General features: G+C 61.4%; 51 protein-coding genes (1 of these 51 running past the window's edge). 17 read left to right on the plus strand and 34 right to left on the minus strand.

The features are described from left to right. Window positions 1-374 precede the first annotated feature (374 nt). Window positions 375-650: a DUF1652 domain-containing protein gene (locus A462_RS13250; protein WP_008436115.1), complete on the plus strand. Its 276-nt coding sequence runs from the start codon at window positions 375-377 to the stop codon at window positions 648-650. An 11-nt stretch (window positions 651-661) separates the two neighbouring features. On the opposite strand, the gene A462_RS13245 is transcribed toward A462_RS13250, so the two are convergent. Then, the gene (locus A462_RS13245) at window positions 662-1,060 is read right to left on the minus strand and encodes a hypothetical protein (protein WP_008436117.1); all 399 of its coding nucleotides are present in this window, start codon (window positions 1,058-1,060) and stop codon (window positions 662-664) included. Between the two features lie 153 nt (window positions 1,061-1,213). Beyond that, entirely contained in the window at window positions 1,214-1,474 is a 261-nt protein-coding gene (locus A462_RS13240) for a DUF2790 domain-containing protein (RefSeq protein WP_008436118.1), read from the minus strand. Window positions 1,475-1,804: 330 nt separating this feature from the next. Between A462_RS13240 and A462_RS13235 the strand changes: the two genes are divergently transcribed. Further along, window positions 1,805-3,046 carry a hypothetical protein gene (locus A462_RS13235; RefSeq protein WP_008436119.1) on the plus strand — a complete coding sequence of 414 codons (1,242 nt, stop codon included), beginning with the start codon at window positions 1,805-1,807 and terminating at the stop codon, window positions 3,044-3,046. A 112-nt stretch (window positions 3,047-3,158) separates the two neighbouring features. Beyond that, entirely contained in the window at window positions 3,159-3,851 is a 693-nt protein-coding gene (aqpZ, locus tag A462_RS13230) for an aquaporin Z (RefSeq protein WP_008436121.1), read from the plus strand. A 643-nt stretch (window positions 3,852-4,494) separates the two neighbouring features. Here aqpZ and A462_RS13225 read toward each other — a convergent pair. From A462_RS13225 to A462_RS13155, 15 genes are all read right to left on the minus strand, one after another. Next, the gene (locus tag A462_RS13225) at window positions 4,495-5,433 is read right to left on the minus strand and encodes a carbohydrate kinase family protein (RefSeq protein WP_008436129.1); all 939 of its coding nucleotides are present in this window, start codon (window positions 5,431-5,433) and stop codon (window positions 4,495-4,497) included. Window positions 5,434-5,445: 12 nt separating this feature from the next. After that, on the minus strand, window positions 5,446-6,927 hold the full coding sequence (xylB, locus tag A462_RS13220; protein ID WP_008436131.1) for a xylulokinase: 1,482 nt from the start codon (window positions 6,925-6,927) through the stop codon (window positions 5,446-5,448). Between the two features lie 146 nt (window positions 6,928-7,073). Continuing rightward, window positions 7,074-8,555 (minus strand): mannitol dehydrogenase family protein, encoded by a 1,482-nt coding sequence (locus A462_RS13215; RefSeq protein ID WP_008436132.1) that lies wholly within the window; start codon window positions 8,553-8,555, stop codon window positions 7,074-7,076. 18 nt (window positions 8,556-8,573) lie between these two features. Beyond that, window positions 8,574-9,677 carry an ABC transporter ATP-binding protein gene (locus A462_RS13210; RefSeq protein ID WP_003215310.1) on the minus strand — a complete coding sequence of 368 codons (1,104 nt, stop codon included), beginning with the start codon at window positions 9,675-9,677 and terminating at the stop codon, window positions 8,574-8,576. Between the two features lie 37 nt (window positions 9,678-9,714). After that, entirely contained in the window at window positions 9,715-10,545 is an 831-nt protein-coding gene (locus A462_RS13205) for a carbohydrate ABC transporter permease (RefSeq protein WP_003215312.1), read from the minus strand. 10 nt (window positions 10,546-10,555) lie between these two features. Then, the gene (locus A462_RS13200) at window positions 10,556-11,482 is read right to left on the minus strand and encodes a carbohydrate ABC transporter permease (protein WP_003215314.1); all 927 of its coding nucleotides are present in this window, start codon (window positions 11,480-11,482) and stop codon (window positions 10,556-10,558) included. Between the two features lie 136 nt (window positions 11,483-11,618). Continuing rightward, complete coding sequence (locus tag A462_RS13195; RefSeq protein ID WP_003215317.1) at window positions 11,619-12,929, minus strand: ABC transporter substrate-binding protein; 1,311 nt, start codon at window positions 12,927-12,929, stop codon at window positions 11,619-11,621. Between the two features lie 336 nt (window positions 12,930-13,265). Continuing rightward, complete coding sequence (locus tag A462_RS13190) at window positions 13,266-14,171, minus strand: AraC family transcriptional regulator (RefSeq protein ID WP_003215319.1); 906 nt, start codon at window positions 14,169-14,171, stop codon at window positions 13,266-13,268. Window positions 14,172-14,242: 71 nt separating this feature from the next. After that, the gene (locus tag A462_RS13185; protein ID WP_008436137.1) at window positions 14,243-15,526 is read right to left on the minus strand and encodes a glycosyltransferase; all 1,284 of its coding nucleotides are present in this window, start codon (window positions 15,524-15,526) and stop codon (window positions 14,243-14,245) included. A 71-nt stretch (window positions 15,527-15,597) separates the two neighbouring features. Further along, entirely contained in the window at window positions 15,598-16,680 is a 1,083-nt protein-coding gene (locus A462_RS13180) for a nucleoside hydrolase (RefSeq protein WP_008436139.1), read from the minus strand. Between the two features lie 27 nt (window positions 16,681-16,707). Next, the gene (locus A462_RS13175; protein ID WP_008436141.1) at window positions 16,708-18,018 is read right to left on the minus strand and encodes an MFS transporter; all 1,311 of its coding nucleotides are present in this window, start codon (window positions 18,016-18,018) and stop codon (window positions 16,708-16,710) included. Between the two features lie 223 nt (window positions 18,019-18,241). Continuing rightward, the gene (locus tag A462_RS13170; RefSeq protein ID WP_003215327.1) at window positions 18,242-18,874 is read right to left on the minus strand and encodes an N-carbamoylsarcosine amidohydrolase; all 633 of its coding nucleotides are present in this window, start codon (window positions 18,872-18,874) and stop codon (window positions 18,242-18,244) included. Between the two features lie 139 nt (window positions 18,875-19,013). Further along, window positions 19,014-19,766 carry a maleate cis-trans isomerase family protein gene (locus tag A462_RS13165; RefSeq protein ID WP_003215329.1) on the minus strand — a complete coding sequence of 251 codons (753 nt, stop codon included), beginning with the start codon at window positions 19,764-19,766 and terminating at the stop codon, window positions 19,014-19,016. A gap of 11 nt (window positions 19,767-19,777) precedes the next feature. Continuing rightward, the gene (locus tag A462_RS13160) at window positions 19,778-20,587 is read right to left on the minus strand and encodes an alpha/beta fold hydrolase (protein WP_008436143.1); all 810 of its coding nucleotides are present in this window, start codon (window positions 20,585-20,587) and stop codon (window positions 19,778-19,780) included. Beyond that, window positions 20,584-21,717 (minus strand): FAD-dependent monooxygenase, encoded by a 1,134-nt coding sequence (locus tag A462_RS13155; protein WP_008436145.1) that lies wholly within the window; start codon window positions 21,715-21,717, stop codon window positions 20,584-20,586. The genes A462_RS13160 and A462_RS13155 overlap by 4 nt, the downstream gene beginning before the upstream one ends. A gap of 308 nt (window positions 21,718-22,025) precedes the next feature. On the opposite strand from A462_RS13155, the gene A462_RS13150 reads away from it, so the two are divergent. From A462_RS13150 to A462_RS13135, 4 genes are all read left to right on the plus strand, one after another. After that, complete coding sequence (locus A462_RS13150) at window positions 22,026-23,078, plus strand: 2,5-dihydroxypyridine 5,6-dioxygenase (RefSeq protein ID WP_003215335.1); 1,053 nt, start codon at window positions 22,026-22,028, stop codon at window positions 23,076-23,078. A 189-nt stretch (window positions 23,079-23,267) separates the two neighbouring features. Beyond that, a complete protein-coding gene (locus tag A462_RS13145; protein ID WP_003215338.1) occupies window positions 23,268-23,702 on the plus strand; it encodes a MarR family winged helix-turn-helix transcriptional regulator in 435 nt (144 codons plus the stop codon). A 256-nt stretch (window positions 23,703-23,958) separates the two neighbouring features. Then, window positions 23,959-24,435, plus strand: coding sequence for a (2Fe-2S)-binding protein (locus A462_RS13140; protein WP_008436149.1), 477 nt, complete (start codon window positions 23,959-23,961; stop codon window positions 24,433-24,435). Window positions 24,436-24,451: 16 nt separating this feature from the next. Then, window positions 24,452-27,988, plus strand: a complete 3,537-nt coding sequence (locus tag A462_RS13135; protein ID WP_008436151.1) for a molybdopterin cofactor-binding domain-containing protein — start codon at window positions 24,452-24,454, stop codon at window positions 27,986-27,988. Between the two features lie 121 nt (window positions 27,989-28,109). Here the strand turns inward: A462_RS13135 and A462_RS13130 are convergent, their stop codons facing one another. Next, window positions 28,110-28,766 (minus strand): TetR/AcrR family transcriptional regulator, encoded by a 657-nt coding sequence (locus A462_RS13130; RefSeq protein WP_008436154.1) that lies wholly within the window; start codon window positions 28,764-28,766, stop codon window positions 28,110-28,112. Window positions 28,767-28,919: 153 nt separating this feature from the next. Between A462_RS13130 and ggt the strand changes: the two genes are divergently transcribed. Next, window positions 28,920-30,644 (plus strand): gamma-glutamyltransferase, encoded by a 1,725-nt coding sequence (gene ggt / locus A462_RS13125; protein ID WP_008436157.1) that lies wholly within the window; start codon window positions 28,920-28,922, stop codon window positions 30,642-30,644. Here ggt and A462_RS13120 read toward each other — a convergent pair. The 4 genes from A462_RS13120 to A462_RS13105 all read right to left on the minus strand — a co-directional run bounded on the left by A462_RS13120 (window position 30,641) and on the right by A462_RS13105 (window position 35,160). After that, complete coding sequence (locus A462_RS13120) at window positions 30,641-32,158, minus strand: FAD-dependent oxidoreductase (RefSeq protein ID WP_008436158.1); 1,518 nt, start codon at window positions 32,156-32,158, stop codon at window positions 30,641-30,643. The genes ggt and A462_RS13120 overlap by 4 nt on opposite strands. Window positions 32,159-32,299: 141 nt before the next feature. After that, window positions 32,300-32,821 (minus strand): AAA family ATPase, encoded by a 522-nt coding sequence (locus A462_RS13115; RefSeq protein WP_008436159.1) that lies wholly within the window; start codon window positions 32,819-32,821, stop codon window positions 32,300-32,302. Then, a complete protein-coding gene (gene pnuC / locus A462_RS13110; RefSeq protein ID WP_003215352.1) occupies window positions 32,818-33,381 on the minus strand; it encodes a nicotinamide riboside transporter PnuC in 564 nt (187 codons plus the stop codon). The genes A462_RS13115 and pnuC overlap by 4 nt, the downstream gene beginning before the upstream one ends. A gap of 144 nt (window positions 33,382-33,525) precedes the next feature. Beyond that, window positions 33,526-35,160, minus strand: a complete 1,635-nt coding sequence (locus A462_RS13105; RefSeq protein ID WP_008436160.1) for a methyl-accepting chemotaxis protein — start codon at window positions 35,158-35,160, stop codon at window positions 33,526-33,528. Between the two features lie 229 nt (window positions 35,161-35,389). Here A462_RS13105 and A462_RS13100 point away from each other — a divergent pair, with 229 nt between their 5' ends. Both A462_RS13100 and A462_RS13095 read left to right on the plus strand, forming a co-directional pair. Further along, complete coding sequence (locus A462_RS13100) at window positions 35,390-36,220, plus strand: undecaprenyl-diphosphate phosphatase (RefSeq protein WP_003215357.1); 831 nt, start codon at window positions 35,390-35,392, stop codon at window positions 36,218-36,220. Beyond that, entirely contained in the window at window positions 36,217-36,600 is a 384-nt protein-coding gene (locus A462_RS13095; protein WP_003215359.1) for a DUF1294 domain-containing protein, read from the plus strand. The genes A462_RS13100 and A462_RS13095 overlap by 4 nt, the downstream gene beginning before the upstream one ends. On the opposite strand, the gene A462_RS13090 is transcribed toward A462_RS13095, so the two are convergent. Continuing rightward, window positions 36,583-36,945 (minus strand): MmcQ/YjbR family DNA-binding protein, encoded by a 363-nt coding sequence (locus A462_RS13090; protein WP_032899493.1) that lies wholly within the window; start codon window positions 36,943-36,945, stop codon window positions 36,583-36,585. The two genes, A462_RS13095 and A462_RS13090, sit on opposite strands and share 18 nt — an antisense overlap. Then, on the minus strand, window positions 36,942-37,850 hold the full coding sequence (locus A462_RS13085) for a LysR substrate-binding domain-containing protein (RefSeq protein ID WP_003215364.1): 909 nt from the start codon (window positions 37,848-37,850) through the stop codon (window positions 36,942-36,944). Before A462_RS13085 ends, A462_RS13090 begins: the two co-directional genes overlap by 4 nt. Window positions 37,851-37,975: 125 nt before the next feature. On the opposite strand from A462_RS13085, the gene A462_RS13080 reads away from it, so the two are divergent. Both A462_RS13080 and A462_RS13075 read left to right on the plus strand, forming a co-directional pair. Further along, window positions 37,976-38,587, plus strand: coding sequence for an FMN-dependent NADH-azoreductase (locus A462_RS13080; RefSeq protein WP_003215366.1), 612 nt, complete (start codon window positions 37,976-37,978; stop codon window positions 38,585-38,587). Window positions 38,588-38,814: 227 nt separating this feature from the next. Then, the gene (locus tag A462_RS13075; protein WP_008436172.1) at window positions 38,815-39,852 is read left to right on the plus strand and encodes an alpha/beta hydrolase family protein; all 1,038 of its coding nucleotides are present in this window, start codon (window positions 38,815-38,817) and stop codon (window positions 39,850-39,852) included. Here A462_RS13075 and A462_RS13070 read toward each other — a convergent pair. The 4 genes from A462_RS13070 to A462_RS13055 all read right to left on the minus strand — a co-directional run bounded on the left by A462_RS13070 (window position 39,846) and on the right by A462_RS13055 (window position 45,296). Then, complete coding sequence (locus A462_RS13070; RefSeq protein ID WP_008436173.1) at window positions 39,846-41,030, minus strand: MFS transporter; 1,185 nt, start codon at window positions 41,028-41,030, stop codon at window positions 39,846-39,848. The two genes, A462_RS13075 and A462_RS13070, sit on opposite strands and share 7 nt — an antisense overlap. 347 nt (window positions 41,031-41,377) lie before the next feature. Further along, window positions 41,378-42,967 (minus strand): ABC-F family ATPase, encoded by a 1,590-nt coding sequence (locus tag A462_RS13065; RefSeq protein WP_008436174.1) that lies wholly within the window; start codon window positions 42,965-42,967, stop codon window positions 41,378-41,380. Window positions 42,968-43,129: 162 nt separating this feature from the next. After that, window positions 43,130-44,368, minus strand: a complete 1,239-nt coding sequence (locus A462_RS13060) for an MFS transporter (RefSeq protein WP_003218461.1) — start codon at window positions 44,366-44,368, stop codon at window positions 43,130-43,132. Between the two features lie 541 nt (window positions 44,369-44,909). Continuing rightward, complete coding sequence (locus tag A462_RS13055; RefSeq protein WP_008436175.1) at window positions 44,910-45,296, minus strand: TIGR03067 domain-containing protein; 387 nt, start codon at window positions 45,294-45,296, stop codon at window positions 44,910-44,912. Window positions 45,297-45,696: 400 nt separating this feature from the next. On the opposite strand from A462_RS13055, the gene A462_RS13050 reads away from it, so the two are divergent. Continuing rightward, window positions 45,697-47,037 (plus strand): LPS O-antigen chain length determinant protein WzzB, encoded by a 1,341-nt coding sequence (locus A462_RS13050; RefSeq protein ID WP_008436176.1) that lies wholly within the window; start codon window positions 45,697-45,699, stop codon window positions 47,035-47,037. Window positions 47,038-47,299: 262 nt separating this feature from the next. Next, complete coding sequence (gene lpxO / locus A462_RS13045) at window positions 47,300-48,199, plus strand: lipid A hydroxylase LpxO (RefSeq protein ID WP_008436177.1); 900 nt, start codon at window positions 47,300-47,302, stop codon at window positions 48,197-48,199. Between the two features lie 18 nt (window positions 48,200-48,217). Here lpxO and ligD read toward each other — a convergent pair whose 3' ends face one another. Both ligD and ku read right to left on the minus strand, forming a co-directional pair. Then, window positions 48,218-50,716, minus strand: coding sequence for a DNA ligase D (gene ligD, locus A462_RS13040; protein ID WP_008436179.1), 2,499 nt, complete (start codon window positions 50,714-50,716; stop codon window positions 48,218-48,220). An 11-nt stretch (window positions 50,717-50,727) separates the two neighbouring features. Further along, entirely contained in the window at window positions 50,728-51,576 is an 849-nt protein-coding gene (gene ku / locus A462_RS13035) for a non-homologous end joining protein Ku (protein ID WP_003218456.1), read from the minus strand. 196 nt (window positions 51,577-51,772) lie between these two features. On the opposite strand from ku, the gene A462_RS13030 reads away from it, so the two are divergent. Together A462_RS13030 and A462_RS13025 are read left to right on the plus strand one after the other, a co-directional pair. After that, window positions 51,773-52,093, plus strand: coding sequence for a hypothetical protein (locus A462_RS13030; protein ID WP_008436188.1), 321 nt, complete (start codon window positions 51,773-51,775; stop codon window positions 52,091-52,093). Between the two features lie 30 nt (window positions 52,094-52,123). Then, entirely contained in the window at window positions 52,124-53,284 is a 1,161-nt protein-coding gene (locus tag A462_RS13025) for a PQQ-dependent sugar dehydrogenase (protein ID WP_008436189.1), read from the plus strand. Between the two features lie 126 nt (window positions 53,285-53,410). Here A462_RS13025 and A462_RS13020 read toward each other — a convergent pair whose 3' ends face one another. Further along, window positions 53,411-53,890, minus strand: a complete 480-nt coding sequence (locus A462_RS13020; RefSeq protein WP_008436190.1) for a nuclear transport factor 2 family protein — start codon at window positions 53,888-53,890, stop codon at window positions 53,411-53,413. Window positions 53,891-53,922: 32 nt separating this feature from the next. After that, window positions 53,923-54,474 (minus strand): TetR/AcrR family transcriptional regulator, encoded by a 552-nt coding sequence (locus tag A462_RS13015; protein ID WP_008436191.1) that lies wholly within the window; start codon window positions 54,472-54,474, stop codon window positions 53,923-53,925. A 125-nt stretch (window positions 54,475-54,599) separates the two neighbouring features. Here A462_RS13015 and pssA point away from each other — a divergent pair, with 125 nt between their 5' ends. Then, on the plus strand, window positions 54,600-55,943 hold the full coding sequence (gene pssA, locus A462_RS13010) for a CDP-diacylglycerol--serine O-phosphatidyltransferase (RefSeq protein WP_008436192.1): 1,344 nt from the start codon (window positions 54,600-54,602) through the stop codon (window positions 55,941-55,943). A gap of 18 nt (window positions 55,944-55,961) precedes the next feature. Here pssA and A462_RS13005 read toward each other — a convergent pair whose 3' ends face one another. Together A462_RS13005 and A462_RS13000 are read right to left on the minus strand one after the other, a co-directional pair. Beyond that, the gene (locus A462_RS13005) at window positions 55,962-56,405 is read right to left on the minus strand and encodes a hypothetical protein (protein ID WP_008436193.1); all 444 of its coding nucleotides are present in this window, start codon (window positions 56,403-56,405) and stop codon (window positions 55,962-55,964) included. A 107-nt stretch (window positions 56,406-56,512) separates the two neighbouring features. After that, a protein-coding gene (locus A462_RS13000; RefSeq protein ID WP_003218442.1) for an MFS transporter crosses the window boundary here: on the minus strand, window positions 56,513-57,671 show its 3' portion. 62 nt of this gene lie beyond the right edge of the window; the window shows 1,159 of its 1,221 coding nt (coding positions 63-1,221); its start codon lies beyond the right edge, outside the window; the stop codon is at window positions 56,513-56,515.

A 57,671-nucleotide genomic window follows, 5' to 3' on the forward strand; every position in this document is an offset into this window, starting at 1 on the left:
GGAGCGTTCTTCAACGCTGAGTTCGTGATAAGACATGGCAACACCCTACCGGAAAGGTCAGGTGTTGCACTCAGTTTTTGCCGCCGCCCTTTATAAGATCCTGTTACAACTCTGAATGAGCTACAAGCACGACGGTTCATACCTCAAACGGGAGGGTTGATGGCGGTCTGCCGCGTAACTTATATAAGTAATGTCGTCGCTTATGAGGAAAGGATCCAACGCATTTCGAGCGAGCCTAGTACGCTGGGTAAGCAAAGCCGTCTGCCAGGGCTGGTCAGGCGCAAACGGCGAGCGTGTCACCGCGTTCGCCAGCCGTACGAATAAAGAATATTGATAACAATCGATTGGCAATCTCATAAAAGGAGAGGTCGGCCATGCTTTCGGATCTGGAATTACGCGGCATTATTGAAGGAAGTTTTCTGCCTAAGCGCTGTGAAGTCACCAAGGCGCCAGACGCCTCGCTGACGGTGAAGGTTTATCACGAGATCGACCATGACCGGGTCGACTTGGTGGTCACCGGCATTTGCGCGAACAAGCTCGACAGCAGTCGGGCGATCTGCAATTTGATTACCGAGTTGCGTGAAGACCTCAAGCACACCCACACCCATGCCCCGGCCCTCAAACGAGCCGGTGCGTGTCCTTTCTATTAAACGGACGTCTATTAAACGGACGGTTGAGCTTCAATCAGTGAAGACTTGCGGGCCTGGAGAAACGCCAGGCCCAACGCCGTTTCCGTGATCACCGCCAGCGAAATCCCCGGGCCCGCATGGCCGCTGATCCATTCGCTGATCCCCAACATCGCCAGCACAAAACAGCCGATCGCAAAGCCGGAGGTCATGGCATGCCGTGTCGCATCAGGTGGGGAATGGCGGGCGCGGTAAAACATGATGCCAATGGCCAGGAACAGCGCGGCGTTGCGTCGGGCGACCAGGCCGGTGGCACTGGAGTATTCAACACTCCACACCCACAGGAGCAGGTCCGGGCGCAAACCCCAGATCAGCGCGAGGGCAAAGCACAGCAGGGCAGTGAAGGTAGCGAGGGGACGGAAGTGCACTTGCATGGCGAATCCTTTCAGCCGTAACGAGCGCTCAAGGATACCCCTGTAGGAGCGAGCTTGCTCGCGAAGAACGCAAGGCCCGCGTACATTCAGGATGCCCGCGTTTCGCTGGAGTCTTTCGCGAGCAAGCTCGCTCCTACAAAAAAGCCGATCGGTTCAATTCTGGAAATCACAGGCTTCCGACAGTTTGCGATAGCCCACGTCCTGGACTTTCCCTTGACTGTCCACGAACTTGATATCGGCCTTGATCACCTTGCATTCATTGGTATCGGTTTCATGCATGGCAAGCACCTTCTGCACATCCATCTTCTCGCCGTAGTGATAAGGCGTGACGACGGGTGCGGTGTCAGCCTGCGCCATCCCCGTTACAGCCGTCAGGGCCAGTGCAGCACCGAGCATTAACGTACGCAGTTTCATGGTGTTTCTCCGCAAGTCGTTCGCAGGCTCAACAACGTGATGAGCCGCGGCCGCCCTGTGCAACGGTTGGAGCCGTGCGAGTGCGGTCGAATCAACTGTCTTCCCGGGGGATTAACCATCGATTAAGTGAGGCTTTACTGACAAAAGCTTCATCTTCATGGGGGCGTGGGCTGCGTGAGGGAAGCATCTATTACGCCTTTTTTTATCACCTCACAACCTGTCAACTCTGACAGTTGTCTGTCCTGGGAACTGTGCCATAACTAGGTTGCCCCGGCGCTTGAAACGTCTCACCCGCCGGCCATCAAACTGGCCTCCAAGGAAAGAATAGCCATGAACAATTTGATCAACCGCACGCTGGTTCTCGCGATGGCGGGTGCAACTGCCTATACAGGCGCTGTCAGCGCAGCAACATTCGTCGGTGAAGGCACGGCTGCCGGGAAGCAATGTGTTTCCTTGGCGGTCAACAACTCGGGCGTTGTGGTGGGTACCTGTACCCCGGGCACTACTTCGGGGCCATCCGTGGCGTGGGTCGCGTCCACGGCAGGCACTGAAGTTCCGCTACCGCCATTGGTGAGTGGCCAAGGCTGCACCGCCGTGGCTATAGACAATAACGGACAAATAGCGGGCTCATGCAAAATGGCAGACAATCGAGCCACCGCCGTCATCTGGAACAGCGCTACGCCGGGCGCTGCGCCGGTGGCGTTGCAAGCCGTCTCGGTATTGGGCACTGGATTACTGCCTGAGGCGCGCACTGTCATTAGTGCCTTCAACCAGAGCGATGTATTGGCCGGGGCGAGCTTAAGCGGTACCGGTGACGCAACGGCAGTGTTGTGGTTTTCCGGGAGTACAGCCCCGCTTCAAGTGTCCGCCCTGCACGACAACTGCTTTCCCGCCGACATCAACAACACGCCTATAAACGGTGTGCCCACCGTTGCGCTCGACTGCCCGAATCCTGCGTCTGGCAACACCGTCGCCAAAGTCGTGCAGAAAACCGGGCTACTGGGCACCTTGGTCACGACGCCCTTGACCACACCTGCCGGTAGCACGGGCTGCAGCGTAAGCAGCGTAAACAATGCAGTGCAGTTGCTGGGCACTTGCCACTTCTCGGCGCCGGATGTGCCCCAAGCCGTCTACTGGCCCAATCCAAGCGCCACGCCGGTTCAGTTGAGCAGCATCAGCGGTGTATCGGGGGCATCTCGAATCACCGGTTTGCGGTTGAACAATAACGGGCATGCCGTTGTGTCGTACCAGGACAGCAATGGCCATCATCTGTTGGCCTTCTGGACGCCTTCGTCGGGCAGCACTCAGTTGATTCCGCCGTTGGCAGGCGGCACACATATAGGCTTCGTGGATTTGAGTGATAACGACGTCGTGGCACTGACCAGCGAAAATGCCGGCGAGCATCACCAGGCCGCCACCTGGACTTCTGCGACGGGAACCGTGGCCATTCCACAGTTCGGCGGCGGTCAGGAAAGCGGTCTGACGGCGATATCCCCAAACGGCACTTATGTGGCAGGCGGTGCTGAAGACAGCACGGGCACCGACGATGCAGTCGTTGCAACGCTGCCATAGAAAAAGGCTCACCGGTTTACCGGACAAGTCTGATACAGCCAAGTTAATCGCTTTTGCTACCGTCGCCGCCAGGCCCATCAATCGGATGGCGTTGGCATTGGGTGGAGTTGGTTTGCAAAAGAAAATCGCAGCAGAGTTTCTTGGGACGTTCTGGTTGACCTTCTGCGGGTGCGGCAGCGCGATACTGGCCGCGGCGTTTCCGGAACTCGGGATCGGCTTCGCCGGTGTCGCCCTGGCCTTTGGCTTGACGGTGCTGACGATGGCCTACGCGGTGGGCAGTATTTCTGGTGCACACTTCAACCCGGCGGTGACCATCGGCCTATGGGTGGGGCGCCGGATGCCGGGCGTTGACGTGGTGCCGTACATCATTGCCCAAGTCGCCGGTGCGATTGTCGCCGCCGCCGTGTTGGCGCTGATCGCCAGTGGTCGTCCGGGGTTTGAAGTGGGCGCTTTCGCCGCCAACGGCTATGGCCAATTGAGCCCCGGGCATTACAGCCTGCTGGCCGCGTTGGTGGTCGAGGCGGTGGGGACGTTCTTTTTTGTGTTCATCATCATGCGTGTCACCGGCCCGGGTTCGGCTGTCGGGTTTGCGCCGATTGCCATTGGCCTGACCCTGACGCTGATTCACCTGGTGGCCATCCCCGTCACCAACACCTCGGTCAACCCGGCGCGCAGCACCGGGCCAGCATTGTTTGCCGGCGGGGAATACCTGATGCAGTTGTGGCTATTCTGGGCGGCACCGATAGTGGGGGCGGTGGTGGGCGCCATCGTTGCCCGGGCGGTTACCCGCGCTAGGGAAGCGTGAGCCTACCAGCTCATGCGTACCTGCGCATTACCGCTGAAACCCTCCAGCGTATAGCTGTCCAACTGGGTCTCCTCACATCTTCCAGAATTGCCTTTGTGTCGACGGGCGTTGCGCCTGGAACCGACGTGGCCAACACTATCCCGTGCTGCGCAAACCAAGTATCCGGCTCATGCTGGCCACTTCAATAGTGCAAATTGACCCCTATGCGTGTATGTCCGACAGCTTTTCCCGCTCCCGTGCGGCAACTGATCCCATTTGCCGAGGTGCCGTTACAGAAACCCGTAGGGAATCCGGGTTGAGTGGCGCTCTTTTCTGGGCTCAAAGTTTTCAATGGGGCATAGGGTGCTATAGACACAAAGGACACATGTTCCCATGCAATAGACTCCAGGTCTGTCGTGGTATCCAGTGGCGTTGCGCGAGCAACCGACGTGGCCAACACTATCCCTACGAACAAGCCAATCTTGATGTTTTTCATAAAATCTCCCGGCAACACAATGATGTTGGCGCCACTTCCTTGAGATTGAGGCGTAACCGGAGTCTTGACCCGAAAACCACGACTGACAACTGTCAAAGTTGACAGGTTGTGGAGGAAAGGAGAAAGGAGTAAATGAGTTGCCCCCGCAGCGCGCGGGGGCAGGCTGGGCTAGTTCAATTGCTGGCGGTAGGGCAGGTCCGGCCCGGTCTTGCTGCAGGTGAGTGCGGCAGCGCGGATGGCGAAGGTGAGCATGCTGCTGATCTGCTCGCGGGTCAGCCGTTGCAGGCCCTCTACCGAGTCCAGTTGCTGCTCGGTCAGCCAGGCAATCAACGCGGCTTGGAACGTATCGCCAGCCCCTACCGTGTCCGCCATGACGACCTTGGCCGCCGGCGCCGACCAACTGCCGTGCTGGCGGCTGAACACCGTCGCGCCGTCGCCGCCACGGGTCAGGAACACCAGTTGGCAACGGTGTTGCAACCAGCCTTGCAGAATGCTTTCCGGAGCCTGGCCGGGGTAGAGCAGGTGCAGGTCTTCGTCACTGACCTTGATCAGGTCGGCATGCTTGACCAGCTCGGCCACGCGGGCGCGCCACAGCTCGATATCCGGCTCCGGGTTCAGGCGTACGTTGGGGTCGAGGCTGATCAGGCGCTTGCCGCTTTCCCGGCGTACCAGGGCCAGCAGGGTGTCGGCAATCGGCTGCACCACCAGTGAGAACGAGCCGATGTGTACGCCACGCACTTCGTCGCCCAACGCCGGTAGATGCTCAAGTTGCAACTGGCGGTCGGCGCAACCTTCACCGCGAAAGCTGTATTGCGGTGAGCCATTGGCACCCACTGCGACCATTGCCAGGGTGGTGGGCGCTGAGAATTCCACGAGGTAATCCTCGCCCACGCCTTCGTCCTTGAGCACCTGCAACAGGCGTCGGCCCAGGTAGTCGTCGGAGATCCCGGCGAAAAAGCCCGCGTCGATTCCCAGTCGACGCAAGCCTACCGCGACGTTGAACGGCGAGCCGCCGGCAATCGCCTTGTAATTGACCCTGGATGCCTTGCCGCTGGCATCGTCCTCGCTGAAAAAATCAAACAGCGCTTCGCCACATACCAAATACATATTCGTTCGCTCTTAAAGGGATGCCACGTGCTGTTGATAACGCTCATAAGCCTGCTGGTAGGCGCTGACGCTGCCGGCATCCGGCAGTGTGCGGCTGGCTGCGTCGACGCTCACGCAGCGCTGGCACAACTGCGCCAGGCTTTCACCGGACTGGCACCACGCGGCCTGGATTGCCGCGCCCAGGGCTGCGGCTTCGCTTTGTTCGGTGCAGACCACTTCGGTGTTCATGATATCCGCGACCATCTGCCGCCACACCGGGCTTTTCGAGCCGCCACCGATCAGGCGGATGCTCTGGCTTTGCAGGCCGGTCTGGCGCAGCAGGTCCAGGCCATAGCGCAAGCCGAAGGTAGTGCCTTCGACCACGGCGCGGCACAGGTTGGCGCGGGTCAGATTGGTCATCGTCAGGCCGTGCAGGCTGCCGGTGGCGTGGGGCAGGGCGGGCACCCGCTCGCCATTGAGGAACGGCAGCATGCTCACGCCGTCGGCGCCGATCGGTGCCTGGGCCACCAACCCGTTGAACGCCACCAGATCCAGGTCGAACAGCTCGCGGATGACCCCGGTGGCGTTGGTCAGGTTCATGGTGCAGATCAACGGCAGCCAGCCGCCGCTGGATGAACAGAAAGTCGCCACCGACGCCTGCGGGCTGACGTTGGCCTGATCGGCAAAGGCATACACGGTACCGGATGAACCCAGGCTCATGGTGATCACGCCGGGGGCGATATTGCCGGTGCCGATGGCGCCCATCATGTTGTCGCCGCCGCCGCTGGACACCCGGGCGTTCGGGTTGATGCCCAGGCGCTCGGCGATGGCTGGCAGGATGGTGCCCACTGGCTGGTTGGCCTCGATCAACTCGGGCAGCGCAGCTTCCAGGCGTCCGTCGGGATCGATGTGGCGCAACAGTGTCAGGTCCCATTCACGGGTGCGCACGTTGAAATAACCGGTGCCGGAGGCATCGCCGTATTCGGCGCAGGCGCGGCCGGTGAGCCAGTAGTTGAGGTAGTCGTGGGGCAGCAGGATATGCGCGATGCGTGCGAACACCTCCGGGTGCTGTTCGCGGGTCCACAGCAGCTTGGACACGGTGTAGCCCGGCGCGATGGCCACGCCGAGGCGTTCCAGGGAGCCGCTTTCACCGCCCAGGTGTTGCAGCAGGCGATCATTTTCGGGCGCGGTTTCGGTGTCGCACCACAGTTTGGCCGGGCGCAGCACCTGGCCTTGGTCATCCAGCAATACCAGGCCGTGTTGCTGGCCGGAAACGCCGATGGCGAGGATGTCCTGGCCGTCCACCCCGGCCTGTTGCAAGGCGCGGTGAGTGGCTTCGGTAAACGCGTCCAGCCACTCCTGGGTGTGCTGTTCGCGGCGGCCGTTGGCACCGCTGATCAGCGTGTGGCTGGCGGCGCCCAGGCCCAGGACTTTGCCGCTGCTGGCGTCCAGCACGATGGCCTTGGTGCCCTGGGTGCCGCAGTCGATGCCGAGGTAGAGGTTTTGCTGGGTCATGGTAGGTCGCTCAGCCTATTGTTATGGAGAACTCGGTCAATGTGGGAGCGGGCTTGCTCGCGAATAGGGTGTGTCAGTTATGCAAATATTGACTGATCCACCGCTTTCGCGAGCAAGCCCGCTCCCACATTTTTGATTCGGTTCCGTCAGTTGAGGTTGGCGAGCAGCCGCTCCAGCGTTTTGCTCACACCCACATCCTGCAGGCTCTCGAAACACCGCTCAAACGCTGCCACAAACTCGGGCGAGTTGGGAATAGCCGTACCAAAAATCTCTTCCACCCCCAGCAGCCGCTTGCTGATCAACGCATCTTCCGTCACCAGCCCCTGGCAAAACTCGGCGCGAGGGTCTGGAATGCGGTAGATCACCCCATTCTCATCCACGCCTTTCAAGTACAGCGCCCAGGCCGCCACCACCAGCGCGGCACGTTCAGTCTCGCGACCATCGGCAATCAGGCGGTTGATGGTCGGTACGGTGAACTTGGGAAACTTCGACGAACCATCGGAACACACGCGCTCCAGCTGGTCGGCAATCGCCTGGTTGGAAAAGCGGTCCACCAGGGTCTGCTTGTATTCGGTCAGGTCGATACCCGGAACCGGCGCCAGGTTGGGCGTGACGTCCAGGTCCATGTAGGCGCGCATGTAGGCCACGAACAACGGGTCGTTCATGGTCTCGTGGACGAAGCGATAGCCCTTCAGGAAGCCCAGGTACGTCAATGCCAGGTGGCTGCCGTTGAGCAGGCCGATCTTCATCTCTTCATACGGCGTCACGTCGTCGGTGAACTGCACGCCCACCGTCTCCCACGCCGGGCGGCCGTTGACGAACTTGTCTTCCAGCACCCATTGCACAAACGGCTCGCAGACCACCGGCCAGGCGTCGTCGATGCCGTGATCGTCATGCAGTTGCAGGCGGTGCGCGGTACTGGTCATTGGCGTGATGCGGTCGACCATCGCATTCGGGAAGCTCACGTTGGCCTTGATCCACTCGTGCAGGTCAGCGTCATGCAGCGCGGCGAAGGCCAGCAACGCCTTGCGAGTCACGGCGCCGTTGTGGGGCAGGTTATCGCAGGACATCACGGTAAATGCCGGCACCCCGGCGGCCCGGCGCTGGGTCAACGCCGCGCAGATAAACCCGAACACGGTTTTCGGCGAGCCCGGGTTGGCCAGGTCATGCTGGATCTGCGGCAGGTGGGCCATGAACTCGCCGTTGCTGTCGTCGATGCAGTAGCCGCCTTCGGTGATGGTCAGCGAGACGATGCGAATCTGCGGGCTGGCCAGCTTGTCGATCAACGCCTGGGCACCGTCTTCGGCCAGCAGCATGTCGCTGATGGAGCCGATCACGCGCACTTCGGTGTCGTCGGTGTCGCCCAGTTCATACAGGGTGAACAGGTAGTCCTGGCCGGCCAGGTCGTCCCGGGCCTTGCGGTCTTCAGCCCGCAGGCCCACGCCGCAAATGCTCCAGTCCAGGCCCACGCCGGTATTCATCAAGGCATCGGTGTAATACGCCTGGTGGGCGCGGTGAAACCCGCCAACGCCGATGTGCGCGATGCCCTGGCTGGTATTGGCAATCGCATAGGCCGGCAGTTGCACTTCGGGCGCCAGTTGCGTGAGGTTTTGCTTGTTCAGTTTCATCGGGAAATTCTCGCGAAATCAGGCGGCGGCGCGCAGTGGGCGGGCCACGGCAACACCCTCAGCGTCGAACAGATGGCATTGGGTCGGGTCCAGGTACAGCTGCAGGGTCTCGCCATATTGGCTGGCCATGTCGCCACGGATCCGCAGGGTCAACGGCTCCTTGCTGGCGGTAATCACGTGGCAGAAGGTGTCGCTGCCGAGGCGCTCGCCGACGTCGGCGGTGACGGTCAGGGTGGCTTGCCCCGGCGCGGCGATTTCCAGGTGCTCCGGGCGAATGCCCAGGGTCACGGCGCTGCCGACGCTCAAGGTCGCGCTGCTCAGGGGCAGGCTGATGCGGCCGCCGGCGTCCAGTTCGACTTCGCAGCTCTGTGGGTCAACGCGAGTGACCTTGCCCTTGAGGAAACCCATTTTCGGCGTGCCCAAAAAGCCTGCCACAAACAGGTTGGCCGGCTGGTGATACAGCTCCAGCGGCGAGCCCACCTGTTCCACGCGGCCGCTGTTGAGTACGACAACCTTGTCGGCCAGGGTCATGGCTTCGACCTGGTCGTGGGTCACGTAGATCATGGTGGCTTGCAGTTCTTTATGCAGGCGCGACAGCTCCAGGCGCATCTGCACCCGCAGGGCGGCATCGAGGTTGGACAGGGGTTCGTCGAACAGGAAGATCTTCGGGTTACGCACAATCGCACGGCCAATGGCGACACGCTGGCGCTGGCCGCCGGACAACTGCTTTGGCTTGCGCTCAAGCAAAGGGCCCAGCTCCAGGATACGTGCTGCTTCGTTGACCTTGCTCTCGACAATCTTCTTGTCGACGCCGGCGAGGTCCAGGGCAAACGACATGTTCTTGCGCACGCTCATGTGTGGGTACAGGGCGTAGGTCTGGAACACCATCGCCAGGTCGCGCTTGGCCGGGGTGACCTCGGTGATGTCGCGGCCATCCAGCTCGATGGTGCCTTCGGTGACTTCTTCAAGGCCGGCAATCAAGCGCAGCAGGGTGGATTTGCCGCAGCCCGACGGGCCGACGAACACCACGAATTCCTTGTCGTTCACCTCAAGGTCGATGCCCTTGATGATGGAGAAACCTTCGAAGCCTTTTTGCAGATTCTTGATTTTCAGGTTGGCCATGATGGGCCTCCGCTTCTAAATATTTTTGAAGGAGCCGTTACTTCACGGCGCCGAAGGACAAACCGCGGACCAGCTGTTTCTGGCTGATCCAGCCAAAAATCAGGATCGGCGCACAGGCCAGGGTCGACACGGCAGACAATTTGGCCCAGAACAAGCCTTCGGGGCTGGAGTAGGAGGCGATCAGCGCGGTGAGCGGCGCGGCGTTGGACGAGGTCAGGTTCAGCGACCAGAACGCCTCGTTCCAGCACAGGATCAGCGACAGCAGCACCGTGGAAGCCAGGCCGCCCTTGGCGATCGGCAGCAGCACCCGGACCATTTCCTGCCACAGGGTGGCGCCGTCCAGGCGGGCGGCTTCGAGGATGTCCTTGGGGATGTCCTTGAAGTAGGTGTAAACCATCCAGACCACGATCGGCAGGTTGATCAGGGTGTAGATGATGATCAGCGCAATGCGCGTATCCAGCAGGCCGAAGCTCTTGGCAAGCAGGTAGATCGGCATCAGTACGCCCACCGGCGGCAGCATCTTGGTGGAGAGCATCCACAGCAGCGTGCCCTTGGTGCGCTTGGTCTCGTAGAACGCCATGGAGTAGGCGGCCGGTACCGAGATCAGCAGGCACAGGGCGGTGGCGCTGAAGGAAATCAGTACCGAGTTCCAGGCGTAGCTGAAGTAGTTGCTGCGCTCGTTGATGTGCAGGTAGTTCTCCAGCGTCGGCGTGAAGATGAACTGCGGCGGCGTGGCGAACGCGTCGATTTCGGTCTTGAAGCTGGTCAGCACCATCCAGAAGATCGGGAAGAAAATCAGGATCGCGATGGCCCAGGCCAGGGTGCCGAGCAGCACGCTTTGCAGGCGGCGGGATTGTTGAAGCGTCATGGCGCGGCCCTCAAGGCTTGTCAGTCAGGTTTTTGCCGATCATCCGCACCAGGATGATCGCCGCGATATTGGCGATGACCACGGCAATCAAGCCCCCGGCCGAGGCCATGCCCACGTCGAACTGCACCAGCGCCTGGTTGTAGATCAGGTAGGCGAGGTTGGTCGAGGCGTAGCCGGGGCCACCGTTGGTGGTGGTGAAGATTTCGGCGAACACCGAGAGCAGGAAGATCGTTTCGATCATCACCACCACGGCAATCGGACGTGCCAGGTGCGGCAGGGTCAGGTGCCAGAAGATCGCGATGGCGCCGGCACCGTCGAGGCGGGCGGCTTCCTTCTGTTCCTGGTCGAGGGACTGCATGGCGGTCATCAGCAGCAGGATCGCGAAGGGCAGCCACTGCCAGGACACGATGATAATGATCGACAGCAACGGGTAATGGGCCAGCCAGTCCACCGGCTGGGCGCCGAACAGCTTCCACACGTAGGCGAGGATCCCCGACACCGGATGGAAAATCAGGTTCTTCCAGATCAGCGCACCGACGGTGGGCATGATGAAGAACGGTGAAATCAGCAACACCCGCACCAGGCCGCGACCAAAGAACTCGCTGGCTTCCAGCAGGGCGCTGATCAATACGCCAAACACCACGCTGATCAGCAACACGCTGCCCACCAGCAACAGGGTGTTGGTGGCGCCGGGCAGGAAGCCCGAGTCGGTGATGAAGTAGGTGAAGTTCTCCAGGCCCACGAATTGGTTTTCGCCGGGGTAGAGCAGGTTGTAGCGAATCAGCGAGAAGTACAGGGTCATGCCCAGCGGCACGATCATCCACAGCAGCAACAAGGCCACCGAGGGGCTGACGAGGAACCAGCCGGGGTTGATCAGGCGGCTTTTACGCGGCTTGTCCGGCGTAGCGGTTTGCACTTGGGCAGTGGTGGTATTCATGGTGATCAGGACCGATTAGAGACAGGTACGCAAAGCCCCTGTAGGAGCGAAGCTTGCTCGCGAAAGTATTCCAGGCGCATCGCTGCGGTGGATGTACCTTTTTCGCGAGCAAGCTCGCTCCTACAGGTGTTGGGGGTTACTTGGGATAACCGGCCCGCTTCATTTCGCGTTCGGTGAAGGTCTGTGCATCCGCCAGGGCTTTTTCGGCAGTGGAGCCACCGGTCAGTGCGCTGGAGAAGAACTTGCCGACCTGGGTACCAATCGCCTGGAATTCAGGAATGGTCACCAGTTGGATGCCCACATACGGCACCGGCTTGGCCGACGGGTCTTTCGGGTCGGCGACTTTCAGCGATTCCAGCGTGACCTTGGCAAACGGCGCGGCCTTCATGTATTCGTCGCTGTAGGTCGATTTGCGGGTACCTGGCGGTACGTTGGCAATCCCGTCGGTCTTGGCGACCAACTGGCTGTATTCCTTGGAAGTGGCCCAGGTGGTGAACACCTTGGCAGCGTCCTTGGCTTTGGAACTGGTTGGAATCCCCAGGGACCAGGAGTACAGCCACGAAGTACCTTTGTCGGTCTTCTCGTGCGGGGCAAAGGTGAAGCCGACGTGGTCAGCCACTTTGCTTTGGGTCTTGTCGGTGACGAACGAGCCGGCGACGCTGGCGTCCACCCAGATCGCGCACTTGCCGCTGTTGAACAGCGCCAGGTTTTCGTTGAAACCGTTGCTGGAAGCCCCCGGCGGGCCGGATTTCTTCATGTTGTCGACGTAGAAGTTCAGCGCGTCTTTCCACTCAGGCCCGTTGAATTCCGGCTGCCACTTCTCATCGAACCAGCGTGCACCGTAGCCGTTGGCCAAGGTGGTGATCAGCGCCATGTTCTCGCCCCAACCGGCTTTGCCCCGCAGGCACAGGCCGTACTGTTCCTTGTCCTTGTTGGTGAGTTTGGCGGCGAATTCGCCGATCTGGGTCCAGGTCGGGTGCTCGGGCATGGTCAGCCCGGCGTCCTTGAACAGGTCGGTGCGATAGTAGGTGATGGAGCTTTCGGCGTAGAACGGCAGGGCATACAGCGAGCCCTTGACGGAAAGACCGTCACGCACGGAAGGGAAAACGTCGTCCAGGTCGTAGGAAGCAGGCAGGTCCTTCATCGGTTCCAGCCAGCCTTTGGCGCCCCAGAGTGCAGCTTCGTACATGCCGATGGTCAACACGTCGAACTGTCCGCCCTGGGTGGCGATGTCGGTGGTGAGGCGTTGGCGCAGGACGTTTTCTTCGAGTACCACCCAGTTCAGCTTGATCTCCGGATGCTCGGTCTCGAAGGTTTTCGAGAGCTTTTGCATGCGGATCATGTCGCTGTTGTTGACGGTGGCAATGGTCAGGGTTTGCGCGCCAAGACTGACGGCGCTGAGGGTCATGCAGGTGCAGGCAAGCAGAGCTTTGGCTGTGAACTTCATCGCGCACTCCATTTCTGCGCCCAGGGGCTGCAGAAGGACAGTTATTGTTGTTGTGTCTTCCACGACAGCTGGAAGAGTGTGCGTTGATTACAGCCTTCAATTGACGTGCTGACAAATCCTTGGGAGCACTTTTACTGATACTTTTTTGCACTGCAGCGGAAAATTGCTGAAACGATTCGCTGGGAGCGATCGGCTTCCTGCGTGAGCGCGATGCAAATGTGGGAGCGGGCTTGCTCGCGAAGGCGGTGAATCAGCCGACATTTGCGCTGCCTGACACACTGCATTCGCGAGCAAGCCCGCTCCCACACAAGCGGGTTCCCACAGGAGCGCGCGTTTTCAGGCGAGGTTCTGCTCGGTTAACCGCTGCACCGCCAGGCGCCGGTAGTGCGAGGGGGTCATGCCCTTGAGCTGCTGGAAGCGGCGGTTGAAATTGGAGATGTTGTTGAAGCCTGACTCGAAGCACACATCGGTCACGGCTTTGTCACCATCGGCCAGCAGCTCGCAGGACTTGCTGATGCGCAGGCGGTTGACGAATTCGATGAAGGTGCGGCCGGTGGCTTGTTTGAATACGCGGGAGAAATAGGTGGGTTTCATGCCGAGGTATTCGGCCACCTCTTCCAGGGACAGCTCCCGCGCGTAGTGGGCAAAAATGTAGTCCACCGCGCGGTTGGTGCGGTCGATGCTGTGTTCGTCCGCCAGTTGCGGCGTGGTCACGCCGGAGAGCAGTTGGTAGTCCTCGCAGGCACTCAGCACTTCCATCAGGATGAAGAAGTGCCCCAGGCGCGCCATGCCTTGGGCGTCCTCGATGCGCTGCATCAGGGTCATGGCCTGGGCGATGGTTTTCTTGCAGCGAAATTCGATGCCGTATTGCGCCCGTTCCAGCAGTGGCGCCAGGGTCTTGAGCTCGGCAAAGACATGGCTGCCGCCGTCGAACAGCTCGTCGGTGAAGTTCACCAGCATGTCGCGCTTGGGCACCACTTCGTCCTCGGCCACCTGGCTGATCCAGTTATGGGGCAGGTTGGGGCCGGTGAGGAACAGGCTTTCCGGGTAGAAGTTGCCGATGTAGTCGCCGATAAACACCTTGCCGGAGCTGGCAACGATCAGGTGCAGCTCGTATTCCTTGTGGAAATGCCAGCGCACCAACGGGCACGGGAAGCCGTGTTGGCGATAGATGATGGACAGACCGTTGTGATCGTCCATCAGCTCGTAGGAAGGATCGGTGATTCTCGCTGCTCGGGTCATGCTGCAGTCGCTTTATTGTGGTTGCGAAAAGGATAATGCCCCCTTGCGCGCCACCTCGCCAGCGTCTGTGTCTACAGCGTACGGTTTTTCGCCTCGATCCACTGCGCCATGTACTGGGTACTTTTGTGCAGGTGGTGGCGCAGCATGCTGCCGGTGAAATTGTTCCGACGGTGCTCGGCCAACTGGCGGCGGCACTGCTCCAGGCGCTCCACCAGGGCCGGGCCGTGGAGGTCGTGGGCGTAACGGCGGGCCAGTAACTGCCGGCCATCTTCCTGGGCCTGGGTCCAGCGTGGCGGGTCTTGATACAACGCAACCGCCGCAGCAGCCAGTGCATTGGCGCTATGTTCGACCACGCCGGGCCACGGTTCGCCCATGGCTTCGGCGCCAATCGGTGTGGTAACGCTGGGTGTGCCGCAGAGCATCGCGTCGGCCAGCTTGCCCTTGATCCCGGCACCAAAGCGCAGTGGCGCCAGGCAGATACGCGCAGCGCTCATGACCTGCAATGCATCCTCGGCCCAATTCATCACGTGGAAGCCCTGGGCCGGGTTGTGCAGCGCGGTGGCCTTGGGTGGCGTATAGGCGCCGTACACGTGGAGTTGAGCGCCGGGCAGTTGCTGGCGGATCAGCGGCCACACACTGTTCTTCATCCACAACACCGCATCCCAGTTCGGCGCATGGCGGAAATTGCCGATGCTCAGGAAGTGGGCACGGTCCTCAAAGGGGGCAAAGGCTTCGGTGGGCGGCACCAGCATCAGCGGGCACCAGTGGAGGAGGGCAGCGGGCACCTTGAAGTGTTCGGTCAGCAACTGGATTTCCACATCGGAGATCATCAGGCTGATGTCGCAGCGGTAGATCGCGGCGATCTCGCGCTTGGCCAGGTCGGTATCGGCCATGTCATCGAATTCGGCGGCCAGGTCCCGGCTGAACAGCGCGTCGAAGTCATCAGCTTCGGGGTGCGCCTTCAGGAAATCCTTGAGGCGCTGGTGGCGGGCGTCCCGCAGGCTTTGCAGGTCGGATGCTTCCAGCACCCGAAGAGCATTCGGGCAGGATTTTTCCACGCGCCAGCCGAACTGTTCTTCCATCATGAAACGGTCGAACAGCACGATATCCGGAGCCAATTGCTGGATAAACGCGTCGAAACTGCTGTTATTCAACTCGATCGCGCATTCGCGAATGCCCAGGGCGGGCAGGTCGGCCTTGTGTTCGCCGGTGACCGCCGGGCTGCTGAAGGTGATGTCCCAGCCTTGGGCCAGGAAACTCTCCAGAATCTGCATCATGTGCCCGCTGGCCGCCGAGGAGCGAGGCTCTGGCCAGACGTAGCCAATGACCAGGACTTTGGTGGCGGGCTGATTCATCGACAACGGATTCCTTGAAGGGCTGGGCAAAGGCGCGCAATTAAACCACAGCCCCTCAAGTTCCGGCGCACTCAGCGGAAGATGTTGACCGGCGTCGGCAGCGTCACCAACCCTACATAACCGTCCCAGAACTGCTTCTGGTCCACCGCGAAGACCACCTTGGCCTTTTGCGTGCCGACCGGCGCGCCTTTCTTGTAGCCCAGTGCCCGGCCATAGTCGGCGCCGAAGGTGGCATCCACGTCCACCCACAGCTCGCGGGATTCGGTGACGATCCCGGGGTTCACGAGAAACAGTGCCGGCAGGCTGTCCCAGGTGAAGCTGTGGTAAGCCGGGTCCTTGGCGAACAGTGGCCCGAACTCGTGCTTGTACAGGTCGGCAATCGGGCCTTTGTGTGCGATCACCCGCTCATACACCGACTTGTCGAAGGTGACTTTCTCACAGACATCGTTGGGAAAAATCACGTGTTCGATGGGCGAGCGCAACACGATCTTCGCCGCCTCCGGGTCGAACCACCAGTTGAACTCCGCCGCCGGCGTGGTGTTGCCCGGAATCTCCAGCGCGCCGCCCATGTACACGATGCGCTTGATCAGCGGCACGATGTCCGGTGCCGAGCGAATCGCCAGGGCAATGTTGGTCAGTGGGCCGACCGCCAGGATCGTTACCTCGTGGGGGTTGGCCCGTACGCTGTCGACGATGAACTGGGCGGCGGTTTCCTTGCGCAGCCTGGTGTGGGTCGCCAGGCCGTCCGGTGGCGCGACCAGTTGTGAGGCACTGGTTGGCCGCGGGTTCTTGAACGCACCCGGCCAGCCGGAACCGAACAGGGCTTTTTCCGCCTCATAGGTGGCGTAGTCATGCAGCAGCGGGTAGGCGGCGCCGGAATACACGCCGACTTCCTTCTCCACACCCATGCGTTCCACCGCCTTGAGGGCGTCGACCTGTTCCTGGTCGACCCAGGCGTTGCCGCTGACCAGGGTCATGCCCAGCAGGTCGATGCGTTTTTGCCCGTGCAACTGGGCGAGCATGATAAAGGCCTGGCCGTCATCGTTGAGCACGTTGAAGTCGGTGTCGAAGATGACCTTTTCTGCGGCCTGCGCCGTACCGGCACACAGGCCCACGGCGACAAGCAGGGCACAGCGCTTGATGAAACCTTGCATGGAGACTCACCCGAAAAATTGTTGTTGTTAACGGTTTACCAGCTTCGCCGGCAAGGCGATCACCAGGAAGCTGCTGAGAATCAGGCAGCCGGCAAAAAACCACAAGGCCCCTGCGCTGCTGCCGGTGACGTCAATCGCCACGCCCATCAACGAGTTGCTCACCAGGCCCGCGATGTTCGCCAGCGAGCAGGCCAGGGCAAAGCCGGTGGCCGCTGCGGTGCCTTTCAGGAAGGTCGCCGGCAGGCTGAAAAACACCGGCACCGCACCGATGATCGCCGCCGAGGCAATCGCAAACAGCGCCACGGTGGCGACCACGTTATGGGTGAAGAACGTGCTGGTAGCCATCGCCGCCGCGCCGATGAAGAACGGCACGATGATGTGCCAGCGGCGTTCGCGGTGTTTGTCGGAGCTGGCGCCGATCAGCAGCATGCCCAAGAGGGCCGCCACGCTGGGCAGGGCCGTGAGGATGCCGATGTGGAAAGTGTCGGTAATCCCGGCGTTGCGGATGAATGTGGGCATCCAGAACCCCATGGCATAGGCACTGAGCAGGATCGAGAAGTCGATACCGCCGAGCATCCACACCTTGAGGTTGAAGAAGCCGTCGCGGAAGCTGTGTTTGCTGGCGGCACCGTCGGCGTCGTCCTTGCGCAGTTCGCTTTCCAGCAGGTTTTTTTCTTCCGGCGACAGCCACTTGGCTTGCTGATAGGTATTGGGCAGCGCCCAGAAGGTCCACACACCGAGCAGCACGCTGGGCACCGCTTCGATCAGAAACAGCCACTGCCAGCCGCGCAGGCCGGCCATGTTGTCGAAGTGGCCCATGATCCAGCCGGACAACGGGCCGCCGATCACGCTGGACAGCGGCAGGCCGATCATGAACAGGGCGATGATCCGCCCCCGGCGATGGGTGGGAAACCAGGTGGTCAGGTAATACAGCACGCCCGGCAGAAACCCGGCTTCGGCCGCACCCAGCAGGAACCGCAGGATGTAGAACTGGGTGGTGGAGGTGACCAGCATGGTGCAGGCCGACAGCAGGCCCCAGGTGATCATGATGCGGGCGATCCAGATCTTCGCCCCGACCTTTTCCAGGATCAGGTTGCTGGGGACTTCGAAGATGATATAGCCGACAAAAAACAGCCCGGCACCGAGGCCGAACGCGGTTTCGCTGAAGTGCAGCTGGTCGAGCATCTGCAGTTTGGCGAAGCCGATATTGATGCGGTCCAGGTAGGCCGCGAGGTAGCAGAAACACAGGAACGGAATCAGCTTCCAGGTGATCTTGTGGTAGAGCGTGTGGACCGGATCGGCGACCGTAGTCGCGGGCGCTGCATTCGCAATGGGCATTGGGGTGTCTCCTGGCGGTGACTTATGGTTTTTATACGGCCGCTTTTTCAGCACTTCGGAGTGCTGTGAAAGCGACTTCCAAAGGCAGTGACAGAAGACTGAGGTGGCCCTGTTGGAGGTGATCAAGTGTGGGAGCGGGCTTGCTCCCACATTCGACTGCATTCCAGCGTGGGCGCTCAGTTTTTTCCGGACCACGCTCTTTGTCGTGGTTCCTGTTGACGCGTTATTGCTCCTTGAACTTGCTCATCGCCTCCTGCTTGCTCACCACGTCGCCGTACTTGCTGTCGATATCGAACAAGTTGGCTTCATGGGGCGCCGGGTGGCGGTCGCCGACGCATTCGCGCACGACGATGGTACGAAACCCGTGTTGCACCGCATCCACTGCGGTGGCCCGGATGCAGCCGCTGGTGGAACAGCCGGCGAGCACCACGGTGTCGATGCCCTGGGCGTGCAGCATCGGGGCCAGGCTGCTGCCGAAAAACGCGCTGGCGTATTGTTTGGTGATGACCACTTCATTGGCCAGGGGCAGCACTTCGGTGCAGAAGGCGGCGAGGGGGTTACCCTCGACCATGTCTTTCATCACCGGGGCCTTTTTTACCCAGATACCGCCGTCGGCGAAATGGCCCGGATGGTAGCGGATATTGGTGTGCACCACGCTGATTCCGTGACGCCTGGCGCAGGCCAGCAGCTCGACGCTTTCGGCCACGGCGATGCGCACTTCGGGGGCAAACAGTGGCGCGCCTTCGGTGGTATAGCCTTGCATGAAGTCGATCATCAGCAGGGCGGATTTTTTGCCGAAGCCGATTCGGTTACCCCAGACGCCCTGGTAGTTGGCGTCGGCGGATTGTTCGCTCATCTTTCAGTCCTCGGTAATGGACAGTGCACATAACCTTGTGGCGAGGGAGCTTGCTCCCGTTGGGCTGCGTAGCAGGCCTGTTTTTTTGGGGGCGCTTCGCACCCCAGCGGGAGCAAGCTCCCTCGCCACAAAAGCGTTTTTAGTAGGCGCCGGAGAGCAGGGCGCCGGCGCCGGGGACGATGGGTTCCAGGTCCAGGGCCTTGAGCATGGCGTAGGTGGTGGCGATGGCGGCGGTGAGTACCGGCAGGCCGGTCTGGGCTTCGACCTTCGCGACCACGGGCAGCGACTGCATTTGTACGCAGGCCGACAGTACAATTACGTCGACACCTTCCAGGTTCATCCCGGCAACAATCGCCGGCAGGTTGGCCGGGTCGTGGCGGGCCACTTCGAGGTTGTCGGGGATTTCCAGGGCGCGCCAGTCCACCACTTCAAAGCCTTCTTCGCGGATGTAGTTCACCACCAGTTCGGTCAGCGGTTTCATGTACGGCGCAACAATGGCGATGCGTTTGGCGCCCATGACTTTCAAGCCTTCGATCAGGGCGCCGGCGCTGGTGATCACCGGGGCGTTGGCGTCGTTGTCGGCGGTGGCCTTGCGCAGGCGTTGCTCGGACTTGCGGTGGTAACCCAGCCCCATGGCCATGATCGCTACCAGGCAGGCGTAGCCCAGCACGTCGACCTTGGCGTCGGACAGTTCGATGGCGCAACGGTCGGACTCACCGTCCATGGCCGCCAGTTCTTCCTTGCGCACTTGCTTCATGCGCATGCGGCTGGAGTGAAAGGTGAAACGTTCCGGGCGGATCGCCTGGCGCGCGTTAAGCATCGCCGGGATCTCGGTTTCCATGGTGGTGTTGGAGCTCGGCACAATCTGGCCGATGCGATAAGGCTTGAGCATGATGGTCTCCGTTATGCAGTCAGGGGCTGGCCGAGGAAGTCGCCGAAGGCAGCGAAAAAGCCTTCAAGGTCATCCCAGGGGATCATGTGTCCTGCATTTGGCACATGGGCGACCTGTAGGGTCGGCTGTAACTGTCGGACTTCCGCGACATCTTCGGCCTGAATTACACCGCCGCGTCCGGCAACAATCAGCAGGGCAGGAGCCTCCAGGTGCGGCAGGTCCTGATGGAAATCGACGGTATGGAAGTCATTGAACGCACGCACGATCGCCGGCTCGTAGCAGGTGTGCAGCCATTCGGCGCGCAGTTGCAGTTGTTCCTCGGTCCAGGTGGCGCAGAAGGCGCGCATCGCCTCCGCATCCATGCCGACCTGGGATTGACGAATCGAATCGACGTACCACGGCAGTTTGCTTGGGTATTCGCGGCGACCCGGGCCGGACATCGGCGGGTCGATCAACACCACGCGGTTGACACCTTGTGGATGGCGCACCGCACTGCGTACGGCAAACCGCGCGCCCATGGAATGGCCGACCAGGTGATAGCTGTCGAGCTTCAGGGCGTCGGCAAACGCGCCAATGTCATCGGCGCAGGTGTCGGCGCTGTAGTCCAGCTCCGGGCCGGTGGACGACAGGCCGCGACCGCGCACGTCCAGCACGTAGGTGTCGAAGTGCAAACCCAGGCGTTCCGCGACAAAACCCCAGGTAATCGCCGGGCTGGTGATACCGGGAATCAGGATCAGTGCCGGGCCCTTGCCGCCGTAACGCAGGTAATGCTGGCGGATACCATTGGCCTGGACGTTGCCGCCATAGAGAAAGCTGCTCACGCCGCCACCCCCGATTTCAGTTGCTGGGCGTAGAGGTCATAGCCGTAGACCCAGTCCGGATCTTCCTGGGTGCGCAGCCAGGTGTTGGCGTTGGACACGGCCTGCACCCGGGACGCGCGTTCCTTGCGGTTGGCTTCATACAGCTCGAACGCGGTGCGGTAGTCGCCGATCCCTGTTTCCTGCAGGCAGCGCGTCAGCATCGCGGCGTCTTCGATGGCCATGCCGGCGCCCTGGGCCATATGGGGTTTCATCGGGTGGCAGGCATCGCCCAGCAATACCAGGCGACCACGGCTCCACAACGGCAGCGGGTTGCGGTTGCGCAACGGCCATTTGGTCACGCTTTCGGTGGATTCGATCAGGGCCTGGACGGTCGGGTGGTAGCCCTTGAAGGCGTCGAACATCTCCTCCCGGCTGCTGTCGACGAAGGCGCCCTGGAAGTCCCATTCCGGGTGCGGCACGCCGGTGACGTAGTAGTACTCGTCGCGGTTGCCGGTGGTGTAGTAGACCATCATGTGCCGGTCCTCGGTCCACCACTTGATGCAGTCTTCGAACTTCAGGTCGTACTTGGCCAACTGGTCGCCACGGATCAGCGCACGGTGCGCGACCCAGCCGCTGTACAGCGGTTTTTCGGCACCCAGCAGCTCTTCACGAATGCGCGAGTTGATGCCGTCGGCACCGATCACGATGTCGGCGTAGGTTACCTCGCCGTCGGCGAAAGTCAGGCGCACCTGGGTATCGGTTTCTTCAAGGGTTTCCAGGCGCTTGTTGAAGTGCAGGGTGCCGGGCTTGAGGGTGGACATCTGCAGCGCGTGCAGATCGCCGCGATGCACGGTGATGTAGGACGCGCCGTAGCCAGTCAGGGGAATGCGTGACAGGTAGTCGCCGGTTTCACCATCGCGGCTGAACCAGTGCTCGGGGTGCGACCCCATCAGGTCCAGCTGTTTTTCGATGCCCATGCGGCGGAAGATTTTCATGATGTTGGGGCCCATGTGGATCCCGGCACCCAGGCGGGAAAACTCCGGCGCCTGCTCGTAGATGTCCACGTCGAACCCTGCCTGTTGCAGCAGGGTGGCAGCGGCGGCACCGCCAAGGCCGGCGCCGACGATTGCGATTTTTTGTGTGCTTCCCATGGGGCGTGGTCCTCTTTTTCGAATAATGGCCGGCGGCGTCTGTCCGCAAGGTTTTTAAAGTGTATACGCTCATTTTTTCAAATGAAAAGCCCACGCCTGAAAAATTGTTTTTTTGGCCATATCGATCCCCTGTAACCGGTTATCTCCATATATAACTGGGCTTGTGTGGATTCGTAACGTTTTGGCGTGGTGCTTGCAGTCCATGATGAAATCAGTTCTTATCGTGATTAATTGGCGTATACGCTATAAAAACGCACTAGAGTGAAGCGCCCTGCAAGATCTTGGTGCAGCAGCTGAGGAGACAGGAAATGCCGGTAAGTGATTGCGAACTGACCCAGATGTTTGAGCATGTGTTGAAGCTCTCGAAGGTCGACCCGACCCAGAGCGTCGCCGTGCTCAAGAGCCATTACTCCGACCCGCGCACCGTGCGCGCCGCGATGGACGCGGCGCAGCGCCTGGGGGCCAAGGTGTATGCGGTGGAGTTGCCGTCGTTCAACCATCCCCGGGCGATGGGCAATGACATGACCGCCTACTGTGGCGACACTGCCCTGACCGGCAATATCGCGGCGCAGCGGGCGCTGGAAGCGGCAGACCTGATCGTCGACACCATGATGCTGTTGCACTCGCCGGAGCAGGAACAGATCCTCAAGACCGGCACGCGCATCCTGCTGGCGGTTGAACCCCCGGAAGTGCTGGCGCGCATGCTGCCGACCGAAGAGGACAAAGTGCGCGTGCTGGCCGCTGAAGAACTGCTGAAAAAAGCCCGCTCGATCCACGTCAAATCCCGCGCCGGCAGTGATTTCCGGGCGGCGCTGGGGCAATACCCGTCCGTCACCGAATACGGCTTTGCCGACGAACCGGGACGCTGGGACCACTGGCCGAGCGGCTTCCTGTTCTCCTGGCCCAATGAGGAAACTGCAGAGGGCGTGCTGGTGCTGGATATCGGCGACATCCTGCTGCCGTTCAAGACCTACACCCGGGAGAAAATCACCCTGGAGATCGAGAAGGGCTTCATCACCAGAATCCACGGTGGTTTCGAGGCCGAATACCTGCGCGACTACATGAAATACTTCAACGACCCCGAGGTATATGGCATCTCCCACATCGGCTGGGGCCTGCAGCCACGGGCGCAATGGACGGCCATGGGCCTGCACGACAAGAACGACGGCATGTGCATGGACGCCCGCGCGTTCTACGGCAACTTCCTGTTCTCCACCGGCCCGAACACCGAAGTCGGCGGCACCCGCAAGACCCCGTGCCACATGGACATCCCGCTGCGCAATTGCGACGTCTACCTCGATGATGAGGCCGTAGTCATCGCCGGCGACGTCGTAGCCCCCAAGGCCTCCCTGGCCCACTAAACATCCAATGTGGGAGCGGGCTTGCTCGCGAATGCGGTACGTCAGTCACACATGCGCCACCTGACACACCGCATTCGCGAGCAAGCCCGCTCCCACATTTCAACCGCGTTCCGGCAATGAGATCCTTGAGTCATTTCCACAACCCCGCCATCATGCCACCCCATCGACCACCGCCTTCCCGAGCCCGCCGTGCCTGATTCCTACGTTTTCTCCGAACAAGTCGGCCACCTGCTGCGCAAGGCCTACCAGCGTCACCTGGCGATCTTCCAGCAGAACGTCGGCGACTCCCAGCTCACCGCCGTGCAGTTCGTCACCCTGTGCGCCCTGCGCGATCACGGTGCAAGTTCGCTCACCGAACTGGTCAAGGCCACCGCCGTCGACCAGGCGACCATCCGTGGCATCGTCGAACGCCTCAAGGCCCGCGAACTGATCACCCTCGAACCCGACCCGCAGGACAAACGCAAAGTCGTGGTCAACCTATCCGACTCCGGCGCCGCCCTGGTGCAGCAAACCGTGCCCTGCGCCGCCACCATCACCGAACTGACCCTGAGCAACCTCAACCCTGCCGAACGCGTCGCCGTACTCTTCCTGCTACGCAAAATGATCGAAGACCCCCAAACCTGACCCCGATCCCCTGTGGTGAGGAAGCTTGCTCCCGCTGGACTGCGCAGCAGGCCCATCTTTTGGGGTCGCTTCGCAACCCAGCGGGAGCAAGCTCCCTCGCCACAGCTATTCATCCATCTTCTGGCACCGTTTTTGCTCTACGTTGATGTAGTAACCACTTCACCCGTCAAGTGTGTCGCGAGACCCCAGGTACGCGACGCTTTTTTTTGACTGTTTGATGTAGTGGACACTTCACCAAATCCAACGGGCGAAGCGAATGACCAGCCAGAACATCACGGTAACGCTTGAGGTCAACGGCCACACCAGCGAAGTCAGCGCAATGGCCGACACCCCGCTGTTGTTGATCCTGCGCAATGATCTGCAACTCAACGGCCCCAAATACGGCTGCGGCCTGGGGGAGTGCGGCGCCTGCACGGTGATCATCGACGGCGTGGCTGCACGCTCCTGCGTCTTCCCCCTGTCGGGTGCCGTGGGACGCAACATCGTCACCCTCGAAGGCCTCGGCACCCGCCAGACCCCGCACCCGGTGCAGCAGGCCTTCATCGATGAACAGGCCGCCCAGTGCGGCTACTGCCTCAACGGCATGATCATGACCGCCAAGGCCTTGCTCGACCGCAATCCCAACCCCAGCGAAGCCGAGGTGCGCAGCGAACTGTCTGGCAACCTCTGCCGCTGTGGCACCCATATCGAAATCCTCCGCGCGGTGCTGCGTGCCGCCCGCCAAACGCCTTGAACGTGGATCGATGACCATGACTGACGCAATCCCTTCCCGCGACCAATGGCTGGCCAAGGCCGGCGTCCTGCTGATCGTCGACGATGTGCTGCCACCTTCGGGGCCGGTGGCCAAAGGCGGCACACCGACCGTCAAGCCCAAGGAGCTGGGGCTGTTTATCGCAGTGAACGATGACGGGCTGGTGTACGCCTTCAACGGGCACGTGGACCTGGGCACCGGCATTCGCACCTCCCTGGCGCAGATCGTCGCTGAAGAACTGGACCTGACCATGGACCAGGTGCGCATGGTGCTGGGCGACACCGAGCGTGCGCCGAACCAGGGCGCGACCATTGCCAGCGCAACCTTGCAGATCTCCGCGATTCCGCTGCGCAATGCCGCCGCCGAAGCCCGGCGTTTCCTGCTGGCGCGGGCGGCGCAACGCTGGTCCGTAAATGCTCAAAGTCTCAAGGTCGACGCAGGCGTTATCCGCGGCGAAGACGGGCGCACCATCACTTATGGTGAACTGGTGACGGGCGAGCATGACCAACTGCGCATCAGCGGCGATGCACCGCTCAAGGCCACCGCCGATTACCGCCTGGTGGGCAAGGGCGCAGCCCGGGTGGATATCCCGGGCAAGGCCACCGGCGAACTGACGTACGTGCACGACATGCGCGTGCCGGACATGCTCCACGGTCGGGTGATCCGCCCACCGTATGCGGGCCTGGATTGCGGTGACTTTGTCGGCAACAGCCTGCTGAAGGTCGACGAGTCTTCCATCGCCCATATCCCGGGCATTGTTGCGGTGGTGGTGATCCGTGATTTTGTCGGCGTGGTGGCCTTGCGCGAAGAGCAGGCAATCAAGGCCGCCCAGGAACTGCAGGTGCACTGGAAACCCTGGAACCACCCACTGCCGGACATGAGCGATGTGGAGCAGGCAATCCGCGACAACCCGCGGGTACGCCGCACCGTGCTCGACCAGGGCAACGTCGACGCAGCCCTGGCCGCCGCCAGCCAGCGCATGCCGCGCACCTACCTGTGGCCATACCAGATGCACGGCTCCATCGGCCCGTCCTGTGGCGTGGCGGATTATCAGCCCGGTGGCAGCCGCATCTGGTCGGGCAGCCAGAACCCGCACCTGCTGCGGGCCGACCTGGCCTGGTTGCTGGAATGCCCGGAAGCGTCCATCGACGTGATTCGCATGGAGGCCGCCGGCTGCTACGGCCGCAACTGCGCCGATGATGTATGCGCCGACGCCTTGCTGCTGTCGCGTGCGGTGGGCAAGCCGGTGCGGGTGCAACTGACCCGCGAACAGGAGCACCTGTGGGAGCCCAAGGGCACCGCGCAATTGATGGATGTCGACGGCGGCCTGAACGCCGACGGCAGCATCGCCGCCTATGACTTTGAAACCAGCTACCCGTCCAACGGCGCGCCCACCCTGGCGCTGCTGTTGACCGGCCGGGTCGAGCCGGTGGCGGCGATGTTCGAGATGGGCGACCGCACCTCGATCCCGCCCTACGACATCGCGAACATGCGCGTCACCATCAACGACATGGCGCCGATCGTTCGCGCCTCGTGGATGCGCGGTGTGTCGGCGTTGCCCAACACCTTCGCCCATGAATCCTATATCGACGAACTGGCGTTTGCCGCCGGGGTCGACCCGGTGGAGTACCGCCTGCGTTACCTGAAGGACGAGCGCGCCATCGACCTGGTGAAATCCACCGCCGAACGCGCCAACTGGGCACCGCGCACCGCGCCGATGCAAACCGCGAATGAGGACCACCTGCTGCGTGGTCGGGGCTTTGCCTACGCGCGCTACATCCACAGCAAGTTTCCCGGCTTCGGCGCGGCGTGGGCGGCGTGGGTCGCGGACGTGGCCATCGACAAGCAGACCGGCGATGTCTCGGTGACGCGGGTGGTGATCGGGCATGACTCGGGGATGATGATCAACCCCGCAGGGGTGCAGCATCAGATCCACGGCAATGTGATCCAGTCCACCAGCCGTGTGCTCAAGGAGCGCGTGACCTTTGAAGAGTCGACCGTGGCGAGCAAGGAGTGGGGCGGTTATCCGATCCTGACCTTCCCGGAAGTGCCGCAGATCGACGTACTGATGATGCCGCGCCAGGACCAGCCCCCGATGGGCGCCGGTGAGTCGGCCTCGGTGCCCAGCGCGGCGGCGATTGCCAACGCGATCTATGACGCCACCGGCATCCGTTTTCGCGAGCTGCCGATTACTCCCGAGCGGGTATTGGCGGCGCTGAATGCTGGCGCCCTGGGCGAGCCGGCGAAGTCCCCGGAAAAGCGCCGCAAATGGTTGTTCGGCTCATTGTTCGCCGCCTTTGGCGCGGTGCTGGGCATGGCTGCTACCGCGTGGCCGTTTCACAGCGAAATTGCCCCGATTGCACCGCCCAGTGCAGGCACCTGGTCCAAGGCCACCCTGGAGCGCGGGCGCTTGCTGGCCGCCGTGGGGGATTGCGCGGTGTGCCACACGGCACCGGGCGGTGCCACCAATGCCGGCGGGCTGGCGATGCATACGCCGTTCGGCACCCTTTACAGCAGCAACATCACCCCGGATGAGAAAACCGGGATTGGCAACTGGTCCTACCCGGCGTTCGAGCGGGCGATGCGCGACGGCATTGGCCGCGACGGGCGCAACCTGTACCCGGCGTTTCCCTATACGGCGTTTCGCAATATCAACGATGCCGACATGCAGGCGCTGTATGCCTACCTGATGTCCCAGGCGCCGGTGAGCCAGGCACCGGTGCCGAATGCGATGAAGTTTCCGTTCAATATCCGGCCGTTGATGGCCGGCTGGAATGCGCTGTTCCTGCGCCGCGGAGAAATCAGCGTGCAGCCACAGCGCAGCGAGCAATGGAATCGTGGCGCTTACCTGGTCAACGGTTTGGGGCACTGCGCGGCGTGCCATTCGCCGCGCAACCTGATGGGGGCGGAGAAGGGCGGCAATGCGTTCCTCGCGGGCGGCAGGGTGGACGGTTGGGAAGCGCCGGCCTTGAATGGCTTGTCCAAGGCGCCGACGCCGTGGACCGAAGACCAATTGTTCAGCTACCTGAGCACTGGTTATTCCGATGCCCATGGCGTGGCAACGGGGCCGATGGGACCGGTCGTGACTGAACTGGCGAAACTGCCCAAGACCGACATCCGCGCGATGGCGGTGTACCTGGCTTCGCTGAACGACAGCGGCGCCGCCGAAGCGCAGGTGGTGGCAGCTGCGACGGTGCCCAATGCCAATGGGCGACGGGTATTCGAAGGTTCATGCAAGGCCTGCCATGCCGACGGACAGGGCCCGAAGCTGTTCGGCGTCAGCCCGTCACTGGCGACCAATACCAATGTGCACAGCGATCGACCGGACAACCTGATCAAGGTGATTTTGCAAGGGATCAGCACTCCGGCGACCAAGGATCTGGGTTACATGCCGGCGTTCAAGGACAGTTTGTCGAACACCCAAGTGGCGGAGTTGGCCGCCTACCTGCGCGGGCGCTTCGCACCCCATGCACCGCAGTGGGAAAGCCTGGAGCAAACCGTGGCACACCTGCGAGCCAATCCCGGTACCCATTGATTCACACGGTCAAAAAATGTGGGAGCGGGCTTGCTCGCGAAAGCGGTTCGTCAGTCGCCAAATATATTGACTGATACACCGCATTCGCGAGCAAGCCCGCTCCCACATTTAGATCCAGGTTCTACCGTTGGATGGGCGGTGTCACGCATACCCCGCGCAACACCAGATCACTGATAAACCCCAGCCAATCCCGCTGCTGGGTCTTATCCGCCAAATCCTCCCCCAAAAACGAACTCAGCGTGTGCTGGTTGGAGTTATAGAAGTAGCACAACGAAGCAATCATCAAGTACACATGCTTGATGTCCACATCTTCACGAAACAGCCCCTGGGCCTGGCCCGCCTCAATGATCGGCCGCAACACCCCAACCGCCTCCCCGGACAACCGCCGCAGTTCACCCGACTGCTTCGCATGCCTGCCCTGGTGCAGGTTCTCGATGCTCAGGATCGCCACAAACTCGGGATGCTTGACGTAGTAATTCCAGATAAACCCCACCAGCGCCTGCAACGCTTGCACCGGTGCAGTCAGGTCGAGCTTGAGCTTGCTTTCGGCCTTGTTGAACTGTTCATAGGTGTGCTCCAGCACACACACAAACAGGTGCTCCTTGCTGCCGAAGTAGTAATACAGCATGCGGTCGTTGGAGTCGGCCTCGCGGGAAATGCTTTCCACACGCCCGCCGGAATAGCCGTCGCGGGTGAAGACCTTGACCGCCGCCTGGAGAATCCGCGCGCGGGTCTGGTCGGCTTGCTGGGCGCGGATACCGGTCTTCTTGATCACCATCGAAAAGCCTCTGCTGCGCGGCGTAAAGGCCCGGAATATAGCATGGGCATTATTCCGTTACCGACAGGCTCTGTCACAAACGCGGCATAACGCTGGGGCTTGGATCGGAAACGTATTACTTTCGAGTTCTTCTAATAAACAGAGTAGCCAGGGATGAAATACCAACCGTTTACCCGAACTTTGATTGCCACCGCGCTGGTGCTGACTGTAGGCGGCGTGCAGGCGGCCTCCCAGGCCCCGGTGGCTGGCGAAAATGGCATGGTGGTCACCGCCCAGCATCTGGCGACCCATGTGGGCGTGGATGTGCTCAAGGCCGGCGGCAACGCCGTGGATGCGGCGGTGGCGGTGGGCTACGCCCTGGCCGTGGTGTACCCGGCGGCCGGCAACCTGGGCGGCGGTGGGTTCATGACCGTGCAACTGGCCGACGGCCGCAAGACCTTCCTCGACTTCCGCGAAAAAGCCCCGCTGGCCGCGACCGCCGACATGTACCTGGACAAGGACGGCAACGTGGTCCCGGACCTCAGCTCCAAGGGCCACCTGGCGGTCGGCGTTCCCGGCACTGTGTCGGGCATGGAACTGGCGCTGAGCAAATACGGCACCCTCAAGCGCGCCCAGGTCATCGCCCCGGCGATCAAGCTGGCCGAAGACGGTTTTGCCCTGGAGCAGGGCGATGTCGACCTGCTGCACACCGCTACTGACGAATTCAAGAAAGACAAAGACCTGCGCGGCATCTTCCTGCACGGAGGCGAGCCGATGCTGGTGGGCCAGAAGCTGGTGCAGAAAGACCTGGCGAAAACCCTGCGGGAAATCTCCGCCAAGGGCACCGATGGCTTCTACAAAGGCTGGGTAGCCAAGGCGATTGTGGATTCCAGCCAATCGGGCAAAGGCATCATCACCCAAGCCGACCTGGACAAATACAAGACCCGCGAACTGGCGCCCATCGAGTGTGACTACCGTGGCTACCACGTGGTGTCCGCACCACCACCGAGCTCGGGCGGGGTGGTCATCTGCGAAATCATGAACATCCTCGAAGGCTACCCGATGGCCGACCTCGGCTATCACTCGGCCCAGGGCCTGCACTACCAGATCGAAGCCATGCGCCACGCGTACGTCGACCGCAACAGCTACCTCGGCGACCCGGACTTCGTGCAGAACCCGGTCGAGCACCTGCTGGACAAGGATTACGCCGCCAAACTGCGCGCTGCCATCGACCCGCAGAAAGCCGGGATCTCCCAGGACATCAAGCCGGGCGTTTCGCCCCACGAAGGCAATAACACCACCCACTACTCCATCGTCGACAAGTGGGGCAACGCGGTCTCGGTGACCTACACCCTCAACGACTGGTTCGGCGCGGGCGTGATGGCGAGCAAGACCGGGGTGATCCTCAACGACGAAATGGACGACTTCACCTCCAAGATCGGCGTGCCGAACATGTACGGCCTGGTGCAGGGCGAAGCCAACGCCATTGCTCCGGGCAAGACGCCGCTGTCGTCCATGAGCCCGACCATCGTCACCAAGGATGGCAAGGCGGTGATGGTGGTGGGTACGCCGGGTGGCAGCCGTATCATCACGGCCACGTTGCTGACCATCCTCAACGTGATCGACTACAAGATGAACATCCAGGAAGCCGTGGACGCCCCGCGTTTCCACCAGCAATGGCTGCCTGAGGCGACCAATATCGAACGCTTTGCCCTGAGCCCCGACACCCAGAAAATCCTCGAAGGCTGGGGCCACAAGTTTGCCGGCCCGCAGGACGCCAACCACCTGGCGGCGATCCTGGTAGGCGCGCCGTCCCTGGACGGCAAGCCGGTCGGCAATAACCGTTTCTATGGGGCCAACGACCCTCGGCGCAATACCGGGTTGTCGCTGGGCTACTAAAGCCCGCGGATCAGCTCCAGCACCTCGGCCTTCTTCAACGGGTGCTTCAGGCGTTGCGAGAGCAGCGCCATGGCTCGCTGATGTTCACAGGCAACCACCGCTTCCACTTCGTCGCCCTGGCAGAGCAGGGCGATGAAGTCGTGCCGCTGCAGGTCGCCTTCCACGTGGAGCTGATTCCAGTGGCGGGGGTGGCCCAGCAGTTCAAAGGTCTTGCCGAAGTGATACGTCCAGAAGAACGGCACATCGGCAAACACCTGTTGTGCGCCCAGCATATTGCGCGCCGCCAGCACCCCGAGTTGCTGCGCCACACGCCAGTGTTCGATGCGCACGGGTTGGCCGTTCCATGGAAAGGTCACCATATCGCCCGCCGCCCATAGTCCGGGCGCGACAGACAAACCGGCATCGGCTTTCAGCGACTGGTCCTCGGCTTTTTCCACCCCCTCGACAAACCCCGTGGCAGGCGTGACGCCGACGCCTATCAGTACCAGGTCTGCGGCCAATCTGTGGCCGTTTTTCAGCACCACCGTCGTCACGTCCATGTGGCCTTCCAGGCGTGCAGGCTCGCTGGCGGTGTGGAATATCACGCCGTTGGCTTCATGCAATTGGCGCAGTGAGGCACCGATGCGCTTGCCCAGTTGGGCCGCCAGCGGAATCTCGTGACGGCCCACCACCTGCACCGTCAACCCGCGCTTGCGTAAGGCGGACGCGGCTTCCAGGCCGATAAAACTGTCGCCGATGATCACTGCGCACGAGCCCGGTTGAGCCGCCTTGACGATACGCGCCGCATCGTCCCGGGAGCGCAACACGAACACGTTGTTGAGTACGGTGCCCGGAATATCCAGCGGCCTGGCTTCGCCGCCGGTGGCCAGCAGTGCGGCGTCGTAGTCGAAATGGCGACCGTCCGCAAGCTCGAGGCGCTTGGCTTGAGGGTCGAGATGGCGCACTTCGCCGTGGATCCGCGACGCGTGGCAGGTGGCCTCGTCCAGCAAGGGCGGTGTTTCCTGCGGCGGCATCTCGCCGCAGATGACGAATTTGCTCAGGGCGGTGCGGTCGTAGGCGGGGTCCTGTTCCTGGTCGATCCACAACAACCGGCCGCTGAAACCCTTGCGGCGCAGCGTGGCCACGGCCGCCGAACCGGCTGCACCGGCGCCAATCACGATAAAGCAGCGCGAATCGTTGGTGTGCGGGGCAGCGGGCGAGGGCAGTGCTTCGTCGCCCACACTGACCACGCCGTCGTGAATCTGCACCGGGTACTGCTTGAGCTGCACCAGCGCGGGCGGCTCGCAGACCTGGCCGTCATCCACCCGGAAGGCCGCCTTGTGCCACGGGCAAATGATCCTCCCGTCACAGACCACGCCTTGCTCCAGGGGCGCCCCGGCGTGGGGGCAATCCGCCTGATAGGCACGAACCTCGCTACCCGAACGCACCAGCAGGATGTGATGGGCGGCGGTTTCAACACGAACGCCACGGTCTTCGGGCAAGTTGATCAAGCGGGCAACGATGCGCATGTTCATAGGCCAATCTCCTTTTAAGGATTGACCTGTGCCCCGGGTAGAGGACTGCGTTGACCCGATAACCGGTCTTCAGCCCTGCGTGCCAGAGCGTTGAAAGTGGGCCATGCGTAACGAGCGGTGCATGAAAACCGTCCCCGCCGGTCAATCCAGCAGTTGTTCCACAGCTGAAAAGGCCTGGTCCTGGCGTGCTTGCCAATCCCCACGGATGACCCGTAACGGCTGATGATGTTGCTCCAGCCAGTCACGACTGGCCTGGAAAAACGCCAGGCGATCGGCAAACTCCGGCTGGCAGCGCTGGCCATCGGCGGTCCACTCCACGTCTTCCGGCGACAGCAGCAGGTGCAGGTCGTAGTGGCGGGCGAGCAGTTCGCTGTCGAGCCACGCCGGGTAGTCGCCAAACAGGGTCTGGCTCCACAGCTTGTTGGTCAGCAGGTTGGTGTCGAGGATCAGCAACGCCGGCTGCGCGGCGCGGGCGGCATCTTCCCAGGCCAACTGGCCCCGGGCGATCTCCGGGATATCCGCCAGGGTGGTATCGCGCTGGTGGTGGTCGATGAAATAACGCACGTATTCGCCCACCATCACCCCGCCAAAATGTGCCTGCAACTGGGCGGCCAGCCAGCTTTTACCGCTGGATTCCGGGCCGGCCAGTACCACCACCTTCATGCGTGCAACGCCGGGTCGGCGCGCCATTCACGCCAGCCCTGCACCGCGATCACGGTGAACAAGGCGTAGAGCGCGGCGGTGAGGTACAGGCCTTTGTAGAGGAACAGCCCGACGAAGATCACATCCACGGTGATCCACAACGGCCAGCACTGCACGCGTTTTTGCGCCATCCACATCTGCGCCACCAGGCTGAAGCCGGTCAGGGCCGCGTCCAGCCAGGGTTGGGCGGCGTCGGTCCAGTGGGCCATGGCTGCGCCCAGCAACAGGCTGCCCACAGCACCCACAGCCAGGCCTTGCAGGATCGGTTGCAGGCCCAGGCTGGTGACTTGCCGGCCTTGCTTGACCTCACCGGCGCGGGTCCACTGCCACCAGCCGTAGAGTTGCAGGGCGGCGTAGATCACTTGCAGGAGCATGTCGGAGTAGAGCTTCACATCGAAGAAGATCCAGGTGTACAGCAGCACCATCACCAGGCCGATGGGCCAGCACCACGGGTTCTGTTTAACCGTCAACCAGACAGCGATCACCCCCAGGGCGGCGGCAAACAGTTCAAGCCCGGACATGGCGGTTCCTTGGGGGAGTCGAAGAGGGCGCTGATTGTAACCAATGTGGGAGCGGGCTTGCTCGCGAATGCGGTGAGTCAGCCAACAAATTTGGCACAGATACACCGCATTCGCGAGCAAGCCCGCTCCCACATTTGAGCGGCGTCAGACCTTGAACTGGCGGAGCAGGCTGTCGAGTTGTTCGCTCAGGCCTTTCAAGTGCGCACTCGCGACGCTGGACTGCTGCGCCGCCAGTGCCGTGCTGTGGGACAAGCCGGCTGCCTGGGTGACATTCTGGTTGATGTCTTCCACCACATGCGCCTGCTGCAACGTGGCACTGGCAATCGAGGCGTTCAGCCCGTTGAGATTACGCAGCGCCTGGCCGATGGCAGTCAGGCTCGCTCCCGCCTGGCCTGCTTGTTCGATGGTCAGTTGCGAGGCCTGGTGGCTGTCACTGATGACCTTGACCGCTGCCTCCGAATGGCCTTGCAGGCGCTCGATCATCGCCTGGATCTCTGCCGTGGATTTTTGCGTGCGCTGGGCCAGCAGCCGTACTTCGTCGGCCACCACCGCAAAACCACGGCCTTGCTCCCCGGCGCGGGCCGCTTCGATGGCGGCGTTGAGGGCCAGCAAGTTGGTCTGGTCGGCAATCGAGCGGATCACTTCCAGCACGCCGCCAATCTGCGTGCTTTCAGTCGACAGCGTCCGGATCACCTCCACGGCCTGGCTGATGGTGCCGGAGAGCTGGTCGATCCGTTGCAGGCTGCCATCGATATTGAGCTGGCCCTGTTCGGCCTGCACCTGGGCATCGCGCATTTCGCTGGCGGCATGCTCGGCATTTTTGGCCACGTCCTGTACGCCATAGGTGACTTCATTGATCGCCGTCGCCACCAGTTCCATCTGCTGCGATTGCTGCTGGCTGCGGTCATGGGCATCGCTGGCGTTGCTGCCCAGCTCGGTGGACGACTGGCCCAAGGCGTTGGCGCAGGTCTGCAACTGGCCCACCACCTGCCGCAGCTTGGCGGTAAAGCTGTTGAAGTGCCGCGACAATTGAGTGACTTCATCCTGGCCATGGGTGTCGAGGGTGCGGGTCAGGTCGCTTTCGCCACTGGCGATATTGGCCATCGCATTCACTGCCTGCTGCAACGGGCGCACGATGCTGCGGGCGATCAGCACCACCAGCAGGCCCATGATCAGCGCGATCACCAGGCCAACCACCGAGGCTTTCCACACCTGGCCGCGGAACTCGCCTTGCACGTCATCGACATACACGCCGGAACCGATGATCCAGCCCCAGGGTTCAAACAGCTGTATATAGGAGGTCTTGGCCACCGGCGCATCGGCGCCGGGCTTGGGCCAGCGGTAATTCACCATCCCCGCGCCCTTGGCCTTGGCCAGGATCACGAACTCGTTGAACACCGCAAAGCCGTCCGGATCACGGATGGCCGACAGGTTCTGGCCGTCGAGCTTGGGGTTGGCCGCGTGCATGATCATCACGGGGGTGAGGTCGTTGATCCAGAAGTAGTCGTCCTTTCCGTAACGCAGGCCACGTACCGCGCTCAAGGCTTGCTTCTGCGCCGCTTCACGGCTCAGGACGCCGCTGGTTTCGAGGCTGTGATAATAAGTCAGGATCCCGCTGGCGGTTTGCACCACGCGCTGGGTCTGCTCACTCTTGGCCTGGTACAGGTCGCCATGAATCTGCTTGAGCATAAGCAGGCCGAGGGTTAGCAGCATCAGCACGGCGACGATCAGGATCAGCCAGAGGCGCCGGCTGATAGACATATTGCGCAAACTGTTCATGGTCCTGTCACTCCGTGTTCTTATAATTTTGGGTGCTGCATCGACATTTCCGGCTTGTCTGATAGGCTTTCGGCCCAGAATCAAAAAACCTGAGTCCTGCCTGATTTTTCACGGAATTTTCGCAGTTCGGCCTTGATTATTTGCGCTGTGCTTGCAGCGCACTCTTCGTTAGTGAACGTCTAAAAAATATCAACGAGGCATGCCGTGGGCATGACCTTTGGGGGAATCGATGGATCTTTGGACCGCCGTACAGGCACTGATACTCGGCGTTGTAGAGGGGCTGACGGAGTTTTTGCCGATCTCCAGTACCGGGCACCAGATTATCGTGGCCGACTTGATCAACTTCGGTGGCGAACGCTTTGAAGCGTTCAATATCATCATCCAGCTGGGCGCGATCCTGGCGGTGGTGTGGGAGTTTCGACGCAAGATCCTCGACGTGGTCATTGGCTTGCCGACCCAGCGCAATGCCCAGCGTTTCACCGTCAACCTGATCATTGCCGTATTGCCGGCGGTGGTGCTGGGGGTGATTTTCGCCGACCTGATCAAACACTACCTGTTCAACCCGATCACCGTTGCGGCGGCGTTGGTGGTGGGCGGCGTCATCATGTTGTGGGCCGAGCGCCGCCAGCATGAAGTGCACGCCGAAACCGTCGACGACATCACCTGGAAGGACGCGATCAAAGTCGGCTTTGCCCAGTGCCTGGCCATGATCCCGGGCACCTCGCGCTCGGGCGCTACCATCATTGGCGGCCTGTTGTTCGGCCTGTCACGCAAGACCGCCACCGAGTTCTCGTTCTTCCTGGCGATGCCGACCATGGTCGGCGCAGCGGTGTATTCGGGCTACAAGTACCGTCACCTGTTCCAGCCGGATGACCTGCCGGTGTTTGCCATCGGCTTTGTCACCTCGTTCATCTTCGCGATGATCGCGGTCAAGGCGCTGCTCAAGTTCATCGCCAGCCACAGCTACGCGGCGTTCGCCTGGTACCGGATCGCCTTCGGCCTGGTGATCCTGGCCACCTGGCAGTTCGGCTGGATCGACTGGTCGGCCGTCAAGCCATGATCATCCAGCATCCGCGCTTCAAGGCGTTGGTGTTTGCACTGTTGTGCGCCGCGCCGCTGTTTGGTGCGGCGCTGCTGGGGTACCGCGGGGTTTCGCTGATCCCGCTGGTGGCCTATGGCGTGGTCAGCGTGGTGGCGTTCCTGCTGTACTGGAGCGACAAGCGCAAGGCTCGCGAAGACAGCTGGCGCACCCCGGAAAACGTCCTGCACGCGGTGGAGCTGGCAGGCGGTTGGCCGGGGGCGTTGATTGCCCAGCAGGTGTTCCGCCACAAGACGCGCAAGGTGTCTTATCAGGTGGTGTTCTGGCTGATCGTGTTGCTGCACCAGGTGTTCTGGATTGATCAGCTGTTCCTGGGTGGCACGCTACTCTCGATCTTCTAGCAACAAGCCGACCTGCGTGCGCTTGGGCAGCTTGCTCACCACCAACTGGTGGGAACGCTGCAACAGGCCACGCAGTTCCTCGGCGCCCAGCGGGTAGGGCGTTTCCATGATGATCCACTGCGCCCGCGCCAGGTACGGCGCCGGGTGGATGCCGGGGCGATCCACATGGCCCAGGAACAGCTCCTTGTCGACCTTGAAGGCCAGCGAGTCGCCCCGCAGGTTCTGCAAGGCAAACATCTTGTTGCCAGCAATCGAAAACACCCGTACGCCACCCCATTTGTAATCTTCCCGCGCGCCGGGCAAGCCCAGGCAAAACGTGGCGACTTGTTCTTCGGTCATTCTCATAGCAAACGGTCTCCGCAACCTTTGAAGGCGTTATCCAGGTGGTCGATCCAGGCCCGCACGGCCGGCAACACGCCGCGCCGATGTGGGTACACCGCCTGCAACCAGCCACCCGGCAATGACCATTGCGGCAAGAGCTGCACCAATTGGCCGTTGGCCAATTCCTCCTCGCAATACATCATCGGCAGCACGGTAAACCCCAGGCCGGCGAGGGCGCAGGCCTTGCGTACCAGGAAATCATCGATCCCCAGCCGCGCTTCCATCACCAGGTCGTGGCTGCTGCCCTCCGGGCTGAGCATGCGGAAGTGCACCATGCGGTCTGCTTCCAGGGCGCCCAGCACCGGCAGTTGCTTGAGGTCTTCCAGGGTGTCGATCTGCCGCTCACGCACAAAGTCGGGGCTGGCGACAATCGCGGTCTGGGCCTGGCGCAGGCGCTTGGTCACCAGCAGCGGGTCTTCATCCCCAAGCTCGCGCACGCGCAAGGCCACATCAATGCCTTCGGCCACCAGGTCGACGCGGCGGTTGACCAGGTTCATCTCCAACTGCACCAGCGGGTTGGCGGTGAGAAACTCCGCCACCACGGTCTGCAGGAATTGGTGAGCCAGGCCCACGGGGCTGCTGACCCGCAGCCGACCGCGGGGTTCGCTGGACATGCTGGCCACTGCCTCATCGGCCATTTCCGCCTCCAGCAGCATTGCCTGGCAGTGGCGCAGGTAGCGTTCACCCACGGCAGTGAGGGTCAGTTGGCGGGTGGTACGTTGCAGCAAGCGGGCGCCGAGGCGTTCTTCCAGCTCGGCAATGCGCCGCGACAGCCGCGACTTGGGAATCCCCAGCAGTCGCCCGGCAGCGGCGAAACCGCCGGCTTCCACCACCTTGGCGAAGTAGTAGAGGTCATTCAGATCTTGCATGGTCGGCCTATTGTCCTGTCAGTGGGACGAATAATCGCATATTGCCTGACTAATCGCTGATTGGTTTCATCTGTAGGCTTATTTCCATTCCGTCGCCCTTGGCGATGCTTACTTGGAGATTAACCATGAAACTGTTGCATATCGATTCCAGCATCCTCGGCGACAACTCGGTTTCCCGTCAGTTGAGCGCAGGTGTCGTCAAGACCTGGCAGGCGGCCGAGCCAGGCGTTGAAGTGACCTACCGTGACCTGGCCAGCGAAGGCATCAACCACTTTTCCGGCGTGACCCTGGGTGCACTGGGCACCGCTGCCGAGCTGCGTGATGCCGTACAGAAACATGAAGCCGAGCTGAGCGCCAACACCCTCGCCGAATTCCTCGCGGCCGACGCCATCGTCCTGGCTGCGCCGATGTACAACTTCACCATCCCGACCCAACTCAAGGCCTGGATCGACCGTATCGCCGTCGCCGGCCAGACATTCCGCTACACCGAAAACGGTCCTGAAGGCCTGGCCGGTGGCAAGAAAGTCATCATCGTGTCGACCTCCGGCGGCCTGCACGTTGGCCAGCCTACCGGTGTGGCTCACGAAGACTACCTGAAAGTACTGCTGGGCTTCCTCGGCATCACCGACATCGAAATCGTCCGCGCTCACGGCCTGGGCTATGGCGATGAAGTGCGCAGCAAGGCGATCAGCGACGCCAACGCAGTGATCAACGAACAATTGTTCGCCGCAGCGTAAGACTTGTGTAAATTTTGCTGTTCCTCGATATCAATCTGATTCGAGGCGCCTAAACTCTGTATTCTGCTCGCCTGAAAAGCGATCGGAGTACGGAGTTTTTTCGTTTACCCGCTGTCACTACTTTGGCCCAGGTTATGCACGCATGGGTAAACCCTGCCAGTCCGAGCGCCTGAACCATGGATACTTCAACAGCTACGCGGGCTTACGCAACAAAGGTGGACATCCCCATGATGCGTCTTTGTGCAGTCTTGGTTCTCTCCCTGCTCGGCGGCCTGATTTCAGTGCAAGCCGCGCCCGCGCCGCACCCCCATTGGAGTGTGGGCTTCCACCGCATGACTTTTCTCGACCCGCTGGATCTGCAGCCGATGAAAGCCGTCGCGTTCTACCCGTCCACCGGCCTGGAACACACCACCCAGGTGGGCGCTTATCACATCGCCGCCACTGAAGACTCGAAAATCGCCATCGGCCGCTTTCCAATGCTGATGCTGTCCCACGGCAATACCGGCACGCCCCTGGCCCTGCACGACCTCGCCACCTCCCTGGCGCGCAAGGGGTTTGTGGTGGTGGCGGTGCTGCACCCTGGCGACAACTACAAGGATCACAGCCGGCTGGGCACCTTGAGCAACCTGTACGGGCGCCCGATCCAGATTTCCGAAGCGATCACCGCCACCCTCGGCGACCCGATGCTGTCGCCATTCGTCAACGTCGACCAGGTAGGCGTCATCGGTTATTCGGCCGGTGGCGAAACCGCGCTGATCCTCGCCGGCGCCAAGCCGGACCTCGACCGCCTGCGCCGCTACTGCCAGCAACGCCCGGAAGATCGCGACGCCTGCACCACCAAGGGCGAGTTGATCGTCGACCGCGACGACCTGCAACCGCAGGCCGACCCGCGTATCCATGCCTTGATGTTGATGGCGCCGTTGAGCCTGATGTTTGGCCGCCACACCCTGGCGGACGTGCATGTACCGGTGCTGCTCTACAGCGGCGACGGCGACAAGCTGGTGGCCGTGGACAAGAACGCCGAGGCCCTGGCGCGCAAACTGCCGGAGCCGCCGGACTTCAAGCTGCTGGCCGGGGCCGGGCACTTTGTGTTCATGGCGCCTTGCGACGAGAGCCAACTGGCCGCGATGCCCGCCATGTGCACCGATGCCGACGGGGTTGACCGTGAAAGCATCCACCGCGACCTGATTTCCGAGGCCGGGCGGTTCTTTAATCACACCCTCGGGCAATCCACCCGGGCGGGCTTGCAGACGGCTGATCAGTAAGCGCGGCGCTTGAGCAGCAACGTCAGGCCCAGGCCGGTGACCGAGAGCAGGGCGGCGCAGAAGAAGATCCACGAGTAGCCCAGGTTCAGCGCCACCGCACCCATCACCGGCCCGGCAATGGCCAGCGCCAGGTCAAAAAACACCGCATATGCACTCAACCCGGCGCCCCGGCTGCTGTTGGGCACCTGCTTGATCGCCTCCACGCCCAGCGCCGGGTACACCAGCGACAGACCAAAGCCGGTCAGCCCGGCGCCGATCAAGGCCACGCCGGTGGACGGTGCCAGCCACAGCAGCGTCAGGCCCAGGGTTTCGATGGTCATGCAGGCAATCGCCGCGGTGAAGCCGCCGAAGCGGTTGATGGCAGAGATAAACACCAGCCGTGACAGGATGAAACACACGCCAAATACCGTCAGGCACCAGGCTGCGCCCGTCCAGCCACGGCTCAAGTAGTAGAGGGTGATAAACGTGGTGAGGGTGCCGTAGCCAATCGATGCCAGACACAGGCTGGCGCCAAACGGCGCGATACGCCCGAATACCGCCCAGAAGGGCAGCCGCTCGCCGCGCACCACGGGCACCGAAGGTTTGTTGCGAATCAGCAGCAGGCCCAGGGCGGAAAGTGCCGTGAGGGCGATTCCGAGGCTGGTGTAGCCGTAGTCGGCAACCATCACCACCCCAAGCGGTGCACCAATGGCAATCGCACCGTAGGAGGCGATGCCGTTCCACGAGATCGATCGTGCCGTATGTTCGGCACCGACCGCGCCCATGCACCAACTGATGGTGCCGACGCCGATCAGGCCCTGCGCGACGCCGAGTAACAGCCGGCCGACAATCAATATGCCGAGGCTCAGCAACGGCAAGCTTTGCACCAGCGTGGCGATGAACGTCAGCACCCCGCTCAGCAGAATCCCGCTCAGGCCCAGCACGATAGCGCGCTTGGTGCCGACGTTGTCCGACATGCGCCCCGCCATGGGGCGGCTGAGCAGTGTGGCCAGGTATTGCGAGCCGATGGTTATCCCGGCGACCACCGCGCTGAAGCCCAGCTCACCGTGGACATAGCCGGGGATGACGGCAATCGGCAGGCCGATACAGATAAACGCGATAAAGGTGTAGAAAACGATGGAGACGATCTGCAGGGTGATCGACAAGGAACTAGGGGTGGCGGGCTGTGTGGCAGGCATGGGGACTCGTTCGCGGGCGGGCGGTGAGGGCATCATGGCAAGGGCTTGGGGTAAAAGGAAGCAGGCTAACTATATTTGATGATATTGCGGCCCGTGCCTATCCGGCTTTGGATCCATGGGGCCTCCCTGGCCCGGGACGACTAAAGCTGACGCGGTAAAGTGTGGGAGCTGTCGAGCTTTAGCAAGGCTGCGAAGGCGGCGGCATGGTCAATAAAGATGTTGCCTGGCACACCGCTATCGCGACCTCGCTAAAGCTCGACGGCTCCCACAGAAAAGCAGAGCCATATCCCAAAAAAAAGCCCCATCACACTGGACGGGGCTTTCGCATTTCAAACTACCGGCGGCTCTTAGAAAACCACACCCTGACTACGCAGATAATCGTCATAAGTCCCGCTGAAGTCGATCACCCCACTCGGGCTCAGCTCGATGATGCGGGTGGCCAGGGACGACACAAACTCCCGGTCATGGCTGACAAAGATCAGCGTACCCGGGTAGTTCTCCAACGCCAGGTTCAGCGCCTCGATGGACTCCATGTCCAAGTGGTTGGTCGGCTCATCCATGATCAGCACGTTCGGCTTTTGCAGGATCAGCTTGCCGAACAGCATGCGACCTTGCTCGCCACCGGAAATCACCTTCACCGACTTCAGGATCTCGTCGTTGGAGAACAGCATGCGGCCCAGGGTACCGCGAACCACTTGTTCGCCTTCCTTGGTCCAGCGGCCCATCCAGTCGAACAGGTTGGACTCGTCTTCGAAGTCCGAAGCATGGTCCTGGGCGTAATAGCCCAGTTCAGCCGCGTCGGTCCACTTGACCGTACCGGCATCCGGGGTCAGTTCGTTGACCAGGGTACGCAGCAGGGTGGTCTTGCCGATACCGTTCGGGCCAATGATCGCCACGCGCTCGCCGGCTTCAACCTGGAAGCTGAAGTCCTTGAACAGCGTCTTGCCGTCAAAGCCCTTGGCCATGCGATCGACGATGACCGCCTGGCGGTGCAGCTTCTTGGTCTGGTCGAAGCGGATGAACGGGCTGACGCGGCTCGATGGCTTGACTTCGGCCAGCTGGATCTTGTCGATCGCCTTGGCACGGGAAGTGGCCTGCTTGGCTTTCGAGGCGTTGGCCGAGAAGCGGCTGACGAAGGATTGCAGCTCGGAGATCTGCGCTTTCTTCTTGGCGTTGTCCGACAGCAACTGCTCGCGGGACTGGGTCGCCACGGTCATGTATTCGTCGTAGTTGCCCGGGAACAGGCGCAGCTCGCCGTAGTCCAGGTCGGCCATGTGGGTGCAGACGCTGTTCAGGAAGTGACGGTCGTGAGAGATGATGATCATCAGGCTGTTACGCTGGGTCAGGATGTTTTCCAGCCAGCGGATGGTGTTGATGTCCAGGTGGTTGGTTGGCTCGTCGAGCAGCAACACTTCCGGATCGGAAAACAGCGCCTGGGCCAGCAATACACGCAGCTTCCAGCCTGGTGACACTTCACTCATCGGGCCGTTGTGCTGCTCGATGCCGATACCCAGGCCCAGCAGCAACTCACCGGCGCGGGATTCGGCGGTGTAGCCGTCCATCTCGGCGAAGTCGGTTTCCAGCTCGGCCACGGCCATGCCGTCGTCTTCGGTCATTTCCGGCAGCGAGTAGATGCGGTCGCGCTCGGCCTTGACCTTCCACAGCTCTTCGTGACCCATGATCACGGTGTCGAGTACGGTGAATTCTTCGTAGGCGAACTGGTCCTGGCGCAGTTTACCCAGGCGCACGTTCGGCTCCAGCATGACCTGGCCGCCCGACGGGTCGAGGTCGCCACCGAGGATTTTCATGAAAGTCGACTTGCCGCAACCGTTGGCACCGATCAGGCCATAACGGTTGCCTGCGCCGAACTTGACCGAAACGTTCTCAAATAGCGGCTTGGCGCCGAACTGCATGGTGATGTTAGCTGTGGAGATCAATTACTTTACCTATCAATAGCTTGGAGTGCGCTAATTTGAGCCGGGCCCATTTTGTGGCCCAGGCCAACGGGCATACGTCGGCAGCGACATCAAGGCTTGGGGCCCAGTCGCTGAGCAGAAAAATGGGTGCATGTTGGAATTTGGCGCGCATTGTCGCATATGTCAGGCGGGAGTTGTATGGCGCTGCACGGATGGATTCGCCCGAGTCTCCGGCATTGCCACCCACACCAGCCCCAATGCGACGGCCGCCACGCCGGCCAGGGTCAGGAACGCGGCGTTGTAACCCGCCCACTGCACGACAAAACCTGCCAGGCTGCTGCTCAAGGCCGCCCCGAGGCCGAATGCCGTGGACAGCGCGCCCAGGCTGACATTGAAGCGTCCGGTGCCCTGGGTGAGGTCTTTGACGATCACCGGAAACAGCGCGCCGAACACCCCGGCACCGACCCCGTCAAGCATCTGCACCGCCACCAGCCAATAAGGATCACTGGACAGCGTATACAACACGCCCCGCAGCGGCAGGATCATGAAACCGGCGAGCAGCAACGGCTTGCGCCCCCACACGTCGGCCTTCACGCCCACCAGCCAGGCCACCGGCACCATCACCAACTGGGCCGCAACGATGCAGGCCGAGGTCAGCGGCGTGGCCATCTGCAGGTTGATCTGCGACAGCTTCTGGCTGACCAGCGGCAGCATGGCCGCATTGGCCAGGTGAAACAGCGCGCAGCAGATGGCAAACAGCATCAAGGGCTTGTTCGCCAGAAGCACGGCCAACCCCGACGGTTGTTCATGGCCGGTGCCATGCGCAGGGTCGAAACCCCGTGCGACTTCGTGGTCGATTGCCTGGGCTGACACGCAGCTGACCGCGATGACACTCGCCGCAGCCATGACTGCCATCAGATAGAACACCGCCACCGGGCCGAACAGGTAGGCGAACCCACCTGCGAGCAGGGCCGCCACCGCGTTGCCGGCGTGGTTGAAGGTTTCATTGCGGCCGGTGCGCCGGGTAAAAGCGCGCGGCCCGGTGATCCCGAGGGAAATCGCCGAGATGGCCGGCGCAAACACCGAGGCCGCCGCTGCACTGGCCGCCTGGGTCAGCGCCACCAGGCTGAAGGAGCTGACGAAGGGCAGGAGCAGGCAACTGGCAGTCACCAGCAGCGCGGCGATCACGATCACTGCCCGTTTGCTGCGGGTTCGGTCAATCAATGCGCCGGCCGGGGTCTGGGTGAGCAGGGCCGCGATGCCGGCCAGGGTCATGACCACGCCGATGCTGGCGGGGTCCCAGTGGTGCACGGCCAGCAGATAAATCGCCAGGTACGGCCCCAGTCCGTCACGCACGTCCGCCAGGAAGAAGTTCAGGCTGTCCAGGGACAGGGTGTTGCGCAGGTCAGAGCGAGTGGCCATGGCACGGTCTTCAGGCAAGAGGTCGGTAGCAGTAGTGACCCATGGCATGAAGGTATAGTTTCTGAAGGCGGCGTTGCACTCGTATGGCAATACAAGCAAAAACATTTACAAAGTGGAGCCATTTGCATCGAAAAATAGCGCTGATCGAGGCTTTTTCAGGGCTTTTTATTGTTAACAGTTGAACATCCAATAAGCCTGGCTTATTTTCCGTCCGTTCGCCCTACAGTGAAGGCTCTTTACCGGTTCAAGGATGGCGAGGCTTTCGGTGTAGGGCGGACTTCTTTTGTCGCAATGACCGGAACATATTGGAGACGCAATGGACATGCTGTCAGCCCAGGTATCAAAACCAGCCCGCTCAACTGCCCCGTGCTACACCCTCACCGCCATCAAGCGCCCGTGCTGATTGGCTGCCGTGCAGGCAAAAAAAGGCCCGTGGGGTAGACGGGCCAAGGTGTTCACTGGAGTAGGTAGCCTTCACCCTATAGGTCAACACGTGAAGGCCATGTGAAAACCATGTCGCAGGAACGGATGTATATCCGTGTCAGGGTTTGCGCACGAACGTGCGCATGGTTTGCCCTGGGCCGGTACTGAAGCGGGTAGGGCGGGGCATGCCTTCATCTGCCGCAATAAACACGAAGTGATCACCTTCCAGCCGGTAACTCGCGGGTAACTGTTTGCCGGCATCCTCTCCCATCGAGTCAACCCAGGTAATGCTTTTGGGTGCCGTGCTGGCATCGAGCGTGAAGCTGCCTGCCAGTAAAACCTCGCCGTCGACCGTCACCACCTGGAATTGATCGCCCGAGATTGTCGTGATCGCGCCTGGCGCGCTGTGTTCATCCGTGGGATTGAGCACACCATTGTCTTCCAGCGCCGTTTGTTCCCATGCCCCCTGGAGCGCCTGGAAATCCGCATTTGAAGCACGTGTCATACAAATTCCTTTTTGGTTAAAAAACGAGCAGTCAATACCTTGGTGCGTAGATGCCTGACGGATAAGCTGAATCGATTTTGTGAGAATTGTCTGGTTTCTCTTTGTTGCGTACGAATTTTCCCAGTATTCACGGGTATTTAGCGCCATTTTGTGCGTTGATTCGGAAACGGTTCTTTACAAGTTCGTCTACGCTCAGCACCAGGGTAGGGGCTCCTGCGTAATCTGAACGAAAACAATCTACGGTGATGTGGGATTTTTCCATGATCGAGGTGGTCCGATGACCATCGGTAGACCGTTCGTGTCTTGTGTACAGGGCGTTGTCCCTGATTTTCAAGCGGCCATTCAGTATTTGATGAATATGTGTGACCGCTGACTGTCGACTTTTTAAGGTGCATCAGTTTTGAATAAAACTCCTCGGCTCCACGCTCATGCGGCATCGGACGAAATTGATCTGTTTGAACTGTGTCATGGTATCTGGCGGCAAAAGAAGTTGGTGCTGGGGTGTACGATTCTGGCGGGGGTGCTGGGGGCGGGCTACGCTTTTCTGGCCCCGCGGGAGTATCAGGTCAGCAGTGTGCTGCGCCCGGCTGCCATCAATGAGCTGGATGCTCTGAACCGCTCCGAAGTCTATAAGTTGCCGCCGGCCGACGCCCTGAACAAAGTGGGGGCGCAACTGGACTCATACGAAGCGCGCCTGGGGTTTTTCAAGTCCCATGAGGACCTGTTCAAGGCGTTCCAGAAAACCGGGCAAAGCCTCGAGCAGAGTTTTGAAGAATTCAATCGAAACTCCATCAACCTGAGCCTGCCCGATCCCAAGAAGTCCGACTCCCTGAGCAGCTATATCAAGCTTGAGCTGGAATACCCGGCAGACATCGACGGGGTAGCGATTCTCAACGGCTTTGTAGACTACGCAATTGATTCGGAACGTGCCCAGGTCGGTGCTGACCTTAAAGTGATCGTCAATAACCGCTTGAACGAACTCAAGGGCAAAATCGACGCGGCGCGCTCCAATTACGAAACCGACAAGGAATCGAAGATTGCCAAGCTGCTTGAAGCCGACAGGCTCAAACGGGCCAAGCTGGAGGACGAACTGGGTGCCCTGCGCTTACAGATGAAAATGGAGCGCACGGACCGGCTGGCAGAGCTGGCGGAGGCCATTTCCATCGCCAAGTCGATGGGCATCAAGACCCCGACCACTCCTTCGTCCATGGCAGATGCCTCGCGTAGCGGCTCGAATCAAGTAATGCGCACCGAGGTCAACAACCAGAAAATCCCGCTGTACTTCCTCGGTACAGAGGCGCTTGAGGCGGAACGTGCCGCGTTGCAGGCGCGTACCAGCGACGACTTTACCAACAGCCGCATTGCACAGATTGGCAAAGAGTTGCAGATGCTGGAGGTCAACCGTGAAGTGGAGGTGCTGAGAAATCGCGGGAATGAAGACATTTTCTTGCAGGATGTTGAACCGTTACGAGCGGAAGTCGCGCGTTTGCGAGGCCTGAATATCGACATGAGTGGCCTCAAGCTGGTAACCATTGACCGTCGTGCCCAAGAGCCGCTGAGCCCGATCAAGCCCAAGAAAGCCCTGGTTATGATACTGAGCCTGCTGGCAGGGTTGACCGTGGGTGTACTGATTGCGCTGGGCCGCCATCTGCTGGCACGACGCGAAGCCGTACCCTACTCGGAGTTGGATGAATATCGGCTTTCTCTGCGTACACGCAAGGATGACGAACCGAAAAGCTGACGCCTTCAGCAGCGGGCAGGCCGCCCGGCAAGCCCGCTGCTGCTCTTCCTGGCACACTCACTGGACACCTTTTCACAAATCTTGATTAACCTTTGGTTACAAAGTGTGGCTAAAATAGCTGCCAATGGCCACGACCGGATTGTCACCCAGCCGTTCGTGTTGCCGGTTTTGTGAATTGTGATTTCAGGTGCTGCATCTTCAATCCTCGGCCGTTGTGGGCACGCGGGAGCAGCCTGTTCTCTTCTGACTTGTGACGAATACCTTGAAACTCATCATTGTTGCTCTCTACGTTGCCTCTATTGCGTATGTCCACCTGCGTGGCCGGGTGCGCCACAAGCTGGGGCGCCAGCTCAGCGATCACTCGACCTTCCTGGCTCCGGTGAACTGCTTTCTCTACCTCTTTTCCAAACTGCCCAGCCGACCGTACCTGTCCCCCAGCGACTTTCCCGACCTGAGCCCGCTTCAGGAGCATTGGCAAGAGATCCGCGAGGAAGGTCAGAACCTGCTGCGCGCAGGCGAGATCAAGCGCTCCGACCAGTACAATGACGTGGGTTTCAATTCGTTCTTCAAGTCGGGCTGGAAGCGTTTCTATTTGAAGTGGTACGGCGACAGCCATCCTTCGGCGATGAAGCTGTGCCCGCGCACCACCGAGCTGGTGCAAAGCATCGGCTCGATCAAGGCCGCGATGTTTGCCGAGCTGCCACCGGGCTCAAAGCTGGTACGCCATCGTGACCCGTATGCCGGTTCCTACCGTTACCACCTGGGCCTGGACACGCCCAACTCCCCGGGCTGCTACATCAACGTGGACGGTGAAAACTACTACTGGCGCGACGGTGAACCGGTGATGTTTGACGAGACCTTCATCCACTACGCCGAAAACACCACCGAGCAGAACCGGATCATTCTGTTCTGCGATATCGAACGCCCGATGAAGTACCGCTGGGCGGCCGCGTTCAACCGTTGGTTCAGCCGCAATGTGATGGCCGCGGCCGGTTCGCCCAACGATGCCGGTGACAAGACCGGCGGCCTGAACCGTGCGTTTACCCGGCTGTACAAGATTCGCCTGCGGGGCAAGGAGTTGAAGAAACGCAACCGCACCCGTTACTACCTGGAAAAGTGGGCGATCTTTGCCGGCCTGGCCGCGATCTTCATCCTCATCTGAACCGGGCAGCGGAGCGCATCAGCCTGGCGGATGCGCCCCCAGCTTCTCCCACATCTTCTTGCTGATCTTCTGCCGATTGGCATAACCCGCCCACGGGTCCTTCTTCAAACCCTGCAAACGCTCGTGCAGGTTAGCCACCGTCCATTGTTGGGCGCTGTGCAAACTCTTCAACTCATCACGACTCACCGGTACCGATACCGGCAGGCCGGGCCGCGCCCGCACCGAGTAGGCGGCTACCGTGCTGGCGCCCCGGGCGTTGCGCAGGTAGTCGATGAAGATCTTGCCCACGCGATTCTTCGGGCCCGAAGTCGCGGTAAAGCGTTCAGGCAACTGCAGCGTCATGAACTGGGCGATGGCCTTGGCGAAGGCTTTTACCGAGTCCCAGCCATCGCGGCGCGCCAGCGGCACCACCAGGTGCAGGCCTTTGCCGCCGCTGGTCTTGACGAACGCTTCAAGCCCCAGTTCATCGAGTACCGACAAGGTCAGTTGCGCCGCTTCAAGCATGCTTTTCCACGGCAGTGCCGGGTCTGGGTCAAGGTCGAGCACAAAGAGGTCCGGGGTTTCAATCTTGTCAGCGGTAGCGCCCCAGGTATGCAACTCGACGGTACCCATCTGCACGGCACCGATGAGCGCGGCCGGGCTGTCGATTTCCATCAGCCGCGCATGGCCCGGGTCCAGGGCCTGGTCCAGTTGCTTGATATTCGGGATCGCCAGGCGCTCGGAGTGCTTCTGGAAAAACTGTTCGCCGGCAATGCCTTCCGGTGCCCTGAGCAAGGACACCGGCCGGTTGCGCAGAAAGGGCAGGAGCCATTCGCTGATGCCCTCATAGAACTGTGCCAGTTGCAGTTTCTGTGTAGCGCTCTGGGCATCGATGACTCGGTCCGGATGGGTAATCCTGACCCCAGCCACGGCGCCGGTGCCCGCCGTCTTTTTGCGGGGTTTTTCCTTCAGCGATTTGGCCGTCCGCGGCTGCTCATGCACAATCTGCTCCGCCGGCTTGTCGGTGCGCAGCCCGACAAACGCCGCCTGGCGCACCACACCTTCGCGGGTCCATTCGGCAAATTGCACTTCGCCCACCAGCTGCGGCTCGACCCAGTGCACGCCGCGTGCCTGGGCACTGGTCAGGGGCTTGGCCAGCGGTGAAGTCTGGCGTTCCAGCGCCTTCAACTGTGCACTGATCTTTTTCAGCGCGGCCTGATCGAATCCGGTACCTACGCGCCCGGCATACACCAGGTCGCTGTCATCATTGACCGCCAGCAACAGCGCGCCAAACCCGCTGCGCGAACCTTGCGGGCGGGTGAACCCTACGATCACGAATTCCTGGCGCAGCCGGCACTTGAGCTTGATCCAGTCCGGGCTGCGCCTGGAAACGTAGGGGCTGCCGGCACGTTTGCCGATCACGCCCTCCAGCGCCAGGTCGCAGGCACTTTCGAAGATATCCCGCTGGTTGGCAGCAAAGGACTCGGAGAAGCGCAGCAGCTTGCTCTTGCTGCGGCTAACCGCGTCCTTCAGTGCGGTGCGGCGCTCTTCGACAGCGGCTTCGCGCTGGTCGCGGCCGTCCAGGAACGGCGCATCGAACAGGTAATAGACAATGTCCAGGCTGCGGCCGATATCAAAGGCGTTTTGCAGCGCCTGGAAATCCGGCAGCCCGTCGGCGTTCAGGCTGACCACCTCACCGTCAAGCCAACTGTCCTTGAGCTTCAGGGCTTCCAGGGCCTTGGCCTGGCGTGGCAGGCGATCGGTCCAGTCATGGCCATTGCGGGTGAACAGCCGAACTTCGCCATCGCGAATCCGCGCGAGGATGCGATAGCCGTCGAATTTGATCTCGTACACCCAATCGCCTTCCGGTGCACGGTCCACCAGTGTCGCCAGCTGTGGCGCGAGTTGATCGGGCAGGTCGGTTGAGGGCTTGCGCCTGGCTTTCTTCGGCGCTGCGGGCTTTTTCGCAGCCCCCACCGTTGCGTCGCTCAGCACGCTTTTCGGTTCAGCCTGGACCACATCGTAGTCAGCCACCGGGCGTGCCTGCTGATCGTTCTCCTTGATCAACAACCACTGCTCCTTGTCGCCGCTGCCCTTGAGTCGGGTGCGCACCAGCGTCCAGTCGCCTGCCAGTTTTTCGCCGATCAGGCTGAACTTCAGCTTGCCGGCCGCGTAGGCCTTGTGCGGGTCATCGTGGGGCTGCCATACACCGCGATCCCACACGATCACATCGCCAGCGCCGTATTGGCCTGCCGGAATGCTGCCCTCGAAACTGCCGTAGCCCAATGGATGATCTTCCACATGCACCGCGAGGCGCTTCTGGCTCGGGTCGAGGCTTGGGCCCTTGGGCACCGCCCAGCTTTTGAGGACGCCGTCGAGCTCCAGGCGAAAGTCATAATGCAGGTTGCGCGCATCGTGCTTTTGAATCACGAACGACAGGGCATGCGCCCGGTTCCTGGCGCGAGGCGCACTGCCGGCGGGTTCGGCGGTCACGTCGAAGTCGCGCTTGGCGTTGTATTCACTCAGGGGCTTGGCCATGGCGGTCTACCTCATGAAGCCTTGCTGGTCTTTTTCGCGGCAGGTTTCTTGGCTGCAGCCTTGGTCGCGGGCTTGCCGGCCAGGCTGCGCTTGAGCAACTCCGTCAGGTCGATCACGTCCGCAGATTTGCGCTCGTCGACACCTTCGCTGGATTCCACGTCTTCGATCTTGCCGGCCTTGGCCTTCTTCGCCACCAGCGCCATGATCTTTTCCTGGAAGCTGTCGCGGTATTCGTCCGGCTGCCAGTCGGCACTCATGTCTTCCACCAGACGCTTGGCCATGTCGAGTTCGCCCTTGGCCAATGTCGGTTTGGTCACGTCGCTGCCCAATTCCAACTCGTCCAGGCCACGCACTTCGGCAGGCCAGCGCAGCATCACCAGCACCAGCGCCGACTCCAGCGGCATCAGTGCCGCCAGGTGCTGCTTGGTGTGCAGCACCACGTTGGCCAGGGCGACCTTGCGGGTTTTCTTCAGGGTTTCGCGCAGCAGGGCATACACCTTGCCGCCGCGCTTGTCGGGGGCCAGGAAGTAGGGCGTGTCGATGTTCTGCAACGGGATCTGGTCGCTGGCCACAAACGCGATGATTTCGATGGTCTGGGTGGACTTGGGGTGAGCCGAGCGGATTTCGTCTTCGCTGAGGATCACGTAGCGACCTTTCTCGTAGGCCACGCCCTTGACGATATTCTCCTTGGTGACTTCCTTGCCGGTGGTCTTGTTGATGCGCTTGTAACCCACCGGGTCCATGCTGCGTTTGTCCAGCCAGTCGAAGTCGACGCCCTGGGAGGACGTGGCCGAGACCAGTGACACGGGGATGTGCACCAAGCCAAAACTGATTGCGCCTTTCCAGATAGCCCGTGGCATGTCGGTATTCCTGAAGTGTGTGGTCTTCAGGTGACAGGGCGGATTCGGCAAAAGTTTCCCTGGCCAGCCGGCTGGCACCAGGGTTTCAGACAGATCGTGTTACACCTGATGAGAAACTATTTAGTTACCAAAGCCGAACCCAAGGCGTAGCGTGTTATCGAAAGCACGTATTACTTGCGCCCAGAGAGGCTTTGTCATGAACACCCGTTTGCGCAACCTTGCCGTATTGGCGTTGGGCCTGGCCTTGAGTTCGTTGGCACAGGCGCAAAACCTGCCCGGCACCAGCAACAACCCCTACAACGGCCCCATCCACCAGGCCAATCCCAACAGCATGCAGGGCACCCAGCCCAACGCGCCGGCAGCGCGAGGCACCTATATTCCGCCGGCACAGAGGCCGCCGACCCTGCAAAACGGCGGTATCGGCAACAGCGTCCAGCGCCGTGACGGCGCGCAGACCCCGCCGGCTATCCAGCCCAAGGCTCCCACCCGTGACGCCAATGGCAATCGCGGCGATTGAGTGTGTAAAGACGACAAGGAAACCCACCGTATGCTGTTACGCAAAACCCTTCTAGCGACCTTCTGCGCCGCTGCCTTGCTGCCCCTGGCGCTGCCTGTCTCGGCGGCCGCCACCCAACAGTTTCCCAGCGAGCAAGGGAGTATCACCGTCACCCCGATTGCCAAGGGCCTCGATCACCCGTGGGCGGTGGCGTTCCTGCCGGACAAGCAAGGCTTCCTGGTCACCGAACGTCCCGGCAACCTGCGGTTTGTCAGCCCGGACGGCAAACTGTCCGCGCCCCTGAGTGGCGTGCCGAAAGTGTTTGCCAAAGGGCAGGGCGGCCTGCTGGACGTGGTGCTGTCGCCGGACTTCAAGGAGGACCGCCTGGTGTACCTGTCCTACGCCGAGGGCGGCGGCACGAATGGCACTGCAGGCACCGCAGTCGGGCGTGGGCGCTTGAGCGATGACCTGAGCGGCCTGCAAGACTTCAAGGTGATCCTGCGTCAGGAGCCCAAGCTGTCCACGGGCAACCACTTCGGCTCGCGGCTGGTGTTTGACCGCGATGGTTACCTGTTCGTGACCCTCGGGGAAAACAACGACCGCCCCACCGCCCAGGACCTCGACAAGCTGCAAGGCAAAGTGGTGCGGATCTTCCCGGACGGTCGTATACCGGAAGACAACCCCTTCGTCGGCCAGGAAGGCGTGAGGCCGGAAATCTGGTCCTACGGCCAGCGTAACCCCCAGGGTGCGGCACTCAACCCGTGGAGCGGCACACTCTGGGAAAACGAACATGGCCCGCGCGGCGGGGATGAAATCAACATCATCGAGCGGGGCAAAAACTACGGCTGGCCCCTGGCAACCCATGGCATCAACTATTCCCTGACGCCGATTCCCGAGGCTAAGGGCAAGACCGCCGAAGGCACAGTGCCGCCGCACCATGTCTGGGAGAAATCCCCCGGCGTGAGTGGCATGGCGTTCTACGACGCCGACCGGTTCAAGGCCTGGCAGCACAACGTGTTTATCGGGGCATTGGTCAGCCAGGAGTTGATTCGCTTGCAGTTCGATGGGGACAAGGTCATCCACGAAGAGCGACTGCTGGGCGGCCTGAAAGCGCGGATCCGCGATGTGCGCCAGGGCCCGGATGGTTACCTGTATGTGCTCACGGATGAAGATAACGGCGTGTTGTATCGGGTGGGCCTTAACCAGGACTGACGGATACGGCAAATACCAATGTGGGAGCGGGCTTGCTCGCGAAAGCGGTGGGTCAGTCGCTGGAGATGTTGGCTGAGCCATTGCCTTCGCGAGCAAGCCCGCTCCCACAGTTGTGTAGCGTCGAGCCTACAACCCAAGCTCCGACAACCCCGGATGCTCGTCCGGACGCCGCCCCAGCGGCCAGTGGAACTTGCGCTCGCTTTCCTTGATCGGCATGTCGTTGATGCAGGCAAACCGGTTCGCCATCAAGCCGTTCTCGTCAAACTCCCAGTTCTCGTTGCCGTAGGAGCGGAACCAGTTGCCGGAGTCGTCATGCCATTCATAGGCATAGCGCACCGCAATGCGGTTGCCGGTAAACGCCCACAACTCCTTGATCAACCGATAATCCAGCTCTTTGGCCCATTTGCGGGTCAGGAAAGCCTTGGCCTCTTCGCGGTTGTGGGCGAACTCGGCGCGGTTGCGCCATTGGGTATCCAGGGTATAGGCCAAGGACACCCGTTGCGGGTCCCGGGAGTTCCAGCCGTCTTCGGCCAGGCGAACTTTTTCAATCGCCGATTCACGGGTAAACGGCGGCAACGGCGGGCGTATTTCTGCGTTGGATGACATGGGACGGCTCCTTAACAGGTTTAAAAGTCAGGTCAAAGTTGCAATAGGGTTCGCGCCATGGATTGCGCATTATCGGCAGCGGTGGTGTCGCCCATCACCAGGGCAACGGTAATGGCGCCATCAATCAGGATCAGCAGGTGCGCGGCCTGGCGTTCCGGGTCGGGGGTGCCATGTGCTTGACACAGTTCGAGGGCGTACTCGAACAGTTTCTGTTTGTGGGCCTTGGCCAGTTGGCGCACCGGGTTGTGCGGGTCGCCGGTCTCGCCGCTGGTGTTGATGAAGGCGCAGCCGCGAAAGTCATCGGAGCCGAACCAGGTTTTCAACGCGCTGAACACACCCAGCAGGCGCTCGCCCGTGGTGGAGTGGTGTTCAACTTCGTTGCGCAGCCAGTGCATCCAGCGCTCGTCGCGGTGTTGCAGGGCGGCAATCACCAGTTCGTCCTTGTTGGCGAAGTAGCGGTAGACGCTCTTTCTGGAGACGCCGGCGGTTTTCACCAGAAGATCCATGCCGGTGGCAGCGATGCCATTTCGGTAGATCAACTTTTCGGTAACGTCGAGGATAATGTCGCGAGTGATATCGTTCATGGAGATTACAGTAGAACGATCGTTCTCCTTGGTCAATTAATTATTTTTAACCCTGGGCGGGAAGACCTGAGCCAGCCCATGGTGTAAGCTCTGGAGTCCTTCGGATTCGACCCATTGCGAGCCCTATGCCGTCGTTATTCAAACGCTCCCTGTTGCCCAAGCTGCGCGGTTTTCCCCTCACGCCCGACGCGATCGAGGTGCTGTCCGGCGCCGCCGAGTACCGCCGTTGCCTGCTGGAGAAAATTTCCCAGGCCACCCAGCGCATCTACATCGTAGCGTTGTACCTGCAGCAGGATGAGGCGGGGCAAGAGATCTACGACGCGTTGCACGCTGCCAAGGCCGCCCGGCCCGAGCTGGATATCGTGGTGGTGGTCGACTCGCTGCGGGCCCAGCGTGGTTTGATCGGCGCCGGCAAGCAGCCGGGCAACAGCGCCTGGTACCAGGCAATGACCGAGTCCCACAGCACCGAAGTGCCGGTGTACGGCGTGCCGGTGCAAACCCGCGAACTGTTCGGCGTGCTGCACCTCAAGGGCTTCGTGATCGATGACAGCGTGCTGTACAGCGGCGCCAGCCTGAATAACGTGTACCTGCACAAGTTCGACAAGTACCGCTATGACCGTTATCACCTGATCCACAACAAGGCGCTGGCCGACTCGATGCAGCACCTGGTGGAGCACGGCCTGGTGGCCGCCAAGGCGGTGCATCGCCTGGACCTGCCCAACCCGCCGACCACCCGCAGCCTGCGCAACGACATCGGCGACCTGCGCAGCCGCCTCAAACACGCGGTGTATGACACCTCGGCGGGGCAGTTGCCCAACGGCAACCTGACGGTCAGTCCGTTGTTGGGCGTGTGCAAGAACAACCCCCTGAGCCGGGTGATCTGCGAGCTGATTGCCAGCGCCCAGCATCAGCTGACCATCTGCACGCCGTACTTCAACCTGCCGCTGCCAGTGACCCGGGAAATCAACCGCGCCCTGGCGCGCGGGGTGAAGATCGACATCATTGTCGGCGACAAGACCGCCAACGATTTCTACATCCCGCCGAGCGAGCCGTTCAAGGTCATCGCCGCGCTGCCGTATCTCTACGAAATCAGCCTGCGTCGCTTCGCCAAGCGTCACCAGCGCATGATCGACAGCGGCCAGCTGAACCTGCACCTGTGGCGCGACGGCGACAACACCTACCACCTCAAGGGCATGTGGGTCGACCAGCGCTACACCTTGTTGACCGGCAACAACATCAACCCGCGAGCGTTTCGCCTCGACCTGGAAAACGCCTTGCTGATCGATGATCCGAAGGGGGAGTGGGTAGGGCCACGGCGCACCGAGCTTGCCGAGATTTTCCAGCACACCTCGCGTATTGAGCGCTACCAGCAGCTGGAAACCCTCGTGGAGTACCCGGCGGCCGTCGGCAAGTTCTTGCGCCGGGTCAGCCGGGTGCGGATCGAGCGTTTGCTGTATCGGATTTTGTAGGGCCCGTGACCTTGCAGGTTAATCCGGAATCGACCTGACAAGAATGTTGTCCAAGTCGTAGCGATGGGGTTCGCTGCCTGCACTTCTTGACCAGAGTCTGATTGAGATTGGGTGAGTGCCTCCGTCCTCTTTCACGTACGGAAGAGGGACAGTCAGGCGCGTCCAGCCGGGAGACGGTGGATGTGGCCCGTATGCTTGCTCCAAGCCTCCCGCCAACACGATGATGTCCGTTTCCGATAGGGTCCGGTATTCAAAGATCACTGTGTATTCAGTGCCCTTTATGAATGAGTAGGACTTGGAGATACCCATCTCATGAACCGCATCGGATGCATTGGTGAGGTAGAACTCGTGATCGTTCCCAGGCGTCCGTGGCTCAAGCTTTGCGGTGTCTGGGCGGTCCGGGTGCCAGCCATTCCAATTTCTGTCAGTAAATGTCGTCAAGTCATTCAGGTCGTCGCTCATGGTGCTTGTCTCCAGAAAAGGTAGGTGGCCTCAGCTAATGCTGTGGCCACGCGCTTTATCAGAGGCTTTTCAGGGATGGACGTCTACTGTCAGAAATAACAGGTAGCTCAACCTGGGGTGTTACCTGGTTGCCGTGCCGCCGGCCAGCACGCGATCAATAGCAGCAGCGCCGCCGCCACCAAGTAGGGCAGGCGAGGTTCGATCGCGTAGATCAAGGTCCCGGCCAACGGCCCGACCACCACGCCCAGGCCTTGGGCCGCACCCACCGAACCTGCCGTGGCGCCTTGCTCCGACGCATCCACCGCATTCGCCGCCAGCGCCGCGAAAGACGGGAAGATCCAGCCCATGCCGGCCGCGGACACAAAAAAGCACAGCCACAGGATCCAGGCCGTATCAGCGAACATGCTGCCGGCAAATCCCAGGGCTGACACCACCGCACCGATGCGAATCATCCGCAGCGGCGGCCACTCCAGTTTGCGCACTACCAGTTGCGAACAGATCAACGCCAGCCCGACCATGGTCAGGGCGATACCGGCAGTTTGTGCCGCATCGGCCGGGTTCATCTTCAAGCGATCCAACGCGAAAAAACCCACGGTTATCTGCGCGATCGACACACACAGCATCGCGACAAACGCCACCACCAACGGTCGACGCAGGCGTGGGTCCGAGAGGTTGACCGGCTTGGGCGGCTGCTTGAGGTGCAGCTCCTGGCGCGGCAATTTGGCCAGCAGCAACAAGAATCCCAACAGCGGTAACACCGCCATCGCATAAAACGGCAGGCTCAGGCTGTGACGCGCCAACAGCGCAGCAATCGCCGGGCCCAGCACCAGGCCGCAGGCGTTGGCGGCGCCCAGGGAAGCCATGGCCTTGGCGCGGTGCTCAGGCTCAATGTTGTCGGCCACCAGCGCATAGCCGCCCACCGGTATCGCAGCGTAGAACACGCCGATCAGGCCACGACCCAGAATCAGCCCGATAAACGCCAACATGGCCGATGGCAGCAGTTGCAGGGACGCATCGATAAACACGCACAGCGCCCAGTAGGCCAGGGTGAAACCACCGGTGCCCAGCAGCAGCACACGGCGCCGGCCCAGTCGGTCACTGGCCTGGCCCCATGGACGAGCCAGAAGCATCCAGATCACCCCGGACACGGTGACCGCCGCACCTGCCTGCCAGGTGGCCAGGCCAAGCACCCGAGCGATCGGGCCAATCAGCGAGACAAATGCCATCATCGCCATGGTGCAGGCCATGTTGGCCAACAGCAGCGGC

The organism is Pseudomonas sp. Ag1 (assembly GCF_000278565.1).
Lineage (GTDB): Bacteria > Pseudomonadota > Gammaproteobacteria > Pseudomonadales > Pseudomonadaceae > Aquipseudomonas.

Coding starts and splice junctions, on each gene's coding strand:
- A462_RS13250 (WP_008436115.1), top strand. CDS start 375: ATGCTTTCGGATCTGGAATTACGCGGCATTATTGAAGGAAGTTTTCTG.
- A462_RS13245 (WP_008436117.1), bottom strand. CDS start 1,060: ATGCAAGTGCACTTCCGTCCCCTCGCTACCTTCACTGCCCTGCTGTGC.
- A462_RS13240 (WP_008436118.1), bottom strand. CDS start 1,474: ATGAAACTGCGTACGTTAATGCTCGGTGCTGCACTGGCCCTGACGGCT.
- A462_RS13235 (WP_008436119.1), top strand. CDS start 1,805: ATGAACAATTTGATCAACCGCACGCTGGTTCTCGCGATGGCGGGTGCA.
- A462_RS13225 (WP_008436129.1), bottom strand. CDS start 5,433: ATGTATTTGGTATGTGGCGAAGCGCTGTTTGATTTTTTCAGCGAGGAC.
- xylB (WP_008436131.1), bottom strand. CDS start 6,927: ATGACCCAGCAAAACCTCTACCTCGGCATCGACTGCGGCACCCAGGGC.
- A462_RS13215 (WP_008436132.1), bottom strand. CDS start 8,555: ATGAAACTGAACAAGCAAAACCTCACGCAACTGGCGCCCGAAGTGCAA.
- A462_RS13210 (WP_003215310.1), bottom strand. CDS start 9,677: ATGGCCAACCTGAAAATCAAGAATCTGCAAAAAGGCTTCGAAGGTTTC.
- A462_RS13205 (WP_003215312.1), bottom strand. CDS start 10,545: ATGACGCTTCAACAATCCCGCCGCCTGCAAAGCGTGCTGCTCGGCACC.
- A462_RS13200 (WP_003215314.1), bottom strand. CDS start 11,482: ATGAATACCACCACTGCCCAAGTGCAAACCGCTACGCCGGACAAGCCG.
- A462_RS13195 (WP_003215317.1), bottom strand. CDS start 12,929: ATGAAGTTCACAGCCAAAGCTCTGCTTGCCTGCACCTGCATGACCCTC.
- A462_RS13190 (WP_003215319.1), bottom strand. CDS start 14,171: ATGACCCGAGCAGCGAGAATCACCGATCCTTCCTACGAGCTGATGGAC.
- A462_RS13185 (WP_008436137.1), bottom strand. CDS start 15,526: ATGAATCAGCCCGCCACCAAAGTCCTGGTCATTGGCTACGTCTGGCCA.
- A462_RS13180 (WP_008436139.1), bottom strand. CDS start 16,680: ATGCAAGGTTTCATCAAGCGCTGTGCCCTGCTTGTCGCCGTGGGCCTG.
- A462_RS13175 (WP_008436141.1), bottom strand. CDS start 18,018: ATGCCCATTGCGAATGCAGCGCCCGCGACTACGGTCGCCGATCCGGTC.
- A462_RS13170 (WP_003215327.1), bottom strand. CDS start 18,874: ATGAGCGAACAATCCGCCGACGCCAACTACCAGGGCGTCTGGGGTAAC.
- A462_RS13165 (WP_003215329.1), bottom strand. CDS start 19,766: ATGCTCAAGCCTTATCGCATCGGCCAGATTGTGCCGAGCTCCAACACC.
- A462_RS13155 (WP_008436145.1), bottom strand. CDS start 21,717: ATGGGAAGCACACAAAAAATCGCAATCGTCGGCGCCGGCCTTGGCGGT.
- A462_RS13150 (WP_003215335.1), top strand. CDS start 22,026: ATGCCGGTAAGTGATTGCGAACTGACCCAGATGTTTGAGCATGTGTTG.
- A462_RS13140 (WP_008436149.1), top strand. CDS start 23,959: ATGACCAGCCAGAACATCACGGTAACGCTTGAGGTCAACGGCCACACC.
- A462_RS13135 (WP_008436151.1), top strand. CDS start 24,452: ATGACTGACGCAATCCCTTCCCGCGACCAATGGCTGGCCAAGGCCGGC.
- A462_RS13130 (WP_008436154.1), bottom strand. CDS start 28,766: ATGGTGATCAAGAAGACCGGTATCCGCGCCCAGCAAGCCGACCAGACC.
- ggt (WP_008436157.1), top strand. CDS start 28,920: ATGAAATACCAACCGTTTACCCGAACTTTGATTGCCACCGCGCTGGTG.
- A462_RS13120 (WP_008436158.1), bottom strand. CDS start 32,158: ATGAACATGCGCATCGTTGCCCGCTTGATCAACTTGCCCGAAGACCGT.
- A462_RS13115 (WP_008436159.1), bottom strand. CDS start 32,821: ATGAAGGTGGTGGTACTGGCCGGCCCGGAATCCAGCGGTAAAAGCTGG.
- pnuC (WP_003215352.1), bottom strand. CDS start 33,381: ATGTCCGGGCTTGAACTGTTTGCCGCCGCCCTGGGGGTGATCGCTGTC.
- A462_RS13105 (WP_008436160.1), bottom strand. CDS start 35,160: ATGAACAGTTTGCGCAATATGTCTATCAGCCGGCGCCTCTGGCTGATC.
- A462_RS13100 (WP_003215357.1), top strand. CDS start 35,390: ATGGATCTTTGGACCGCCGTACAGGCACTGATACTCGGCGTTGTAGAG.
- A462_RS13095 (WP_003215359.1), top strand. CDS start 36,217: ATGATCATCCAGCATCCGCGCTTCAAGGCGTTGGTGTTTGCACTGTTG.
- A462_RS13090 (WP_032899493.1), bottom strand. CDS start 36,945: ATGAGAATGACCGAAGAACAAGTCGCCACGTTTTGCCTGGGCTTGCCC.
- A462_RS13085 (WP_003215364.1), bottom strand. CDS start 37,850: ATGCAAGATCTGAATGACCTCTACTACTTCGCCAAGGTGGTGGAAGCC.
- A462_RS13080 (WP_003215366.1), top strand. CDS start 37,976: ATGAAACTGTTGCATATCGATTCCAGCATCCTCGGCGACAACTCGGTT.
- A462_RS13075 (WP_008436172.1), top strand. CDS start 38,815: ATGATGCGTCTTTGTGCAGTCTTGGTTCTCTCCCTGCTCGGCGGCCTG.
- A462_RS13070 (WP_008436173.1), bottom strand. CDS start 41,030: ATGCCTGCCACACAGCCCGCCACCCCTAGTTCCTTGTCGATCACCCTG.
- A462_RS13060 (WP_003218461.1), bottom strand. CDS start 44,368: ATGGCCACTCGCTCTGACCTGCGCAACACCCTGTCCCTGGACAGCCTG.
- A462_RS13055 (WP_008436175.1), bottom strand. CDS start 45,296: ATGACACGTGCTTCAAATGCGGATTTCCAGGCGCTCCAGGGGGCATGG.
- ligD (WP_008436179.1), bottom strand. CDS start 50,716: ATGGCCAAGCCCCTGAGTGAATACAACGCCAAGCGCGACTTCGACGTG.
- ku (WP_003218456.1), bottom strand. CDS start 51,576: ATGCCACGGGCTATCTGGAAAGGCGCAATCAGTTTTGGCTTGGTGCAC.
- A462_RS13030 (WP_008436188.1), top strand. CDS start 51,773: ATGAACACCCGTTTGCGCAACCTTGCCGTATTGGCGTTGGGCCTGGCC.
- A462_RS13025 (WP_008436189.1), top strand. CDS start 52,124: ATGCTGTTACGCAAAACCCTTCTAGCGACCTTCTGCGCCGCTGCCTTG.
- A462_RS13020 (WP_008436190.1), bottom strand. CDS start 53,890: ATGTCATCCAACGCAGAAATACGCCCGCCGTTGCCGCCGTTTACCCGT.
- A462_RS13015 (WP_008436191.1), bottom strand. CDS start 54,474: ATGAACGATATCACTCGCGACATTATCCTCGACGTTACCGAAAAGTTG.
- pssA (WP_008436192.1), top strand. CDS start 54,600: ATGCCGTCGTTATTCAAACGCTCCCTGTTGCCCAAGCTGCGCGGTTTT.
- A462_RS13005 (WP_008436193.1), bottom strand. CDS start 56,405: ATGAGCGACGACCTGAATGACTTGACGACATTTACTGACAGAAATTGG.